General features: G+C 65.9%; 56 protein-coding genes and 3 pseudogenes (1 of these 59 running past the window's edge). 34 read left to right on the top strand and 25 right to left on the bottom strand.

Features of this window, described 5'->3' with window-relative positions:
* A protein-coding gene (locus tag AC5P7F_RS15365) for a short-chain fatty acid transporter (RefSeq protein WP_164077377.1) crosses the window boundary here: on the top strand, nt 1–8 show its end. The gene continues 1,417 nt to the left of window position 1, outside the view; the window shows 8 of its 1,425 coding nt (coding positions 1,418–1,425); its start codon lies off the left edge, out of view; the stop codon is at nt 6–8.
* 63 nt (nt 9–71) lie between these two features.
* On the opposite strand, the gene AC5P7F_RS15370 is transcribed toward AC5P7F_RS15365, so the two are convergent.
* Nucleotides 72–761 (bottom strand): EcsC family protein, encoded by a 690-nt coding sequence (locus tag AC5P7F_RS15370; protein ID WP_032958748.1) that lies wholly within the window; start codon nt 759–761, stop codon nt 72–74.
* 322 nt (nt 762–1,083) lie between these two features.
* Between AC5P7F_RS15370 and AC5P7F_RS15375 the strand changes: the two genes are divergently transcribed.
* Nucleotides 1,084–1,248, top strand: coding sequence for a hypothetical protein (locus tag AC5P7F_RS15375; RefSeq protein ID WP_005414774.1), 165 nt, complete (start codon nt 1,084–1,086; stop codon nt 1,246–1,248).
* Between the two features lie 54 nt (nt 1,249–1,302).
* Here AC5P7F_RS15375 and AC5P7F_RS15380 read toward each other — a convergent pair whose 3' ends face one another.
* The gene (locus tag AC5P7F_RS15380) at nt 1,303–1,929 is read right to left on the bottom strand and encodes a YiiX/YebB-like N1pC/P60 family cysteine hydrolase (protein ID WP_164077378.1); all 627 of its coding nucleotides are present in this window, start codon (nt 1,927–1,929) and stop codon (nt 1,303–1,305) included.
* An 82-nt stretch (nt 1,930–2,011) separates the two neighbouring features.
* Between AC5P7F_RS15380 and AC5P7F_RS15385 the strand changes: the two genes are divergently transcribed.
* The 3 genes from AC5P7F_RS15385 to AC5P7F_RS15395 all read left to right on the top strand — a co-directional run bounded on the left by AC5P7F_RS15385 (nt 2,012) and on the right by AC5P7F_RS15395 (nt 5,839).
* Nucleotides 2,012–2,524, top strand: a complete 513-nt coding sequence (locus tag AC5P7F_RS15385; RefSeq protein ID WP_032958753.1) for a hypothetical protein — start codon at nt 2,012–2,014, stop codon at nt 2,522–2,524.
* Nucleotides 2,525–2,597: 73 nt separating this feature from the next.
* Nucleotides 2,598–4,436, top strand: a complete 1,839-nt coding sequence (locus tag AC5P7F_RS15390; RefSeq protein ID WP_164077379.1) for a M3 family metallopeptidase — start codon at nt 2,598–2,600, stop codon at nt 4,434–4,436.
* A 2-nt stretch (nt 4,437–4,438) separates the two neighbouring features.
* Nucleotides 4,439–5,839, top strand: a complete 1,401-nt coding sequence (locus tag AC5P7F_RS15395; RefSeq protein ID WP_164077404.1) for a TPM domain-containing protein — start codon at nt 4,439–4,441, stop codon at nt 5,837–5,839.
* Nucleotide 5,840: 1 nt separating this feature from the next.
* Here the strand turns inward: AC5P7F_RS15395 and AC5P7F_RS15400 are convergent.
* The 3 genes and pseudogenes from AC5P7F_RS15400 to AC5P7F_RS15410 all read right to left on the bottom strand — a co-directional run bounded on the left by AC5P7F_RS15400 (nt 5,841) and on the right by AC5P7F_RS15410 (nt 8,487).
* A pseudogene (locus tag AC5P7F_RS15400) lies at nt 5,841–6,512 on the bottom strand (VOC family protein).
* 54 nt (nt 6,513–6,566) lie between these two features.
* Nucleotides 6,567–7,646 (bottom strand): alpha/beta hydrolase family protein, encoded by a 1,080-nt coding sequence (locus AC5P7F_RS15405; RefSeq protein ID WP_164077381.1) that lies wholly within the window; start codon nt 7,644–7,646, stop codon nt 6,567–6,569.
* Nucleotides 7,647–7,659: 13 nt separating this feature from the next.
* The gene (locus AC5P7F_RS15410) at nt 7,660–8,487 is read right to left on the bottom strand and encodes a helix-turn-helix domain-containing protein (RefSeq protein ID WP_164077382.1); all 828 of its coding nucleotides are present in this window, start codon (nt 8,485–8,487) and stop codon (nt 7,660–7,662) included.
* Between the two features lie 185 nt (nt 8,488–8,672).
* Between AC5P7F_RS15410 and AC5P7F_RS15415 the strand changes: the two genes are divergently transcribed.
* The 3 genes from AC5P7F_RS15415 to AC5P7F_RS15425 all read left to right on the top strand — a co-directional run bounded on the left by AC5P7F_RS15415 (nt 8,673) and on the right by AC5P7F_RS15425 (nt 12,995).
* A complete protein-coding gene (locus AC5P7F_RS15415; protein WP_014648738.1) occupies nt 8,673–9,074 on the top strand; it encodes a hypothetical protein in 402 nt (133 codons plus the stop codon).
* 217 nt (nt 9,075–9,291) lie between these two features.
* Nucleotides 9,292–11,694, top strand: coding sequence for a TonB-dependent receptor domain-containing protein (locus AC5P7F_RS15420; protein ID WP_142235079.1), 2,403 nt, complete (start codon nt 9,292–9,294; stop codon nt 11,692–11,694).
* Nucleotides 11,694–12,995 carry an aminotransferase class V-fold PLP-dependent enzyme gene (locus tag AC5P7F_RS15425; RefSeq protein ID WP_142235080.1) on the top strand — a complete coding sequence of 434 codons (1,302 nt, stop codon included), beginning with the start codon at nt 11,694–11,696 and terminating at the stop codon, nt 12,993–12,995. The genes AC5P7F_RS15420 and AC5P7F_RS15425 overlap by 1 nt, the downstream gene beginning before the upstream one ends.
* A 367-nt stretch (nt 12,996–13,362) precedes the next feature.
* Here the strand turns inward: AC5P7F_RS15425 and AC5P7F_RS15430 are convergent, their stop codons facing one another.
* The 4 genes and pseudogenes from AC5P7F_RS15430 to AC5P7F_RS15445 form a co-directional block, all read right to left on the bottom strand.
* Entirely contained in the window at nt 13,363–14,877 is a 1,515-nt protein-coding gene (locus tag AC5P7F_RS15430) for an aminotransferase class I/II-fold pyridoxal phosphate-dependent enzyme (RefSeq protein ID WP_164077383.1), read from the bottom strand.
* 36 nt (nt 14,878–14,913) lie between these two features.
* Nucleotides 14,914–15,486: pseudogene (locus AC5P7F_RS15435) on the bottom strand (DUF6436 domain-containing protein); the annotation flags it as partial.
* Entirely contained in the window at nt 15,486–15,746 is a 261-nt protein-coding gene (locus tag AC5P7F_RS15440; RefSeq protein ID WP_014648733.1) for a hypothetical protein, read from the bottom strand. The pseudogene AC5P7F_RS15435 and the gene AC5P7F_RS15440, both read right to left, overlap by 1 nt.
* 71 nt (nt 15,747–15,817) lie before the next feature.
* Complete coding sequence (locus AC5P7F_RS15445) at nt 15,818–17,233, bottom strand: aminotransferase class I/II-fold pyridoxal phosphate-dependent enzyme (protein WP_049441994.1); 1,416 nt, start codon at nt 17,231–17,233, stop codon at nt 15,818–15,820.
* Nucleotides 17,234–17,415: 182 nt separating this feature from the next.
* Between AC5P7F_RS15445 and cyoA the strand changes: the two genes are divergently transcribed.
* From cyoA to AC5P7F_RS15470, 5 genes are read left to right on the top strand one after another with little or no spacing between them, the layout of a single operon-like run.
* Complete coding sequence (gene cyoA, locus AC5P7F_RS15450; RefSeq protein ID WP_014648731.1) at nt 17,416–18,321, top strand: ubiquinol oxidase subunit II; 906 nt, start codon at nt 17,416–17,418, stop codon at nt 18,319–18,321.
* A 5-nt stretch (nt 18,322–18,326) separates the two neighbouring features.
* Nucleotides 18,327–20,303 carry a cytochrome o ubiquinol oxidase subunit I gene (gene cyoB / locus AC5P7F_RS15455; RefSeq protein WP_032958781.1) on the top strand — a complete coding sequence of 659 codons (1,977 nt, stop codon included), beginning with the start codon at nt 18,327–18,329 and terminating at the stop codon, nt 20,301–20,303.
* Nucleotides 20,300–20,935, top strand: a complete 636-nt coding sequence (gene cyoC, locus AC5P7F_RS15460) for a cytochrome o ubiquinol oxidase subunit III (protein WP_014648729.1) — start codon at nt 20,300–20,302, stop codon at nt 20,933–20,935. The genes cyoB and cyoC overlap by 4 nt, the downstream gene beginning before the upstream one ends.
* 1 nt (nt 20,936) lies before the next feature.
* Entirely contained in the window at nt 20,937–21,269 is a 333-nt protein-coding gene (cyoD, locus tag AC5P7F_RS15465; RefSeq protein ID WP_006399830.1) for a cytochrome o ubiquinol oxidase subunit IV, read from the top strand.
* A gap of 11 nt (nt 21,270–21,280) precedes the next feature.
* Entirely contained in the window at nt 21,281–21,961 is a 681-nt protein-coding gene (locus AC5P7F_RS15470) for an SCO family protein (protein ID WP_164077384.1), read from the top strand.
* A 259-nt stretch (nt 21,962–22,220) separates the two neighbouring features.
* Here the strand turns inward: AC5P7F_RS15470 and AC5P7F_RS15475 are convergent, their stop codons facing one another.
* On the bottom strand, nt 22,221–22,799 hold the full coding sequence (locus tag AC5P7F_RS15475; protein ID WP_164077385.1) for a DNA breaking-rejoining protein: 579 nt from the start codon (nt 22,797–22,799) through the stop codon (nt 22,221–22,223).
* Nucleotides 22,799–24,565 carry a S8 family serine peptidase gene (locus AC5P7F_RS15480; protein WP_088375310.1) on the bottom strand — a complete coding sequence of 589 codons (1,767 nt, stop codon included), beginning with the start codon at nt 24,563–24,565 and terminating at the stop codon, nt 22,799–22,801. The genes AC5P7F_RS15475 and AC5P7F_RS15480 overlap by 1 nt, the downstream gene beginning before the upstream one ends.
* A 248-nt stretch (nt 24,566–24,813) precedes the next feature.
* On the opposite strand from AC5P7F_RS15480, the gene AC5P7F_RS15485 reads away from it, so the two are divergent.
* The 3 genes from AC5P7F_RS15485 to AC5P7F_RS15495 all read left to right on the top strand — a co-directional run bounded on the left by AC5P7F_RS15485 (nt 24,814) and on the right by AC5P7F_RS15495 (nt 27,076).
* Nucleotides 24,814–25,224: a hypothetical protein gene (locus tag AC5P7F_RS15485; RefSeq protein WP_075076244.1), complete on the top strand. Its 411-nt coding sequence runs from the start codon at nt 24,814–24,816 to the stop codon at nt 25,222–25,224.
* Between the two features lie 108 nt (nt 25,225–25,332).
* The gene (locus AC5P7F_RS15490) at nt 25,333–25,773 is read left to right on the top strand and encodes a DUF2231 domain-containing protein (protein WP_041863928.1); all 441 of its coding nucleotides are present in this window, start codon (nt 25,333–25,335) and stop codon (nt 25,771–25,773) included.
* On the top strand, nt 25,766–27,076 hold the full coding sequence (locus tag AC5P7F_RS15495; protein WP_049441987.1) for a PQQ-dependent sugar dehydrogenase: 1,311 nt from the start codon (nt 25,766–25,768) through the stop codon (nt 27,074–27,076). Before AC5P7F_RS15490 ends, AC5P7F_RS15495 begins: the two co-directional genes overlap by 8 nt.
* Before the next feature lie 131 nt (nt 27,077–27,207).
* Here AC5P7F_RS15495 and AC5P7F_RS15500 read toward each other — a convergent pair whose 3' ends face one another.
* A complete protein-coding gene (locus tag AC5P7F_RS15500; RefSeq protein WP_164077386.1) occupies nt 27,208–27,870 on the bottom strand; it encodes an exopolysaccharide biosynthesis protein in 663 nt (220 codons plus the stop codon).
* Nucleotides 27,871–28,019: 149 nt separating this feature from the next.
* Between AC5P7F_RS15500 and yidA the strand changes: the two genes are divergently transcribed.
* The 4 genes from yidA (at nt 28,020) to AC5P7F_RS15520 (ending at nt 32,849) form a co-directional block, all read left to right on the top strand.
* Nucleotides 28,020–28,853: a sugar-phosphatase gene (gene yidA, locus AC5P7F_RS15505; protein ID WP_164077387.1), complete on the top strand. Its 834-nt coding sequence runs from the start codon at nt 28,020–28,022 to the stop codon at nt 28,851–28,853.
* 582 nt (nt 28,854–29,435) lie between these two features.
* Nucleotides 29,436–31,754, top strand: a complete 2,319-nt coding sequence (locus AC5P7F_RS15510; protein WP_164077388.1) for a TonB-dependent receptor — start codon at nt 29,436–29,438, stop codon at nt 31,752–31,754.
* Between the two features lie 177 nt (nt 31,755–31,931).
* On the top strand, nt 31,932–32,321 hold the full coding sequence (locus AC5P7F_RS15515) for a hypothetical protein (protein WP_164077389.1): 390 nt from the start codon (nt 31,932–31,934) through the stop codon (nt 32,319–32,321).
* Nucleotides 32,322–32,414: 93 nt separating this feature from the next.
* Nucleotides 32,415–32,849 carry an NUDIX hydrolase gene (locus AC5P7F_RS15520; protein ID WP_032958800.1) on the top strand — a complete coding sequence of 145 codons (435 nt, stop codon included), beginning with the start codon at nt 32,415–32,417 and terminating at the stop codon, nt 32,847–32,849.
* A 25-nt stretch (nt 32,850–32,874) separates the two neighbouring features.
* On the opposite strand, the gene AC5P7F_RS15525 is transcribed toward AC5P7F_RS15520, so the two are convergent.
* The gene (locus AC5P7F_RS15525; protein ID WP_164077390.1) at nt 32,875–34,380 is read right to left on the bottom strand and encodes a YifB family Mg chelatase-like AAA ATPase; all 1,506 of its coding nucleotides are present in this window, start codon (nt 34,378–34,380) and stop codon (nt 32,875–32,877) included.
* A gap of 754 nt (nt 34,381–35,134) precedes the next feature.
* Between AC5P7F_RS15525 and AC5P7F_RS15530 the strand changes: the two genes are divergently transcribed.
* The 5 genes from AC5P7F_RS15530 to AC5P7F_RS15550 all read left to right on the top strand — a co-directional run bounded on the left by AC5P7F_RS15530 (nt 35,135) and on the right by AC5P7F_RS15550 (nt 37,541).
* Nucleotides 35,135–35,533, top strand: a complete 399-nt coding sequence (locus AC5P7F_RS15530) for an Imm10 family immunity protein (protein WP_111190760.1) — start codon at nt 35,135–35,137, stop codon at nt 35,531–35,533.
* Nucleotides 35,534–35,643: 110 nt separating this feature from the next.
* Nucleotides 35,644–35,982 (top strand): hypothetical protein, encoded by a 339-nt coding sequence (locus AC5P7F_RS15535; protein WP_164077391.1) that lies wholly within the window; start codon nt 35,644–35,646, stop codon nt 35,980–35,982.
* A gap of 42 nt (nt 35,983–36,024) precedes the next feature.
* Complete coding sequence (locus AC5P7F_RS15540; protein WP_049441965.1) at nt 36,025–36,465, top strand: Imm44 family immunity protein; 441 nt, start codon at nt 36,025–36,027, stop codon at nt 36,463–36,465.
* A gap of 26 nt (nt 36,466–36,491) precedes the next feature.
* Nucleotides 36,492–36,899: a hypothetical protein gene (locus AC5P7F_RS15545; RefSeq protein WP_164077392.1), complete on the top strand. Its 408-nt coding sequence runs from the start codon at nt 36,492–36,494 to the stop codon at nt 36,897–36,899.
* 69 nt (nt 36,900–36,968) lie between these two features.
* A complete protein-coding gene (locus AC5P7F_RS15550) occupies nt 36,969–37,541 on the top strand; it encodes a hypothetical protein (RefSeq protein ID WP_164077393.1) in 573 nt (190 codons plus the stop codon).
* A 52-nt stretch (nt 37,542–37,593) separates the two neighbouring features.
* Here the strand turns inward: AC5P7F_RS15550 and AC5P7F_RS15555 are convergent, their stop codons facing one another.
* On the bottom strand, nt 37,594–38,124 hold the full coding sequence (locus AC5P7F_RS15555; RefSeq protein WP_164077394.1) for a cold-shock protein: 531 nt from the start codon (nt 38,122–38,124) through the stop codon (nt 37,594–37,596).
* A 45-nt stretch (nt 38,125–38,169) separates the two neighbouring features.
* Nucleotides 38,170–38,526 carry a hypothetical protein gene (locus AC5P7F_RS15560; RefSeq protein WP_142235089.1) on the bottom strand — a complete coding sequence of 119 codons (357 nt, stop codon included), beginning with the start codon at nt 38,524–38,526 and terminating at the stop codon, nt 38,170–38,172.
* Between the two features lie 627 nt (nt 38,527–39,153).
* Here AC5P7F_RS15560 and AC5P7F_RS15565 point away from each other — a divergent pair.
* From AC5P7F_RS15565 to AC5P7F_RS15580, 4 genes are all read left to right on the top strand, one after another.
* Complete coding sequence (locus tag AC5P7F_RS15565; RefSeq protein WP_164077395.1) at nt 39,154–39,756, top strand: DUF998 domain-containing protein; 603 nt, start codon at nt 39,154–39,156, stop codon at nt 39,754–39,756.
* Nucleotides 39,757–40,145: 389 nt separating this feature from the next.
* Nucleotides 40,146–40,502: a CPCC family cysteine-rich protein gene (locus AC5P7F_RS15570; protein ID WP_032958808.1), complete on the top strand. Its 357-nt coding sequence runs from the start codon at nt 40,146–40,148 to the stop codon at nt 40,500–40,502.
* A 313-nt stretch (nt 40,503–40,815) separates the two neighbouring features.
* Nucleotides 40,816–41,304 carry a hypothetical protein gene (locus AC5P7F_RS15575; protein WP_126411453.1) on the top strand — a complete coding sequence of 163 codons (489 nt, stop codon included), beginning with the start codon at nt 40,816–40,818 and terminating at the stop codon, nt 41,302–41,304.
* A gap of 184 nt (nt 41,305–41,488) precedes the next feature.
* A complete protein-coding gene (locus tag AC5P7F_RS15580; RefSeq protein ID WP_164077396.1) occupies nt 41,489–41,935 on the top strand; it encodes a DUF4279 domain-containing protein in 447 nt (148 codons plus the stop codon).
* On the opposite strand, the gene arr is transcribed toward AC5P7F_RS15580, so the two are convergent.
* Together arr and ubiK are read right to left on the bottom strand one after the other, a co-directional pair.
* Nucleotides 41,928–42,362 (bottom strand): NAD(+)--rifampin ADP-ribosyltransferase, encoded by a 435-nt coding sequence (arr, locus tag AC5P7F_RS15585; protein WP_014648712.1) that lies wholly within the window; start codon nt 42,360–42,362, stop codon nt 41,928–41,930. The two genes, AC5P7F_RS15580 and arr, sit on opposite strands and share 8 nt — an antisense overlap.
* A 126-nt stretch (nt 42,363–42,488) precedes the next feature.
* On the bottom strand, nt 42,489–42,740 hold the full coding sequence (gene ubiK, locus AC5P7F_RS15590) for a ubiquinone biosynthesis accessory factor UbiK (protein ID WP_005419983.1): 252 nt from the start codon (nt 42,738–42,740) through the stop codon (nt 42,489–42,491).
* A 154-nt stretch (nt 42,741–42,894) separates the two neighbouring features.
* Between ubiK and AC5P7F_RS15595 the strand changes: the two genes are divergently transcribed.
* Complete coding sequence (locus AC5P7F_RS15595; RefSeq protein WP_005411374.1) at nt 42,895–43,233, top strand: P-II family nitrogen regulator; 339 nt, start codon at nt 42,895–42,897, stop codon at nt 43,231–43,233.
* Nucleotides 43,234–43,363: 130 nt separating this feature from the next.
* On the opposite strand, the pseudogene AC5P7F_RS15600 reads toward AC5P7F_RS15595, so the two are convergent.
* Nucleotides 43,364–44,018, bottom strand: a pseudogene (locus AC5P7F_RS15600) (RIO1 family regulatory kinase/ATPase domain-containing protein); the annotation flags it as partial.
* Nucleotides 44,019–44,454: 436 nt separating this feature from the next.
* On the opposite strand from AC5P7F_RS15600, the gene AC5P7F_RS15605 reads away from it, so the two are divergent.
* Nucleotides 44,455–45,360, top strand: coding sequence for an aspartyl/asparaginyl beta-hydroxylase domain-containing protein (locus tag AC5P7F_RS15605; RefSeq protein WP_032954620.1), 906 nt, complete (start codon nt 44,455–44,457; stop codon nt 45,358–45,360).
* Nucleotides 45,361–45,484: 124 nt separating this feature from the next.
* Here AC5P7F_RS15605 and speE read toward each other — a convergent pair whose 3' ends face one another.
* A complete protein-coding gene (gene speE, locus AC5P7F_RS15610; protein ID WP_014648709.1) occupies nt 45,485–46,339 on the bottom strand; it encodes a polyamine aminopropyltransferase in 855 nt (284 codons plus the stop codon).
* Between the two features lie 191 nt (nt 46,340–46,530).
* Here speE and speA point away from each other — a divergent pair, with 191 nt between their 5' ends.
* Both speA and AC5P7F_RS15620 read left to right on the top strand, forming a co-directional pair.
* Complete coding sequence (speA, locus tag AC5P7F_RS15615) at nt 46,531–48,420, top strand: arginine decarboxylase (RefSeq protein WP_014648708.1); 1,890 nt, start codon at nt 46,531–46,533, stop codon at nt 48,418–48,420.
* A gap of 37 nt (nt 48,421–48,457) precedes the next feature.
* Nucleotides 48,458–48,778 (top strand): DUF6122 family protein, encoded by a 321-nt coding sequence (locus tag AC5P7F_RS15620; protein WP_005411369.1) that lies wholly within the window; start codon nt 48,458–48,460, stop codon nt 48,776–48,778.
* A gap of 187 nt (nt 48,779–48,965) precedes the next feature.
* On the opposite strand, the gene AC5P7F_RS15625 is transcribed toward AC5P7F_RS15620, so the two are convergent.
* Genes AC5P7F_RS15625 through AC5P7F_RS15635 form a run of 3 tightly spaced genes read right to left on the bottom strand, consistent with a single transcriptional unit; the run spans nt 48,966 to nt 51,231 of the window.
* Entirely contained in the window at nt 48,966–50,285 is a 1,320-nt protein-coding gene (locus AC5P7F_RS15625; RefSeq protein WP_164077397.1) for an ATP-binding protein, read from the bottom strand.
* The gene (locus tag AC5P7F_RS15630; RefSeq protein WP_197637127.1) at nt 50,282–50,941 is read right to left on the bottom strand and encodes a response regulator; all 660 of its coding nucleotides are present in this window, start codon (nt 50,939–50,941) and stop codon (nt 50,282–50,284) included. Before AC5P7F_RS15630 ends, AC5P7F_RS15625 begins: the two co-directional genes overlap by 4 nt.
* Nucleotides 50,941–51,231, bottom strand: coding sequence for a PepSY domain-containing protein (locus AC5P7F_RS15635; protein ID WP_164077399.1), 291 nt, complete (start codon nt 51,229–51,231; stop codon nt 50,941–50,943). The genes AC5P7F_RS15630 and AC5P7F_RS15635 overlap by 1 nt, the downstream gene beginning before the upstream one ends.
* Before the next feature lie 145 nt (nt 51,232–51,376).
* Here AC5P7F_RS15635 and AC5P7F_RS15640 point away from each other — a divergent pair, with 145 nt between their 5' ends.
* Nucleotides 51,377–51,811, top strand: a complete 435-nt coding sequence (locus AC5P7F_RS15640; RefSeq protein WP_164077400.1) for a PepSY domain-containing protein — start codon at nt 51,377–51,379, stop codon at nt 51,809–51,811.
* An 83-nt stretch (nt 51,812–51,894) separates the two neighbouring features.
* Here the strand turns inward: AC5P7F_RS15640 and AC5P7F_RS15645 are convergent, their stop codons facing one another.
* The 3 genes from AC5P7F_RS15645 to AC5P7F_RS15655 form a co-directional block, all read right to left on the bottom strand.
* A complete protein-coding gene (locus tag AC5P7F_RS15645) occupies nt 51,895–52,374 on the bottom strand; it encodes a hypothetical protein (RefSeq protein WP_014038776.1) in 480 nt (159 codons plus the stop codon).
* 126 nt (nt 52,375–52,500) lie between these two features.
* Complete coding sequence (locus AC5P7F_RS15650; protein ID WP_164077401.1) at nt 52,501–53,709, bottom strand: FAD-dependent oxidoreductase; 1,209 nt, start codon at nt 53,707–53,709, stop codon at nt 52,501–52,503.
* Nucleotides 53,710–53,722: 13 nt separating this feature from the next.
* Complete coding sequence (locus tag AC5P7F_RS15655; RefSeq protein WP_032958822.1) at nt 53,723–54,217, bottom strand: lipocalin family protein; 495 nt, start codon at nt 54,215–54,217, stop codon at nt 53,723–53,725.
* Nucleotides 54,218–54,284 lie beyond the last annotated feature (67 nt).

Below are 54,284 nucleotides of genomic sequence, written 5' to 3' on the forward strand. Positions count from 1 at the left end.
TGCCGTAGTCCAGTATCCCCGGATCATGCGGCTTCCTACTTTGAAAGCCGCATGGCCAGAACGCGCGCTGCTCAGATTTCATTGGGCTTGTTGCCCAGTGCGGCATCCGCTTCGAACCAGCTTCGCGCAGTATTGCCAACATACTTGGTCAACGCATAGTTGGCCCCTGAGCCGATGACGACTCCGATGCCGAACGGAATGGCTTTTTCCAGCGCCTTGCGGGTAAAGGTGATGCCGATCTTCTTGAAGAGTTCCTTGAGAGCTTGCAACACGGCGCCCTTCAAGTACTGACGGACCATCTTTACGCCAGCATTTGAGGCGATCCGAGTCGACGCTTCGACGCCGAGCTTCTCCAGAGAACCTCCTGCGGCGATGAGAAAAGCCAGGTGCCTGGCGTCTTCGCCATTCACGTCCCATCCATAGGCCTCAGCCAAGCACATGGTCATGTCGACCTGCAGTTTCATGCTGATGCTTGCATCGGCGAGACCACCGCCAACCATTGCCAGAGCCGTACCAATTCCCGGGATGACCCCGGTCAGAGCAGTCGCTCCCCCCGTGGTGGCTGACATCCGGCAATAACGGCTGATGATCTTGTCGGCCACCAACCCTGCAACCTCGTGCTGGCCGCGTGTTGGATCCCGGGAGAGAATCTGGCGCCTGTACTGGGCGACGAGGGCCTTCGCGTCTGCGGGACTGATCGCGATGCTCTCGACCGCTTTGAGGAGGCGAGAGTCACTTGCTTCTGCAACCACGGCGTTCATTTAGACGTTCCTTGTTGATGCTTGGAAAGATGGGCCGTCCATAGCAGCCCGTCCGCAGCCTATCGGCTTCGGGTAGCCATTCTTGAGCGAACGCTCGCGCATTCCGGTGCGCCCTACAGCACTGAATACGTGCTCCTGTCATTACCACATAAGGACATGCCGAACCCGCATGAATCCTTTAGCGGCTTGTGCCGCAAGGACTTTCGCGTGTTCATTCACGCGCGTACACACAGGTGTAGCCGTCCGCCAACGCGCGATTAACTCTTCGCTGCAGACGATGGCCCCGTCCACCGCATTCCGCGCGTGGCTTTGGAGATCGGACATGGCACAGCAGAACCAGAACCCGAACCAGAAGCAGCAGGGCCAGCAGAACCAGCAGGATCAGCAGCAGGGCCGTGGCCGCGACCAGCAGCAGCAACAGCAGCAGGAACAGCAGCAGCGCAACCAGCGCAATCAGCAGCAAGGTGGGCAGGACGAGGAAGAGTGACGTCGGTACCCACCCTGGGCAACCCCCGAAGCCCCGCCGCGCGCGGGGCTTCGCTTATTCCAGCACGCCGATGCGTTGCAGCACCGGCGCGGCCGACATGTCATTGGGATTGGTGCCGGGCTGATCCTGCGGCACTTCCATGCCCATGCCGCGGTACAGATCGACCCAATGCTGTGCGATCTGCCCGGTCTGCGGATTGCGGAAGTTCATCGGCTGCAGCGCGAACACATGGTGCGCACGGAACGCACGCTCGATGAAGTCGGAACAGTAGTAGCTGTCCTCGTTCAACACATACGACGTGTTGTACGGCTTGCCCAGCATCATGCGCGCGGTGGCGACCGCATCCTTGATCGCCGCCTGCTGCGGTGCCCGCAGGCGATAGACCACGATCTGCCGCTGCTTGGCCCGGGCGTCCTGGCGGAACTCGACCAGCGATTGCCGGCGCGATCCCTTCTCGTCCGCATGCAGTACCTCCCAGCCGTTTGGCGCCACAGCGACCAGGGCCACATGATCGAAGCTGAGCGCGCCCTGCTTGCCGGTGGCATCGTCGATGGCCGCACTGAGGCCGCTGCGGCCGGCGGTGACGAACAGCAGATCGCCTTCGTGGACATCGACGGCCATCGCCAGCGCTGGCCACAGGGCGGGCAACAGCAGGCCGATCATGAGCAGGAGGCGACGCATGGAGAGTCTCGGACAGGCGGAGTGCCGGAATTGTAGGGCGCGCGGTAGCATGGGACGACCCAACCGGATTCAGGATGAGCCCATGCGTCGAAACCGTTCCGCTGCCGTGCTGATGCTTGCCTGTGGCGTGGCCCTGGTTGCCTGCACGCCCGAGCCCCAGGTGACGCCCACGGAAGTGGCGCCTGCACATCCCGCGCCGTCGTCCACGGCGGCAGCGGTCCAGCCCGCACCGGTGCCTGCCAGCGGTGAATGCCCCTACTCGCAGTTCGATGCGTTCCTGAAGCACTTCGGCAACGAGATCGCGCTGCAGGAAAAGGCCACCGCCGATCCGCTGCTGGACAGCTACATCGATGCCGAGGCCGAGCCGGAACCGCGCAAGGTGGAAAGCCGCCTGGCGCTGGCCGATGTCGAGTGGCCGGTGATGCCCGATCCCGCCGCGTTGGCCGGGCAGGGCCGCGAGATGCAGGTCAGCACGCTGGCCGATGGGCAACGACAGGTACAGATCCGCACGCCGGACAGCAGCGACCAGCAGACCTACACCTTCGCGCAGTCGCCCTGCTGGACGCTGGTCAAGCGCGAGGATGAGTCGATCTGATGCCTGTCCCGGCACAGGCGCGGCCGGGCGGGGGCTGCTAGGCTCGGAGCCTGATCCAGGCAGGGAGACGCCGATGCAGGCTCGCAGGATGTGCACCATCACCGCCACCATGACTGTCATGCTGGCGATGGCACCCTTCACCGGCGTCCAGGCGCAGTCGCTGCCGGCCGACGATAGCGCCTACTTCGCCAGTGCGGCAGCCGAACAGGCCGCGCGCGGCGAGCTGGGCAAGCGTGTCGAGGCCCTGCAGCAGGCTTCCGCGCTTGCACCTGCGCAACGCTTCCATCAGGCCGAGGCACTGCAGGCGCAGTGCCTGCGCCATCACAGCTATCTGCATCTGCAGGCCGCACGCAACGCCCGTGACCATCGCCCGACGCAGGCGCTGGACCAGGTGATGGGGCTGTGCAGCCGCATCGCCCACACCGGCCGCGCGGCGCTGCGCGAAGCGCCCGCAGACGCGGCGTGGGCAGCACCGTATGCCTTCCTGCGCGCGCGTGCGCTGAAGGACGCCGCAGCACCGGCCAGTACCGCACTGGATGAGGCCGTGGAGGCCCTGGCCGATCCGGCGCTGGACAGTTTCGCACGGCTGCGTGGGCAGATCCTGCGCAGTGCCGAGTACCCGCAGATCGAGCGTGATGGTCGGCACTGGGACACCGGGCACGACAAGCAGGCACTGGCCCAGCAGCAGGACCGCGCGTTGCGGGAAGCGGGCTGGAAGGGTTACTGGCAGGGCCTGCACTCGCGCCGCGAGCCGATGGCCTCGGTGCTTCTGGGCCTGGTGCAGGTGAACGATGCCGCCGCGCGCCTGCAGGGCGATGGTTCTGCACCGGCGCGGGGCTACCAGCGCATGGGCCTGGATGCATCGGCGGTGGATGCTACGCTGCAGGCGATCGAACGCCATGCACGGGACCGTCGCGCCTACCAGGACATGCTGCTGCGCCACGCCGCGCGTTCAGGCATCGATGCGCCGCAGCTCTGGGATACCACGTTGCCCGATGCCGGCTATATGCCGCCGGTACTGACGCTGGCGCAGCTGCGCGACAATGCCGCCGATGCCATGCAGCACCTGGGGCCGGCATACGTCAGTGAGCTGCGTGCGCTGCTCGATCCGGCCAACCGGCGCATGGATCTGGCCACCGAACGTGGTGACCGCAGCCAGGACGCGTTCTCGGTAAGCGCTCCCGGCGTGCCGGCAATGCTGTTCGTTGGCGTGCGCCGTGGTGATCTGGAAAGCGATGTCGAGATCGCCCATGAAGCCGGTCATGCCATGCACGGTGAGTGGATGCAGCGCGGCCATGCCTCGCCGCTGCAGCGCAATGGCAGCCAGTGGCTGACCGAGGCCTTTGCCATCTACAACGAACTGCGCTTCCGCGACCAGCTGTACCAGCAGGCAGAGGACCCGCGGGCCAAGGCCTATTACCTGAAGTCACTGCTGGACGATATGGTGCTGCAGCTGTTCACGTCTTCCGAAGAGGCGCAGCTGGAGCAGTCGATCTACGAGGGCGTGGCGGACAACACGCTGGGTACCGCCGATGACCTGGACGCGTTGACCGGCCGGGTGCTGGCGCGCTTCGGTCAGGACCCGGAGCGCTATCCGCAGCTGTGCAACGGCTGGATCGGCAAGCGCCTGATGTATGACGACCCCAACTATCTGGTGAACTACCTCTATGCAGGGCTGCTGGCCGTGCAGCTGTTCGTGCAGGATCAACGCGACCCGGCAGGGTTCCGTGAACGCTATCTCGCGGTGCTGGGTGAAGGCTTTGATCGTGCGCCGACCGAGCAGGTGGCGCAGTTGCTGGGGCACGCGCCCGATTGGCCGGCGCTGGTTGATGCTGATCTGCAGGTGTTCAACCAGACGGTCGCGCAGCTGCAGGCGCTGCATGCGCGGATCGAGGCAGGGCAGGGCACGTGAAGATGCTGCGCAGGATGACGTGCACCCGGGTCACGGCATGGCTGTTGATGCTGTTGTGCCTGTTGCCGATGGTGGTGATGGCCGGTGCTGCGGTCCCTGCGCTGGATGACCCGGTGGTGGACGCCGCCAACGCACTTTCGGCGGATACCCGCGACATACTGCGCACGCAGGCCCTCAAGTTGCAGGCGCGCACCGGCGCGCAGCTGCAGGTGCTGGTGGTCGACCATGCTGGCGACGAGGGCATCGAGGCCTACGCGCAGCGGGTGTTCGACCAGTGGCAGTTGGGCCGCGAAGGCGTTGACGATGGCGTGCTGCTGCTCGTGGCCGTGCAGGACCGCCGTGTACGCATCCAGACCGGTTACGGTCTGGAGGGCGCGATTCCAGATGCCTATGCCGCCCGCATCATCGACAAGGCGATCGTGCCGCGTTTCCGCGATGGCGACCTTGACCAGGGCCTGCTGGATGGAACGAAGGTCGTGGTCGCGCTGATCGATGGCGAGGACCTGCCGGCCTGGGAAGCGCCATCGATGCGCGACGTGCTGCCGGCCGGTTGGCGCAGCGCGGACTCCGTGGTTGCACTGACGCTGCTGGCCGGCTTCCTTGCGGGTCTGTGGCGCTCACCGCCCTCGGCGCCCGCGGCCAGGATGCCGGACGACCTCGCACGCAGGCATCGCGAGCGCCAGCGTGGAGCGCCACGCGAGGTCACCACGCCGCAGGCGCGCCCGAAGCGATTGCCGGCCTGGGGTCGCCCGCTGCTGGTGACGGCTGTGGTAGCCGCGGGTCTGCTGTCGGCGGCTATGTGGGCGCCACGCCAGGCATTGGCAGCGGTCTGCATCGTATTGGCGTTGTGCGTACCGGTGGCGAGCCTGCTTGGCTGGTGCTGGCGCCGCAGCCGAGGTGTGCGCGTGGTGCTGCTCGGCATGCTCGGGGTCAGTTCGGGGTTCTTGGTGGTGATGATGCTGCGTGGCCAGTTGCCGCCCAGTCTGGCCCTGCACACGTTGCTGGACCTGGCGGCAGGCATCGTAGCCATGCTGCTGTTCTTCCTCGTGCAGGCGTGCCGCGCGCGCTGGCACAAGGACCGCAGCAGCTTCGGGGTGAGGTTCGCAGTGCTCTTGCTGCTGACCGCTGGCTACGTGCTCTTCGCACTGCTGGCCATTGATCGCGCCGACCCGGTGGCACGCCTTGCCGCGACGATCGGGTGGAGTGCCGGCACGGTCGTGCTGTACTTCGCCTGGATTTTCACCATGCTGCCCGGTGAGAAGGCACGCGGCAGCCGCAGATCATCCGTCGGCCACCGCAGTGCGTCCAGCAGCCCGTCGTCAAGTTCGTCTGCGAGCAGCTCCAGCAGCTGGTCCGGAGGCGGCGGCCGCAGCGGCGGAGGTGGTGCGTCGGGCAGCTGGTAGTTCAGGCTGCCTGTACCCGCCAGCCGAGCACAACGTCCTCCACGACACCGGGGCCAGCCACGTCGCCCACCTGCAGCAACAGCCCCTGCGCATTGGGCAGGTCCTTCTGCTCGGGAAACCACCGTCGATCGGCCGCGACCACGATCAGCAGGCCCTCGTCGTCGCCCATCGGTGCGAACTGCGGCGAAGCCGGGCTGATCGGCTGCAGGCCGAAACGTTGGTTGGACAGTTCGCGTACGGCCTCGACATCGCGGCTGGGCAGGCCGACTTCGCTCAGGCAGGTCAGCTCGCTGCCATGGAACACGCCTTCGCGAGCGCTGGCCGGCAGGCGGCGGCGGCCGATCAGTTCAAGGATCAGGCCGTCCGGGCCGGTGAAGTACACCGACTGCGACTACCAGCTGCTCTCCAGCGCGAAGTAGTCCAGCCCCGCCGGATTGCGCTGCAGCGGCGTGCGCTCACGCAACCACGTCATTGCCTCGCTGAAGCGGTTGTCCGGCACGTTGAAGGCCAGATGCACGCCACCCACCGGACGCCCCGCCGCAGGCTGAAGTTCGAGGGTGCTCCAGCCGACGTGCACATGGTTGCTGACCACGCGCTGCTGCAGCACATCGTGGAAATATGTGGCCACGGAAGCGACGTCGGATACCGGCAGAGTGAGGTGCAGCAGGCGCATGATCGATTCTCCGTGGACGCGCCCACTGTAGCGCCGGGCGATGCCCGGCGGCCACTAGCGCAGCGAATGGTTGAAGAACCGTATTGCCGCGTCCGCTGCCTGCGCGTGGGTCTGCGCCTTCGGCACCGATGTGCTGCACAGGTCCTGCAGCCGCTGTTGTCCGGCCGGGGTGCATGCGGCGAGGAAATCGTAATGGCCGACACCGGGCAGCACCTGCAGTGCAGCGCCCGCAATCGCCGCACGCGCAGCCTCGCCATTGGTCTGTGGTGGCGCGACCGTGTCCACCTGGCCCAGCACGATCGACACCGGCTGTTTCAGCGAGGAGAGCTGCTCGGGCGCAAAGGCCTGCACGATTGCCGGCGCCAGCAGGAACACCGCGCGCACGCCGGGAATGGCGCGTGCGTCGTTGGCGTGGGACATCCATGGCGACAGCTCGGGCGACGCCGCAGCGGCAACGCGCGCCTCCATCGTGTGCGTTGCCGCCTCCTGTTGGGGCCGGCAGACGCCGTCATCCGGATGTGCGGTGCAGAAGTCCCGCAATCGCTGCAGGTCCGGTCGCGCACCGGCTGCCAGCAGCGCGGTGTAGCCACCGGCCGAGAAGCCGGCGACCCCCAGGCGCTCAGGATCGACATGCGGGCCCAGCACCGGATCAGCTTGCACGGCCGCCAGTGCGGCACGCAGGTCATCGGCGCGCAACCAGTTCAGAAGGCTGCCGGGCAGGGTCATGGTGTCAACGCCGTTGTTGCCTGGATGATCCACCGCAATCACCAGATACCCGGCCCGCGCCAGCGCCGTGCCCAGCCAACCCATCATGCGCGCGCTGCCGCCGTTGCCATGCGAGAGCAGCAGGGTCGGCAGGCGATCACCCGCGACCGGCGCATCCTTGGCCGACCGGCCGGCGTCGAACAGCGGCGCGTCGGGTGGACCGATGGTCAGCGCGTTTTCGCGGCTGCCGGCCGGTGCCGGATACCAGACCGTGTAGCGCAGCGCGTCGCGGTGCCCTGCGTCGCGCACGGCGGCGCTGGCCAGCGTCGTCGTGCCGTGGCGCTCGCCGGCGACGCCGCTTTCGCGGGCGGCGCCGACGCTCGCGAACGCCAGCAGCATTCCTCCCAGCACAGCAGCGGTCATGCGCATCTTCAACTCCTTGTCAGTGGGGACGTTCTTCCACCGGCAGCCAGATCTCCACGCCGCCGTTGCCGCTGTGCTCGTCGAACCGGGTGTCGTAGCGCTCCAGGTCCGGCGCATCGGCAAGGCTCAGGTTGGACGCAGGGAGATAATGATCCAGCAACCAGAACCAGGTCGAGCGGATGGCCGAGATGTGTCCGCCGTGCCAAGCCACCAGGTAGCGGCGCGCCGGGATGTCCACGCGTCGCCAGTGCGCAGGCACGCTCGGCACCGTGCTTGCCGGTAGTGCCGCAATGTAGTCGAAGCCACCATCGTCATCACTGTTGCAGCACACGCCGAAGCTGACCGGTGCCGGCGTCGGCCACTCGCGGTTGAGCTGGGCCCATTGGCCCGGAATCGCGCCGCTGCTGTCGCGGGTATGCCGCATGCCGACGCCTGCCAGCTGGAACGCGGGCGTATCGAGCAGCCGGGGGGCTTCAATGCAGGCTGACGGGGCCTCGTCCAGGCGGATCGCCTGCACCAGCGTCAGCCCATCGGTGCCCTGTTCGCGTACCCGTTCCGGTGTCTGCCCGAACTGTTCGCTGAAGGCACGGGTGAAGGCAGCATGGGTGGTGTAGCCGGCCCCCAGCGCCACCTGCAGGATGTCGCCCGCGCCGTTGGCCAACCGCTGCGCGGCAGCGGTCAGGCGGCGCCCGCGCAGGTAGCGCACCACCGAGGTGCCGGTGCGGGCCTGGAACAGGCGTGACAGATGAAACGGCGACAGGCCGGCCGCAGCGGCGATATCGGCCAGCGCCAATGGCTGGTCCGCATGGGTTTCGATGTACCACAACGCCTTGCCTGCCGCGCTCATCCTGCCGTTCCCCGCATCCAATGCCGGCACAGTAGCGGATCGGCAGGCGCGGCGTTTAGCAGTTCTTGCGCTGCCGGGCTTTGCGTCTGCCTGCGTACCGGCAACAATGCGTGCTTCATGGACGTGATGGGGGGCAGGGAGATGCGATCGACGACGGGGGATGCCAGGCCAGCGGAGCCCGGCCGATGATCGAGATGATCGAAATGCTGCTTGCCCTCTGGGTACTTCCCAGTCTGTTGACCCTGGCGCTGATGCTGCTGATGTTGTTCGGCGCGCCACGGTGGCGCGGCAACCCCTGGGTGTACCGTGTCGGCTTCGCGTTGCTGGGCGGGTTTCTGACACCGACGTTGTTGGGGGCCGGTCACGGTGGGTTGCCGTGCGCGACTATCGGCGGGCTGGTGATGATACTGACGCAGCTGCAATGGATCGGCGATCTGCAGGTCGACTTCATGGGGATCGGGATTCGCAACAGGGGCATCTGGATCATGTCCACCCCCGCCTTGGTGGTGTTCGCTGCCATGATGTTCGTTCCGCTGCGAACGGCACGGCCGGCCCGATTCGGCTTTGGCGACGACGCCAACGGCTAGCCGCTGTGTGCGGGGATGGGGCGTGGGTCTGCATTGCCACCCATGCATGGCGTGGATCTACGGATGAGCCCTGGCAGGGGCCAACCTTGGTTGGCGCATCAAGCTGTCGTACTGACGTCATGCCTCCTTCACACATCGCGCCGAGACTGCGCGCCTTGTCCAGGCCTGTTGTGTGCGCACAGGTGCTGGCCCTGTCGCGTCCTCCCGGAGCCCTGCCGTGCATCGTTCGAAGCTTTCGCGTTCCATCCTCCTTGCCCTTTCCATGGCCAGCGCAGGAGGCGCGATCGCAGCGGAGGCCGATGCGGTCGATGCCGCCGGCGGCAGCCGCGCCGCGCCCACCCAGCTCGACGCGATGCTGGTCACGGGTACCCGCGCGTCCAACCGCACCCAGTTCGAAACGCTGGCGCCGGTGGATGTGTTCAGCAAGGAAGACATCAGGTCCGTCGAATCCACCGACCTGAAGGACGTGCTGGCCCAGCTGGTGCCGTCGTTCGTGGTGCAGCGCCTGCCGATGGCGGACGGCCAGGTGTTCGTGCGTCCGGCGACGCTGCGTGGCCTGTCGCCGGACCAGACCCTGGTGCTGGTGAACGGCCGCCGCTTCCACCGCAGCGCGCTGCTCGGCAACCGTGGTGCACAGGCCGCTGATCTGGCACAGATTCCAACCAGCGCGATCAAGCGCATCGAGGTGCTGCGTGATGGCGCGTCGGCGCAGTACGGCTCGGACGCCATCGCCGGCGTCATCAACATCATCCTGGAGGATGGGCCGGGTAGCGAGATCACCGCCGGCTACTCGCAGTACGCGCAGGGCGACGGTGCTTCGCGCGATTTCAGTGCGCGCACTGGCTGGTCGCTGGGTGACTACGGCAGCCTGGTGCTGTTCGCCGAATCGTCCACCTCCGACGCCACCTCGCGCACCCGCCAGCGCCCCGATGCCATCGCCTTCCAGGCCGCGCATCCGGAGCTGGAGGTGCCCAACCCGGTGCAGCGCTGGGGCCAGCCGGAACTGGAAAGCCGCCGCGTCGGCTTCAACGTAAAGGCCAACGCCAGCGATACGCTGGAGCTCTATGCCTTTGGCCTGTACAGCCACAGCGATGGCGTCAGCGATTTCAACTGGCGCAACCCGGACACCACCACCGGCGCGTACCGCACCACCGCCATCTTCCCGGGCTGGAACCTGCGCTCGCTGTATCCGGTCGGCTTCAGCCCGCAGTACGGCAACGTGCAGAACGACCTGCAGCTGGTCGGTGGCCTGCGCGGCGAGATCACGCCGAAGCTGCGCTGGGATGTCAGCGCCTCGTATGGCCGCAACGCCATCGACTATCGCCTGAAGAACTCGATCAATGCCTCGCTCGGTCCGGCCAGCCCGACCGACTTCGATCTCGGCCGCCTCACCCAGACCGAGAAGAACGCCAACGCCGACTTCAACTACGAATGGGACGTGGCTGCGCTGTCCAAGCCGATCAACGTCGCCTTCGGTGGCGAGTTCCGCCAGGAAACCTACCAGGTGCGCGCCGGTGATCCGGCCTCGTACGCGGTGGGTCCGGGCGCGGCCGCGGGCCTGGAGGCCAACTCCAATGGCGCGCCGGGCTTCTCGGCCAGCCAGGCCGGGCAGTGGAGCCAGCGCAGCAAGGCCGCCTACGTGGACATGGAAGTGCCGCTGGGCGAGCGCTGGAGCATCGGTGCAGCCAGCCGCTATGAGGACTTCTCCAGCTTCGGCAGCACACTGGACGGCAAACTGTCGGCGCGCTTCGCGATCACCCCGGACGTCGCCCTGCGCGGCACCGTGTCCACCGGCTTCCGCGCGCCGACGCCGGCGCAGCTCAACACCACCAGCACCACCCAGGGGTTGGATACGCGCACGCTGCAGATCTTCACCAGCGGCCGCCTGTCGCCGAACGATCCGCTGGCGCAGCTGCTCGGTGCCAGGCCGTTGAAGCCGGAAGAATCGCGTACCGCATCGCTGGGCCTGACCTGGCGCACCGACCTGGGCCTGTCCGGCTCGGTGGATGTCTACCAGATCAAGCTCACCGACCGCTTCAGCCAGTCGGCCAGTTTCGCCATTCCGGCCGGTACGCCCAATCCGCTGGGCTATACCTCGGTGAACTACTTCACCAACGACTTCGACACCACCACCACCGGCGTGGACGTGGTCGGCAACTACCTGCGCGACCTCGGCGCGGGCCGCATGACGCTGACCCTGGCCTACAACTACAACCGCACCCGCGTGGACAACGGCAGCACCTCGGTGGCCACCAACGAGACCCAGCGCGTGCTGTTCGAAGATCGCCTGCCCGAGCACAAGGGCAGCCTGACCGGCAGCTGGGACATCGGTGCCTGGTCGCTGATGGCGCGCATGCGCTACTACGGTGCCTGGACCGATTCCAGCGGCAATGCGGTGGGCGATATCTACCAGCGTTTCGGTGCGATGAGCTTCCTCGACCTGGCCGTCGGCTATCGCATCAACGAACATCACAGCCTGCGCGTGGGTGCCGACAACGTGTTCGACCGCTATCCGGACGAAGCCACCTTCCAGGCCAGTCGCGGCCTGGTCTACTCGCGCAACGCGCCGTACGACACCGACGGTGCCAACCTGTACGCACAGTACCGGCTGAGCTTCTGATGGACCGCAACCGCCGCGTCCTGTTGCGTGCCGGTGCACTGCTGCCGGCTGCAGCTGCGCTGTCTTCACTGCCCGCCATGGCTGCCGCGGGTTACGCTGCGCCCATGCAGATTCCCGCAACGACCGTAGCGCCGGACGCGCTGGCCCGCGATGAAGGCTACTGGGCCGCCGTGGCCAGCCACTTCGACATCACCGATGAAGTGAACCACCTGGAGAACGGCTACTGGGGCGCGATGGGCCGCGAGACGCTGGCCAGCTACCAGCGCCACACCGCCGAGGTGAACCGTGGTAACGCCTGGTACGGCCGTCATGAGTTCCCGGCGCAGTACATGGCGGTGCAGCGGCAGGTGGCCGAACTGCTGGGCGTGGGCGCCGACGAGATCGCACTGACCCGTGGCGCCACCGAAGCGATGCTGGCGCTGATCGGTGGCTACAACCGCCTGCGGCCCGGCGACCAGGTGCTGTACGCCGACATCGACTACGACAGCATGATCGGTGCGATGCGTTGGCTGCAGCAGCGCCGTGGCGTGCAGGTCGAGCGCATCACGCTGCCGGTGGTGCCCGACCATGCGCAGATCCTGCAGGCCTACGAGGCCGCGTTCGCGCGGCTGCCACGCCTGAAGCTGGTGCTGCTGACCCAGGTCAGCCATCGCCATGGGCTGGTGCTGCCGGTGGCCGAGATCGCCGAGCGTGCACGCGCACGCGGTATCGACGTGATCGTCGATGCGGCGCACGGGTTCGGCCAGATCGACTACGCGGTGCCGCAGCTCAAGGCCGATTTCGTCGGCATCAACCTGCACAAGTGGATCGGCGCACCGGTCGGTGTCGGCGCGATGTACGTGCGCAGGGGCCGCGTTGCGGACCTCGACCCGTACATGGGCGAGACCGACGACGGCCGCGTGGGCAGCCGCGTACATACCGGCACGGTCAACTTCGCCGCTTACCTGGCACTTCCGGAGGCGATTGCCCTGCACCAGCGCATCGGTGCGGACAACAAGCAGGCGCGCCTGCGTTACCTGCGCGAGCGCTGGACGCTGCCGGCGCGGCAGATGGCGCACATCGAAGTACTGTCTTCGCCGGATCCGGCGTTGGCGAGTGCATTGGCCAGCTTCCGCCTGCGCGGGCGCACCAGCGTGGCTGACAACATCGCGCTGCAGAAGCGCCTGTTGGATGAGCATCGCGTGTTCACCACCCATCGCGACGGCTTGGACTCCGGCGCCTGCGTGCGGGTGACGCCGTCGGTGTTCACCCGGCCGCAGCAGATGGATGCGCTGGTGAAGGCCCTCTCCGCCTTGGCCTGACCCTGCTTTGGTGGGTGCCAACCTTGGTTGGCACATTCCAACCGTGCCGGGGAATCTTCCGCCGGCCAGCGGCCGGCGCTACCGGTCGGGTGGGTGCCAACTGTTGGTTGGCACATTCCAACCGTACCGGGGAATCTTCCGCCGGCCAGCGGCCGGCGCTACCGATCGGGTGGGTGCCAACCTTGGTTGGCACATTCCAACCGTGCCGGGGAATCTTCCGCCGGCCAGCGGCCGGCACTACCGGTCGGGTGGGTGCCAACTGTTGGTTGGCACATTCCAACCGTGCTGAGGAGTCTTCCGCCGGCCAGCGGCCGGCACTACCGGTCGGGTGGGTGCCGACCGTTGGTCGGCACATCCCATTCCAGGGCTACCGCTCGATCGCCGGCAACGCGTCCGACAACAACAACCGGTCAATCCGTCGCAGCGCACTTTCCAGCTGCCGGCGATCGGCCGCCAGCCCCAGCGACAGCCGCACGCCGTTCTGATGCTGCCCCCCCGGCGGGCAGAACGCCGATGAGGGCGCGATCGCCAGCCCCTGCAGCTGTGCGGTACGCACCAGGGTGGCGTCAGTCCATGGCGCTGGTACCCGGCACCAGGCATGCAGGCCTTCGGCGCGCAGCAGCAGCGAAGGCGCCAGCAGGTAGCGCGCCATGCGCATGCGCTCGCGTGCCTCGGTGCGCACCTGGGCCAGCAGTGACTGCGCCGAACCATCCAGCAGCAGCTGGCTGGCCAACGCCGAGACCAGCGGATGACCCATCAACCGCGTCGCCCGCAATGCAGCCGTCATCGACTCGGCGTGCGCAGCGCTTGGGCACTGCACGAACGCAGTGCGCAGGCCGGGGCTGATCACCTTCGACAGCGTCGCCACGTAGAACACATGGCGCGGTGCCAGCGCCGCCAGCGGTGTCGGTGCATCCTCGGCGAGGTGCCAGTAAGGATCGTCTTCGATCGCCAGCAGGCCTTCCCTCTCCAGAACACGCGCCAGCGCTTCGCGCCGCTGCAGCGGCAGGGTCAGCGCGGTCGGGTTCTGGCAGGTGGGGTTGAGATAGACCAACCGCGCGCCGCTTTCGCGTGCCAGCCGGGCCAGCGCATCGGGGCACATGCCGTGTTCGTCGCTGTCCACCGGCAGCAGCCGCCGGCCCAGTGCGGCGGCGGCCTGCAGCAGGCCCGGATAGACCAGCGCATCGCAGAGGATCGCATCATCGTCGCGGCCCTGGCTGACCAGGATCGCGGCAAGCGCCACCTGCGCGCCTTCGGTCAGCAACAGGCTGGCATCCTCCACCGCGCCCAGCATCGGTTGCAGCCAGCGCGCTGCCGCGTGGCGGTCGGTGGGATTGCCGCCGCCCAGGTGGTAGGTCATCAGGTTCGGCGCGTTGCTGCGCGCAAGCACGGCGGCGGCACCGCGGCGCAGGGTCTCGGCCAGCGCATCGGCATCGGGCACCGGCGGCACGTTCATGCTCAGGTCCACCACCTGGTCGAAGCCGGCCTTGGGTGGTGCGATGAAACTGCCTTGTGGCCCGCGTGCCTCGATCAGGCCGCGCTTGCGCGCTTCGTCGAACGCCCGCGTTACCGTGGTCAGGTCGACGCCGAGCTGCTGCGCCAACGCACGCTGCGAGGGCAGGCGTTGTCCTGGTGCAAGCCCACCGCGACGCACCGTGCGCTCCAGCGAATTGACGATGCGCAGGTAGATCGGACCGTTGTGCGCGAGCACGTCCTGCACCCATTCGCGGGCTGCGACATCCGGTCGCGGCATGTACGGAGCATGTCGGGGCGTATCGTTGCTTCCAACGGCGGGAGCCTGTCCATAACCATCGGTCGGTTCGGACAGGTGACCGCCGTTATTGCTTGTGGCGGCCACAGCGGCCAGCGTCAGTGGTGTCATTGCGCGTCCACAGCGCTTGGCCTGCCAGGGGCAGTAGCAGCCCACGGCAAGCAGTCCTTTCGGGCGCACGGTTTCGCCGCGCACCAGTCTGTCCAGCAGTGGTTCGACGAAGCTGTTGGCCGAGTTGCAGACCATGCCGATGCTGTACGGGCCGGCATAGGCGAGGTGGCCCTGCCGGTCCCAGATCGCCACGGCAGGGCTCGCCGGGATGTGTTCGATGCCGTCGATGGTCGGCAGGTTGATCACCTTGTTGCGCAGCGGCTCAGGCAGTTCGCCGTGGGTACCGGGGCGGCGGATCGCATAGAAGTCGATGCCGGCGCGGCGGTACATGCTGATCAGGTAGCTCAGGTGTGCGCCGGTTTCGCGGTTGCAGACGGCACACGCCGGGTCCCAGAAGTGCACCACGCGGATGCGGCCGGTATCACCGGCCAGATCGGACGGCAGGCGCAGCTGCGAGTCGTCGAAGACGATGGCCTGTTCGGTGAACGTCGACTGCGCGCTGTAGCCGAAGTACTGCCACAGCGCAGCCGCCACGCCGGCCATGAACAGGCAGGCGAGGGCGATCATCGTCGGCAGCAGCCAGCGGCGGCGCGGCGCGGCTGCGCCCATCAGGACGCGTCCCCGCCGAACTTGTGCACGTACTGCTTGCGCATCTCGCGGCAGGAGTCGGCCTGCGCGCGACGCTGGATCTCGCTACGCGACGGATCCTCGCTGCGCTGCACGCATTGCTCGATGGCGTGGCGCTCGGCGGCCTGCACATCCACGGTCTGCGGCTGCAGGCAGACCCAGGCCAGCGCGGCCAGCATCAACACCACAAAGCCACCACAGCCGGCCATTACCAGGTGGAACTTCAGTCTCTCGGCGCGCATCGACGCGTCCCTTCATCCATACATTGCATACAAAATATCATTTTGTATGGATTCGGCGCCATGCGCCCGGTTCAGACGATGGCGTTGTGCCGGGCCTCGGGGGCCTCAGACAGGATCTCGTTCAGTTTGGCCAGCGCCCCGGCCAGCGCATCCTGGTCAACTGCGCCGCCCAGCGACAGGCGGATCGCGTTGCCCGGTGGCGGTTCCTCCACGCTGAAGGCGTCCGAGCTGGCGATGCCCAGCCCCTGTTCCTGTGCGGCCTGGATCAGCCGGTACTGGTCCAGCCGCGGCGGTAGCGGCAGCCATACGTGCAGGCCGGCCGGGTGCGCCCGCGCGCGGGACGGCAGGTACTGCGCGGCAATCGCCTGGCGCTCGCGCAGCTCCTGCTGGAAGCGCTGCACCATGTCCTGGGCCTGGCCGCTGCGGATCCACTGCGACGCCACCGCCACCATTGACTGGGTCGGCATCAGCGCGATCGCACGCAGGGCGTCCAGCACCGGTTCCATCGGTTCGCCGCCCGGCACCACCAGGTAGGCGGTGCGCAGGCCCGGTGCCAGGCACTTGGACAGGGTGGAGATGTAATACACCGGGCAGCCGGCGTCGCGGTGGGCGGCCAGCGGCGGTGCGGCGTCCCCGGCCAGCAACCAGTAGGGATCGTCTTCGATCACGGTCAGATCGTGGCGCTTGGCAACCGCCAGCAGGGCCTGCCGGCGTTGTGCCGACATCGTCGCCGTGGTCGGGTTCTGGATGGTCGGTACCAGGTACAGCAGGCGCGGGCGGCGTAGCTGGCAGGCCTCTTCCAGCGCTTCGGGCAGCATGCCTTCGGCATCCATCGCCACTGGCACCACACCCCGCTGCAGCACGCGCGCGGCGGCCAGTAGGCCCGGGTAGGTCAGCTGCTCGGCGGCGATCAGCTCGCCCGGCTGGGTGCGGGCCAGGATCAGTGCGCACAGTGCGGTCTGCGCGCCGGGGCAGATCACCACCTGGTCGGCACCCACCGTGCCCAGCACCGGTGACAGCCACTGCACGGCGGCGGCGCGGTCCTCGCGGGTGCCGGCGCCGACGTGGTAGCTCATCAGTTCGCCCTGGCCCAGCTGCTGGCCCACGTGCTGGAAACCGGCCTCCATGCCCTGTGCGAACGGCGCGCTGCCCAGCAGCGGCGGGATGTTCATGCTCAGGTCCACCGAGGTGCTGCGGTTGCCGGCCGACAGCGCGATGAAGGTGCCGCCGGCGCCTTGCGCATCCAGCAGGCCAGCCTGGCGCAGCTCGGCAAAGGCCCGGGTGACCGTGGTCAGGTCCACGCCCACCTGCTGGGCCAGGTCGCGCTGCGGCGGCAGCCGGTCGCCCGGACGCAGCACGCCGTCATCCACTGCCTCGCGCACCTGCTGGGCGATCTGCAGGTACAGCGGGCCAGCGCCCTCGCGGAAGGGGCGAACCCAGGTGCGATTGGGGTGTTTCAGGCGGCGGCCGGCGGCAGGTGGCGTCATCGGTCAGTTTTTCCATACGTGCAGATGCACAAGTCCATACAATGATGTATATTGTATGGGCTTGATTGGAGTTGATCGCTCTCTTGTAGGCGACCTCGTACCCACAGTGTAGCCGCTCCACGCCCGGGCGCTGCGCGCAGGCGAGCCGGTCAAGCGCGCTTCTTCAACAGGGTTGACCTCCAATGAATATCTGCTGGAACCGCATCCGCCTGGCGCTGGTCGCCCTGGCCTGCGTCGGCCTGTCGGGCTGTGACTGGGTGCTGCTGGATTCGAAGGGCATGGTCGGGCTCGCCCAGCGCGACCTGATCCTGATCTGCATCGGCCTGATGCTGATCGTGGTGATACCGGCCATCGTGCTGACCTTCGTATTCGCCTGGCGCTTCCGCGCCGGCAACACCAAGGCGAAATACACGCCGGACTGGTCGCACTCCACCAAGGTGGAGATCGTGGTCTGGGGCGTGCCGCTGCTGATCATTGCCGGCCTGGCCGTGATCGTGTGGAAGTCGACCCACGAACTGGACCCGTACAAGCCGCTGGACGTGGCCGGTGAGCCGCTGCACGTGGACGTGATCGCCACCGACTGGAAATGGGTGTTCGTCTATCCGGACCTGGGCATCGCCACGGTCAACCAGCTCAACTTCCCGGCCAACCGCCCGCTGGCGTTCAACATCACCTCCAACTCGACGATGAATACCTTCTTCATCCCGCAGCTGGGTGGGCAGATCTACGCGATGGCCGGCATGCGCACGCAGCTGCACCTGATCGCCAACGAGCCCGGCCAGTTCCGTGGCATGTCCGGCAACTACAGCGGGCATGGCTTCTCGAACATGAAGTTCATTGCCACCGCCAGCAGCAACGAGGAGTTCGAGCGCTGGGTGGCCGAGGTACGCAGCGCACCACAGGCGCTGGACTTCAACCAGTTCAAGGCGCTGGCCGCACCGTCGAAGAACGCGCCGGTGCAGCACTTCTCCAGCGTCGAACCGCTGCTGTTCAAGAAGGTCATCGACCAGTTCATCGGCGTCGGTGAGAACACCGCTGCTGCGTCCCCGGCGGGTGCTGCCGGTGGTGCCCAGGTTTCCCAGGAGTAACGAACATGTTGGGTAAATTGACGTGGGAGGCCGTGCCGCTGCACGAGCCGATCGTCGTGGTCACGCTGGCGGCCATGGTGCTGGGTGGCCTCGCGCTGCTTGGCGCGGTGACGTACTTCAAGCTATGGGGCGTGCTCTGGCGCGACTGGTTCACCACCGTGGACCACAAGAAGATCGGCATCATGTACGTGGTAGTGGCGCTGGTCATGCTGGTGCGTGGCTTCGCCGACGCGCTGATGATGCGCGCGCAGTTGGCCGCGGCCGGGCCAGGCAGTGATGGCTTCCTGCCACCGGAGCACTACGACCAGATCTTCACCGCGCATGGCGTGATCATGATCTTCTTCGTGGCCACCCCGTTCGTGGTCGGCCTGATGAACATCATCGTGCCGCTGCAGATCGGCGCACGCGACATGGCGTTCCCGTTCCTCAACGCCTTCAGCTTCTGGATCTTCGTGGTTGGCGCCGCGCTGATGATGATCTCGCTGGGCGTTGGCGAGTTCGCCATGACCGGCTGGGTGGCCTATCCGCCGCTGTCGGGCATCGAGTTCAGTCCGGGCGTAGGCGTGGACTACTACATCTGGGCGTTGCAGGCCTCGGGCATCGGCACATTGCTGACCGGCGTCAACCTGTTCATCACCATCCTGCGCATGCGTGCGCCGGGCATGACCCTGATGAAGATGCCGGTGTTCACCTGGACCGTGCTGGTCACCAGCGTGATCATCATCGCCGCCTTCCCGATCCTGACCGTGGCGCTGGGTGCGCTCACCCTGGACCGCTACCTGGACTTCAACTTCTACACCAACACGTTGGGTGGCAACCCGATGATGTACGTGAACCTGGTGTGGGCCTGGGGCCACCCGGAGGTGTACATCCTGGTGCTGCCGGCGTTCGGCATCTTCTCTGAAGTCACCGCCACGTTCGCGCGCAAGAAGCTGTTCGGCTACAAGTCGATGGTGGGCGCCACGCTGGCGATCGGCATCCTGTCGTTCATCGTCTGGCTGCACCACTTCTTCACCATGGGCTCGGGTGCCAGCGTCAATGCCTTCTTCGGCATCATGACGATGATCATCGCCATCCCCACCGGCGTGAAGATCTTTACCTGGCTGTTCACCATGTACGGCGGCCGCGTCGAGTTCAGCGTGCCCATGCTGTGGACCATCGCCTTCCTGGTCACCTTCACCATCGGTGGCATGACCGGCGTGCTGCTGGCCATCCCGGGCGCGGACTTCCTGCTGCACAACAGCCTGTTCCTGGTCGCCCACTTCCATAACACCATCATCGGCGGCGCGCTGTTCGGCTACCTGGCCGGCTTCGCCTACTGGTTCCCGAAGGTGTTCGGCTTCACCCTCAACGAGCGCCTGGGCAAGTGGTCGTTCGCCTGCTGGGTGATCGGCTTCTACCTGGCCTTCATGCCGCTGTACATGCTGGGCTTCATGGGCATGACCCGCCGCATGAACCAGTACGACAACCCGGCGTGGACGCCGTACCTGATCGCCGCCTTCATCGGTGCACTGTTCGTGTTCGCGGGCATCATCCTGATGCTGGTGCAGATCTACGTGAGCGTGCGCGACCGCAAGCGCAACCTGGACCTGACCGGCGACCCGTGGAACGCACGCACGCTGGAATGGGCCACGCCGTCGCCGCCGCCGTTCTACAACTTCGCCGTGGTGCCCAAGGCCGATGAGCTGGATGCCTTCCACGAAGCGAAGAAGCGCGGCCTGCCGCCGCCGCCGAAGACGTACGCCCCCATCCACATGCCGAAGAACACCGGCGTGCCGCTGATCCTCAACATCTGGATCCTGGTGCTGTGCTTCGCCCTGGTCTGGCACATCTGGTGGATGGCCGCGGCCAGCTTCATCGCGATGATCGTGACCCTGATCGTGCGGTCCTACGACGAGGACGTGGATTACTACGTCAGTTCCGAAGAGGTGGCGCGCACCGAAGCGGCCAACCTTGCCAAGCTGAAGGAGGTACGCGCATGAACCTGTTGACCCGCCCCGAGCTGGCCAGCGACACGCAGGCGCACGAGGACCACCACGAGCACGACCACGGCCACGAACAGGGCGGCATGAAGGTGTTCGGCATGTGGGTCTACCTCATGTCCGACCTGGTGCTGTTCGGTTCGCTGTTCGCCTCGTACGCGGTGCTCAGCACCGCCTACGCCGGTGGCCCCACCGGCAAGGACCTGTTCTCGCTGCCGTTCGTGATGGCCGAGACCTTCCTGCTGCTGGTCTCCAGCATCACCTACGGCCAGGCCGTGCTGGCCATGCATCGCCACGATGCCTCGGCGGTGCTGCGCTGGCTGGGCGTGACTTTCGTGCTCGGTGCCTCGTTCATCGGCATGGAGATCTACGAGTTCTCGCACCTGATCCACGAAGGCGCGGGCCCGAGCACCAGTGCCTACCTGTCGGCGTTCTTCGCGCTGGTCGCCACCCACGGCCTGCACGTGGCCAGCGGCCTGATCTGGATGGCGGTGGTCATGCACCAGGTCTACCGCCGTGGCCTGACCCCGACCAACATCACCCGCGTGTCGTGCCTGAGCCTGTTCTGGCACTTCCTGGACCTGGTGTGGATCTGCGTCTTCACCTTCGTCTACCTGATCGGAGCCTTCTGACATGGCCCACGTCGAAACCTCGCGCGCCGGCAATGCGCACGGCTCCACCAAGTCCTACCTGATCGGCTTCGTGCTGTGCGCGCTGCTGACCGTGGTGCCCTTCGCACTGGTGATGAATCCGGTGCTGTCGCGGCCGCTCACGCTGTTCCTGCTGGTCGGCTTCGCAGTGGCGCAGATCCTGGTGCAGCTGGTCTATTTCCTGCACATGGACCGCAAGTCCGAAGGTGGCTGGAACCTGGCCAGCTTCGTGTTCACCCTGGTGATCCTGTTCATCGTCGTCGCGTTGTCGGTCTGGATCATCTGGAGCATGCACTACCACATGATGATCAACTGAGCTGGCGAACCGTGAAAGGCATTGCGTTCCCCCATCGTGGCCTGCGCCTGGCCGCAGGCCTGCTGCTCGGCCTGCTGGCCGGCTGCAGCGCGCAGTCGCGCATGGACTTCTATGCGAAGGACATCGCCTGCGAAGAACTTGGCCAGCAGTGGTCGATGCCCGACAGCCGCGGCACCGTGCGCGGCCCGAAGGACCTGCAGGGGCAGGTGACCTATCTGTTCTTCGGTTTCACCAGCTGCCCGGACGTGTGCCCGACCACGATGGTCGAGCTGAGCCAGGTCAAGCACCTGATGGGCAAGGATGCCGATCAGCTGCAGGTCGTGTTCGTCAGCGTCGACCCGGCCCGCGACACGCCGGAGGTCGCACGCACCTATGTGGAAGCGTTCGATCCCAAGGCAATCGCGCTGGTCGGCAACGAAGCGCAGCTGGCCGCGATGGCCAGCGACTTCAAGGCGTTCTACGAAAAGGAACCCGGTCAGGTACCGGATACCTACACCATGAGCCACATTGCCGGCGGCTACGTGTTCGACCGCCAGGGCCGCCTGCGCCTGTTCGCGCCGTACGGCATGCCGGTGGAAAAGCTGTTCTCGGACGTGCAGCGCCTGCTGCTCGAGCCCGGCCACCCGGCCGCCGGCAACGACGCGCTGGCCAGCTGCCACCTCAAGCACAGCGGCACACTGGCCGCGCGGTAACGCCGGTGGGTACCAACCTTGGTTGGCACGTCCGAATCTGCTCCTGGTAGATGCCAACCTTGGTTGGCACAGCTGTAGAGCCGAGCCCATGCTCGGCGCCGCGCGCACCGCGCCTGCGGCACCCCGTAGACAGCAGCCGAGCATCGGCTCGGCTCTACACGCGCACGGCCCCGGCAGGTGTCGACCGTTGGTCGGCACACCCCCACACCAATCCCCGGCCGGCCAGGAGAGCCAGCCGGCCGGGGCACCGCTCAACGCCTTACTTGGTCTCTTCCCACTGCACCACGTCCGGCTCGGTGGCGCGGATACCGGCGGTGGACAGCAGCCTGGTGCTCGCATCCAGCGCCGCGTTCACCGACGGGTACTCCACGATCGCCTGGCCCGACGCCTTGGAGACCTTCACCACGGTGCCACCGGTGGCCGTAGCCGCGCGCTGGGCCGATGCTGCATCGGTGAAGAACACCTTGACCCGCGAGGTCGCCACCACCGGCGCTCCGTCACGGGAGACCGCCGCCGCGAACTTGCCGGCACCGGCATCAGCAGGCGCCGCCGCGGCGCCATCCAGCGAACGCTTGGTACGCGCGCTGGTGGTCGCCGCCGCCTGCGGGGTGATCGTGAACTGGCCGCCGCTGGCCTGCTTTACCGTTGCCGAGGGCGACAGCTGGAAACGCGTGCCGCCCACATCGAACGAGCGGCCGGTAGCGGACGCCTTCAGTTCCTGAGCATCCACGGTCGACAGGGTCCTGGCCGGAGGGGTCTGCCCCGAGCTCTGTGCCCAGGCAGGGAAGGTCATCGCCGCGAAGGCGAGCGTGCTCAACAGAATGGTGGTCTTCATCATCAGTGCCCCAGAACGCGGATCTTGAAGAATTCGAGGTTGCCACGCGATGCAGCGGTCGCGGCCTGCCCCATGTCGGTCACTTCCAGCGTCCAGGTGCCCGTGGCGTTCTCATCCAGGAAGGCATTGCTGGACAGCAGGTCCCAGCTGGTGAAGTTGCTCTGCGCGCCACCCGTGCCCGAACCGATCGCGGTGAACGCCGGTTGCACCACGCTGCGGGTACCGCTGGGTGACACCAGCACGAACTGCAGCTGGCGCGTGTTGCGGTGGTTGACCCGGAAGCCCAGCTGCACGCTTTCGATGTTGCGCGCGCCGTTGGCCAACTGGAAGGTCAGGCGTGCAGCGGCGGCCGAGGTGTTGCCGATGGCCACGGTACGCGTGGTGTTGCGCCAGCCGCTGTCGACCAGCGCACCGAGCGACTGGAAGTTCTCGGCCACCTGCACCGCGCGTGCAGCGTTGACCACGCCGAAGCCATACCAGTTGCTGTAGGCACGGCCGGCAGCATTCACCGTCCAGCCTGGCACCAGCGTGCGCCCGTCGGCCAGCGTCACCGCCGGCTGGTTCGGGTGGTTGCGGGTGGCGGTGGTGGCCAGGATGTACTTCACATCGCGATAGGACAGGTTCGGATTGGCTTCCAGCACCAGTGCCGCCACGCCCGAGACCATCGGCGCTGACGCCGAGGTGCCGTTCATCTTGGCGGTGTAGTTGCAGGTGCTGTCGATGGCCGACAGGTTGCTGTCCAGCGTGTTCTGACGGTTGGTGTTCTTGTTGCTGCCCTGCGCGCACCCGGTCACGTCGGTGGTGACGATGGCCGGGTCGTAGGCGCGTGCCACCAGGCCGGGGGCGTACTGGGCCTGCAGGCCGTATTCGCCGCCGAAGGCCGACACCCACAGCGCCGAGCCGGTGGAGGAATACGACGAGCGCACGCCATCGGCACGCACCGCGCCTACCGTGATCACGTTGAACAGGTTGTTGCGCGGATCGCGTCCGGCCGGCACGCAGCCGGTGTTGCGGTTCTTGGTGTCGGTGGTGCAGACATCCTGGGTCTGGCTGATCGAGGCATTGTTGAAGTTGTTGCCCGCCGACTTCACGTAGATGCCGCCGCGGCCACCGCGCGTACCAGACAGTGCCTGCTCATACGAACGAATCGTGTTTTCGCTGTACGCCAGCGGCAGGTTCGGATTGCCCGGGCCGGCGCCCCAGCTGTTGTTGAACACCTGCACGTCGGCCGACTCCGCGCCGTCCCACCAGGCGTACTCGATGTTGCTCTGCTGGTTGCCCAGGGCTGAGCGCGAAATCGGGTTGAAGCCCTTCAGCGTCGCCGCCGGCGCCACACCACGTACGCCCAGGTTGTTGGCGCCCACCGCGCCAGCAATGCCGCCGACCATGGTGCCGTGGTTGTCGACGTCCGGGTTGGTCGGGGTGGGGTTGTTCGAGCCGTTGGTGAAGTTCTTGCCGGCCACCGCCGCCACGTTGGCCGCCAGGTCCGGATGCGCGATCTGCAGGCCATCATCGACGATGGCGATGGTGACACCCTGGCCACGGATGCCGTTGCGGAACAGGCCATCCACGTTCAGGTCGTTGCCGGCCACCGGCAGGGTGTCGGCCGGGACGGTCTGCCCGGTGTTGAGCAGGTGCCACTGGATACTCGCCAGCGGATCGGCCTGTTGGGCCTGCGCGGTGGCGGCCAGGCTGCCCAGCACCAGGGCAGTGGCAAGGGCCAGGCGCGCGGAGCGCGGTGGCGCGGAGCGTTGCGTGTGTCGCTTCATACACGAATCCTTCTGTTGTGAATCGGCATGGCAGGACGGCGGGGCGGAACTGCCCCATCGCAACGAGCCAAACGCGACACAACGGAGAACCCCCTACCTCTTCACATCCGCAATGTACGAATATGCAAATTGCGTCACAAACACTTAGTACGTCAGGTTATGACAGGGCGCGCGAATGCCTTCACGCCATCTTCGCGCGCTTGCTTCGGGTGCGGGAAACTCGGGTAACCACATGCAGGTGAAGACACATGAAGAAGGAACGCCAGCGTGCACGTGCGCGCGCAGACCAGACCCCGCTCTCGGTTGCCGCCATCCGCAAGGTGGTGCTGTCGATGTACCACCGTCGCCATGATTACTGGACCGATGCGGATATCGCCGAGCTGCTGCCGGCGCTCGCCACATTCAATATCACCACGATCAAACAGTTGCGCTTGCTGATGAAGCGGCACCGACGCGCGCTGCTGCAGGAGGAAAGAGTGAAGATGCGTAGGGCGCAGACACTGCACCTGCTGGCTGAGGATGGTCCCTGTGGCATCGATGTACACGCCAATACCAGCTACTACGCCATCGGCGGCCTGGTCCGCACCAGCATGGAACACGAATTCGGCTTCGAGACGATGCTGCCCTTCCACGAGGTGCGCGAGGACGAACCCACGTAGTGCGGTGCCTGCCCGGTGGGTGTGGCAGCCCCGCCGGGGCGTCATCGCGCGCCCTCACATCGCGCTGTGCTACTACAGTCCGTGCACCCTTCCGCACGGAGCACGATGATGGTAAATCCGCTCGCCCAGGCCCATCGCGGCCTCGGCACCACGCTGTTCAGCCTGTTGAACCCGATACCCTTCGGCTTCTTCGTCGGTGCACTGATCTTCGACGCGATCTATCTCAACAGCGCCGAGGTGATGTGGGGCAAGGCCGCCGCTTGGCTGATCACGTTCGGCCTGCTGATCGCCATCGTGCCGCGCCTGATCAACCTGTTCGCGGTCTGGCGCCGCAACGGCACGGCCACCCGCATCGACCGCATCGACTTCTTCCTCAACCTGGTCGCGGTGGTGCTGGCCATCTGGAATGCCTTCGTGCACAGCCGCGATGCGTATGCCGTTGCTGTGCCGGGCACGATCCTGTCGGCGCTGACCGTGGCCCTGATCGCCCTGGGCCTGATCCTGTTGTCATTGCAGCCGCCGGTGCTGCAGGGAGGTCGTCATGGCTAAGCACATCCTGCCCACCGTGGCCGCGCTGGCACTGGCCGTCACCCTGTCGGCCTGCGCCGGCAAGGCCGAATACCATCCGGCCGACCAGTCGGGACCGCAGCCGCCACTGCCCAAGCCGGCCAACTTCCTGATGCCGCCGATGCAGGTGCCCAAGGGCGTGGGCTGGGCCGACGGCCAGGCCCCCACGGTGGCCGAAGGCCTGAAGATCGAGCGCATCGCCGCCAACCTGCAGCACCCGCGCCGGCTGCTGACCCTGCCCAACGGCGATGTACTGGTGGTGGAAGGCAATGGCCCCGGCGAAGAGCCGGTCACCACACCCAAGCAGTGGATCGCCGGCAAGGTGAAGGCGCGCTCGGGCAAGGCTGGCAAGGGCGGCAACCGGGTCACCCTGCTGCGCCGCTCGCCAGGCACGAACACCTGGACCCAGCACGTCTACATCGAAGGCCTGCACTCGCCGTTCGGCATCCAGCTGATCGGTGACACGCTGTATGTGGCCAACACCGGCAACATCATGCAGTACCACTACGTGCCCGGCGAAACCCGCATGTCCGACAAGGGCCGCGAGTTCACCGACCTGCCCAGCACCATCAACCACCACTGGACCAAGGAACTGCTGGCCAGCCGCGATGGCAGCAAGCTGTACGTGGGCGTCGGCTCCAACAGCAACATTACTGAAAATGGCCTGGCCGTCGAATACCGCCGCGCGGTCGTGCTGGAGGTGGACGTAGCCACCCGTGGCAGCCGCATCTTCGCGTCGGGCATCCGCAACCCGACCGGGCTGGACTGGGAGCCGAGCACTGGCCAGCTGTGGGCCGTGGCCAACGAGCGTGATGAGATCGGTGCCGACCTGGTGCCGGATTACCTCACCTCGGTGAAGGAAGATGGCTTCTACGGCTGGCCCTACAGCTACTACGGCCAGCACGTGGACGAGCGCGTGCAGCCGCAGCGGCCGGACCTGGTGGCCAAGGCGATCGTGCCGGACTACGCCATCGGCTCGCACGTGGCACCGCTGGGCCTGCTGTTCTACACCGGCCAGGCACTGCCGGCGCAGTACCACGGCGGCGCCTTCATCGGCGAGCACGGCAGCTGGGACCGCTCGCCACTGAGTGGCTACGAAGTGGTCTACGTACCGTTCAAGGACGGCAAGCCGACCGGGCGGCCGCAGACCGTGGTCAGCGGCTTCACCTCGAAGGACGAGAAGACCCTGATGGGTGCGCCGGTGGGCATGGCGATGGATGCCGAGGGCGCACTGCTGGTGGCCGACGACGTGGGCGACGTGGTGTGGCGGGTGTCGGCGAAATAGCTGTGTAGCGTCGAGCCACGCTCGACTGCTGTGGATCCGGCCTTTGTAGAGCCGAGCCCATGCTCGGCTTAAGCGCGCAGCGCGCGGGTTTCCGTGCACCGAGCGAACAGCAGCCGAGCATGGGCTCGGCTCTACAGTTCGGCGGTACTGCTGCGGAACCCGCTGAACACCGATTCGGCGGCAAATCCCACGCCGCCCAGCAGCACGCCGAAGTACACCACCGTGGCCACCACGAAGCCGTAGCCGGCTGCCACCGCCGCACCATCGCGCTGGATGAAGCCAATCGCAAACGACATCAGCGCCAGCGCCGGCAGCGTGTTGCTGAAGGGAATCGGCCCGGCCGGTGCCATCAGCAGCAGGGTCGCGAACACCAGCATCAGGTTGTTCAGGCGCATCATCTTCTTCGAGCGCACCATCACCGCCAGCCGCATCGGCCGCGACAGCCGCTCCATGCGGTGCACCCATTTCAGCGCACGGCCCAGGTTGGCCTTCAGCTTGTCGGTGGCGATCCCGGGGCGCGCCAGCTTCTGCGGCACCCACAGCGGGCGGTTGCGCACCCGGCTCAGGCCGATCAGCAGGATCGAGGCGCCAAACACCGTGCTCAGCCCGGGAATCGACACCGGAATGATGAAGATGGCCGAGAGCAGGATCACGATCAGCAGCAGGCCCTCATCGCCCAGCGCGCTGAGCAGGGTGCCGACGCTCACCTGGTCGCCGGGCAGCTCGTCGATCATCTGCTCGATCTGCTGGGCCAGGGGGGCGCTGTCGTTGGTTTCGGGGGCACGGTAGGTCATGCGTCGCAAGGTTCTCCAGGGAAGGGCGGTCAGCGGGCCGTCCTGCGGTGGGGGACGCACAGGCTCCTGCAGTATCCCGGCCAACGTGGGCAAAGAGGTGAACCGGGCATGAGGGGGTAAACTGGCGTGCCCCGCACGAGTTGAACGCAATGGACATGGGCCGCAGGCAATCGACCATCGAACTGGTCGCCATCGACATGGATGGCACGCTGCTGGACCCGTCGCACCAGCTCACCCCCCGCGCCAGGAAGGCCATCGCGCAGGCGCGCGCACTGGGCGTGCACATCGTGCTGACCAGTGGCCGCCCGGTTCCCGGCCTGGCGCCGTACCTGCACGAGCTCGGCATCACCGGCAACGACGACTACTGCATCGCCTGCAATGGCGGCCTGGTGCAGCGCATCGGCACGCGCGAAACCGTGGTCGAGTATCCGCTCAGCTTCGACGACTTCCTGTTCTGCGAGCAGGTCGCCCGCGACCTGGGCGTGCACTTCCAGGCGCTGGACAGCCAGCGCATGTACACGCCCAACCAGGACATCAGCTACTACACCGTGGCCGACTCACATCTTTCGCGGATGCCGCTGTCGTATCGCCGCGTGGAAGACATGGACCCATCGATGTCCTTCATCAAGCTGATGATGATCGACGAACCCGAGGTGCTGGACGCTGCCATCGCGCGCCTGCCCAGCGCGCTGACCAAGCGCTTCGCGGTATTGAAGAGCGCACCGTTCTTCCTGGAAGTGTTCGACCACCGCGCGGGCAAGGGGCCAAGCCTTCAGAAGCTGGCCGAGTACCTGGGCATTGAGCGGGCCAACGTGATGGCCATCGGCGACCAGGAGAACGACCTCACCATGCTGCAGTACGCCGGTACCAGCGTGGCCATGGGCAATGCCATCGATGCGGTGAAGGCGGTGGCGCGGTTTGAGACCAGCAGCAATGCCGACGAAGGCGTGGCGCGCGCGATCGAGCGTTTCGTCCTGCAGTAACCGCGCGTCCCTATGCTCTGGTAGCTGCCAACCTTGGTTGGCACACACAATCGGCAAGCGCCGAGCAAGGTCGGCCTCTACCAGGCCCCATTCGCCCCGGCAGGTGCCAACCTTGGCTGGCACACGCAGGCGGCCAGCGCCGACCAAGGTCGGCCTCTACCAGGCCCCATTCGCCCCGGCAGGTGCCAACCTTGGTTGGCACACGCAGGCGGCCAGCGCCGACCAGGGTTGGCCTCTACCAAGCCCCATTCGCCCCGGTAGGTGCCAACCTTGGTTGGCACACGCAATCGGCAAGCGCCGACCAAGGTCTATACCCACGTATAACCCACCCATCCCCATCGCCATTCGCGCTGTACCACCGCGCAATGGCGGATGCGGCAGTGCGATGCAAGAATTCCGCACGTCGAAATCACCCCACCGAATCCCACGGCAGATGATCGTCTTCGTCTGCCACTGACCGGCGCGCACCGCGCCGTCACCCCTCAACGCAATCGCATCGCCAGCCAGGGCGCCGACACCGGCGCTGCAACGCGCTGGGCGTGCGCCTGCGCGACTCTCTCCCAGCACCCTGGATCTACTGCCATGAACACCCCACCCACGACGCGCCTCGCCCTGGCCATCATCGCGGCCACCACTGCACCTGCCTACGCCGCAGAAACGCACGACGCCGCGCTCGACACGCCCACCACGCTCAACGCCCTGCAGGTCATCGCCACGCCGCGCGGCGCGGCCGTGGCACCGACCCAAGTGGTCGGTCCCAACCGCTACATCATCAAGGCCGAAGACCTCGACGCGATGGTCACCGGCAACAACGGCCTGGCCATGCTGAAGCAGGTGCCGGGCGCGAGCTATACCGCCACCGATGGGCTGGGCCTGGATATCTCCGCCACCAGCCTGTTCGTGCGCGGCTTCCGCATGAACGAAATGGGCATCACCTTCGAAGGCGTGCCGCTGAACGACAACGGCTTCCTCTCGCTCACCGGCACCAGCGTGGTGAACGTGGGCGTGCCCGATGGCATCGGCGCGATCACGGTCAGCCCCGGCGGCGCACCGGTCAGCGTGTTCTCCAGCAGCGTCAACGGCGGCAGCCTGGAATACCGGCTGCGCGACCTGCAGGACACGCCCAGCCTGCGCGTGAAGCAGGGCGTGGGCAGCAACAGCACGCTGGTTACCACCGTATCCGGGCAGACCGGCCAGCTCGGCGAGCATGGCCCGAAAGTGCTGGTCGACCTGCAGCGCGTGTCCGCCGACAAGTACCAGGGCGAGGGCACGCAGAACTTCCTGCGCGGCGACCTGAAGCTGCAGCAGGAGGTCGCCTGGGGCGATGTCACCGTGTTCCTGTCCGACAGCAAGGCCAAGGTCTGGGGTTACAACAACATTTCCTTCGACATGATCCGCAAGCTGGGCTGGAAGGCCGACATCTTCTACCCGGACTACGCCTGGGCGTATTACGTGGCCTCGCCGGAGAACGCAGACAAATCCTGCGGCGCCTATACCTGTGGTGAACTGTCCGGGCTTATTCCCTACGACACCGGCCAGAGCACGCGTGACCGCGTGTCCTCGATCAACCACCGCTTCCAGATCAGTCCGGCGCTGAGCGGCAACGTGCAGCTGTACAACGCCAACAGCCACACCCAGGCCACGCTGACCGACCCGAACGTGCCGTCGCCCAACGGCGCGCCGTTCTCCGAACAGGTGCAGACCCCGCGCCTCAACCGGCTGGGCGGCATGCTCAACCTGCAGTTCGAGACCGGCGCGCACACCTTCACCGCCGGTTTCTGGCAGGAGAAGAGCAAGGCCGCTGCCAAGACCGAGTGGTACCAGCAGCCGCTGCTGGGCGAGGGCCCGCCGCTGAAGGCCACCGGTCCGTTCGATGTGTACGGCCCCGCGTTCAAGACCGACAACGCATCGAGCTGGGTGACCCGCTCGCGCCAGCTCTACCTGCAGGACGACATCGTGCTGAACGACACGCTGAAGCTGGGTGTCGGCTTCAAGGCCGTGGACTTCCGCACCAGCGGCGGCGGCCTCGGTGACGCCAAGGACCGGCCGGTGAACGGCACGCTGCGCGCGAAGAGCAACTTCCTGCCGCATGTCTCGCTGTTCTGGAGCCCGACCGAATCCACCGATGCCTTCATCGACCTGGCCAATACCATGAACGGCTACCGCGTGGCCCAGCGCGGCAACATCGGCTACACCGCCTCGGCGTGGACCATCACCGACCAGGAGGAGTTCGACCGCGTGGCCGGCACGCTGCGGCCGGAGAAGAACTGGAACCTCACCGTGGGCGCATCGCATCGTTTCGACCGGCTGACGATCACCGGCGACGTGTTCTACAACGACATCCGCAACCGCTTGCTGTCGGCCGCCATCGGTACCCAGTTCGCGCAGATCAACACCGTGCGGCTGATGCCGAAGATGCACGTGATCGGCGCTGACCTTGGCATCACCGCCGACCTGAGCGACCACCTGCAGTTCTACCAGGGCGTGGCCGTGGCCCGTTCGTACTACGACAGCGATTTCGTGGTGGGTGACACGGTGTACCCGATCAAGGGCAACGCGCAGCCGGGCTACCCGCAGATCTCACTGGTCAGCGACCTGTCAGCGCATTTCGGTGACTGGCGTTTTGGCGCCACCAGCACCTCCTACCTGCGCCAGCCCTTCACCTACGAGAACGACATCCGCGTGCCGACTTTCTGGCAGGTCAATACCTATGCCGCCTACCGCTTCGGTACGGACAGCGCGGTGCCCGGCCTGGAGCTGCGGCTGGACGTGAGCAACCTGTTCAACCGCCACAACATCGGCACCGCCACCATCGCCGGCTCGTCGTTCTCGGGGGATTACCAGACCCTGCAGCGCAGCGCGCCACGGCAGCTGATGTTCAGTACCTCGATGGCGTTCTGAGGCGATGAGGGTGGGGTCAGAGCCCTTTGCTGCGCAAAGGGATCCGACCCCGCAGCCACCCCGTGATCGGGGTCAGACCCCTTTGCGCAGCAAAGGGCTCTGACCCCCAAAACCCGCCTAGAAACCCGCCTTGCGCAAACAACAGGGGTTTTCTGGCGGCGACGCAAGGTTCCCACAATGTTGCTGGGTCATCCTGTTGGCATGGCACAGCACGACCCGCGAACCCCGTTGTTCGGCATCCGGGGCCCAGGACGGCCCCGGCAGGCTCTGTCCGTGGCGCCGGCGATCGATCTGCAGGGCGAGTACCAGTTCTGGCAGGTCTACGAACGCGTGGTCCGCCCGCTGCCCGGCGGTGGGCTGCGCCGGGCCTGGCTGGTGTGCCAGAAGGTGTACCGGGACCGCCTGCGGTTCCCGCATGACACCCGTGAAGCCGCGCTGGCGCGTGTGCTTTTCGGCAGCAACAGCACGCCCGAGCGCGCAGCCGAACTGCAGGACCTCTTCGGCCTTGTCAGCCGCCGCATGGCGTCCGTTGCCGTCCGGCGACAGGCGCCCATCCCGGGAAAGTGAATCACTGGCCAGGAATCGACACGCGTTGATGGCTTTCTCTTGGTCCGCCTGCTTTTGGCCTATTCTGGGGCGGGCTGGTAAGGACGGGAAACGATGGAAATCAGACGATCTGCACGCCTTGTGATCGTTGCTGAGGATGCGGTGTTGCTGTTCCGGTATCACGATGAACACCACGCTCCCTTCTGGGCTACACCGGGCGGGGAGCTTCTGCCCGGGGAGGGATATGCGGACGCCGCACGGCGTGAGCTCAGGGAGGAGACCGGATTGGATCTGCCGATAGGCGTGCGGCTGGAAAAGCGCGATGCCGTCTACGCGGTCGCCCGATCAACGCCCGCGCGATGGCTGGAAGAATATTTTCTGGTCCGCAGCCCCAACCAGCCCGACATCCAGCGTGACGGGTGGACGGAGGAGGAAAATGCCACGATCAGGGCGTGGAAATGGTGGCGCGTAGAAGAGATGAGAGAACAGCCTGCTTCCCTGTTCAAGCCGGAATGGCTGCCGGATCTTTTTGAACGTGTGCCCGCATGACGCGGCCTGATTCTGCCCGCTGCGATTACGTGCTCGCCTTCCCCCGGTCCAGCTGCCGGTAGCCAATGGCCTCGGCCAGATGCGCCGTCTGGATCGTTTCGCAACCCGCCAGATCGGCAATCGTGCGCGCCACCCGCAGAATCCGGTGCATCGCCCGCGCCGACAGCTGCAGGCGCTCGATGGCCTGTTCCAGCATGTCCTGATCTGCCTCGCTCAGTCGGGTACAGGCCCGCAGTGCCGCCGGCGGCAGATGCGCGTTGAGCCCGCCACGCACCTGCTGCTTGGCATGGGCGGCTTCCACCCGTGCACGTACCGCCGCACTGGGCTCCCCCAGCGGCGTGCTCTCCCGCAACTCCACTGCGTCCATACGGGCCACACTGATATGCAGGTCGATACGGTCCAGCAACGGACCAGACACCCGCGCACGGTAACGGTTGATACGCTCGTCGCTGCACAGGCAGCGATTGCTGCGGTCACCGGCCCAGCCGCAGGGGCAGGGATTCATCGCCGCCACCAGCTGGAACCGCGCCGGATATTGCACGCTGCGTGCCGCGCGGGCGATGCGGATGTGGCCGGATTCCAGCGGCTCTCGCAGGGTCTCCAACGCACTGCGGTTCCACTCCGGAAGCTCATCCAGGAACAGCGCGCCGTGATGGGCCAACGAGATTTCGCCAGGGCAGGGCGGATTGCCGCCACCCACAAGCGCCGCCGCGCTCGCACTGTGGTGCGGTGCCCGGAAGGGCCGCTGCCGCCAACGGCTTGGGTCCAGCCCTTCGCCACTCACCGAGGCAATCGCGGCCAGCTGCAACGCCTCGGCTTCCTCGTTATCCGGCAACAGGCTGGGCAGGCGCGAAGCCAACAGCGTCTTGCCGCAGCCAGGGCTGCCGATCAACAACAGATGGTGCCCACCGGCGGCCGCCACTTCCAACGCGCGCCGTGCGTGCGCCTGTCCCCGCACGTCGGCCAGATCGGGCAGGGGCAACGGTGTCGTGTCCACGCGCTCCACGGACGGCAGCAGGCGCGGATTGCCCAGACCGGCACAGCACTCCAGTAGCGTGCGCGCCACGCGCACATCCGCGTGCTCGGCCAGCGCCGCCTCGGCGGCATTGCCGGGCGGCACCACCAGGATGCGGCCGGCATCAGCCGCCGCAATCGCAGCAGGCAGCGCTCCGGCCACCGGCCGCAGTTCGCCGGTCAGCCCCAGCTCGCCCAGGAACTCGTATTGCAGCAGCGACTGCGGATCGACCTGGCCACTCGCGGCAAGAATGCACAGCGCGATGGCCAGGTCGTAGCGCCCACCTTCCTTGGGCAGGTCGGCAGGCGCGAGGTTGAGCGTGATGCGCCGCTGCGGAAAGTCGAAGCGTGCACAGAGCAGCGCGGCACGCACGCGCTCGCGGGATTCGCGCACGCTGGTCTCGGCCAGGCCGACAATCTGGGTGGCGGGCAGGCCGCCAGAGAGGTGCACTTCCACCCGCACCAGCGGGGCATCGACCCCGGCGCGGGCACGGCTGTGGACCAGCGCCAGGCTCATGTGTGGATTCCTGCAGAAAGACGCCTGATGATGCGGCAGGTAATCTGCGTGGGACTATCGGGGTTTGCCGGCAATGCGTCTCGGGGTATTTCTGCCTGCAAAGGGCGCAGCGTGCGCATCGAGGGCAAATGATCTGTGCAGCGCGGCTCTGGGATGGCGGTCTCGCAGGTCTTGCGTCAGACAAGGCGTACTACAGGGCAGTGAAGGAAAGGAGCGAGCTGAAATGCAGTGCATTCGAGTACTGATGGCCCTCTCGCTCGCCATGGGCCTGCCGGGGTGCCGGGATGAGGTGGAGAGTTCAACGTATCCCATTGGCCAGACGGGAGAGACGTGCACCGCCTACAAGGGCTTCGAGCGCCAGCCGCCTGAAGTAGTTGTGGCCGAGCTTGCCAAGCGAGGGTTGGATAGCAGCCGTTTGGTGCATAGGACAGTCTGCGGCCCGATCACAAGTTGGGACATTCTCCCCGCAGGGGCGTCGATCGATCGGATACCTCCGCCAGACGCATATGTAAGCGTCCACCTGCTGGAAGACGGCTCGGTTTCCGTCAGTACAGACCGCCCCTGACGTTGGCGCCGCCCTTGATGATCGAGCGGCGGGGGAACAGACAAAAGTACGGATGGGCTCGCAGGCGGGGCGAGTGGCACCCAGGTGGGCTGGAAGGGTGACAACGATACGACCCTGCGTGCTGAGAGCGGCACCAGGACAGCGGCGGAGTAGACATTGAGTTTTCCACATGTCAGGAGTACCCGGGAAATGTACAGATTCAAGGCCGAAGTCGTTTCCATGGAGGAAGATGACTACTGCATCGTAGTTGGCTTGGCCGACAGCTCGACGAATCCGTCTCGTTACGTGGTATTGCAGAACGCGAAGGCGTATGACGACCAGGACGAAGAGTTGGGCATGGCGCACGCCCATATCGAGGTCGGCGGAGGTCTTGAGCCTTGCTATGGCGGTCTGGTGCATATCTCTCTGCGGCGCATGGAGCTTGAGCTGTCTCTCTCCGAAAGTGCACAGAGGAAGCTTGGGATCACTGGTGGGATTGCAGTGACACTGAAAACGTTGGAAAACGGCAGCAAGCTGGAGGCCGCGTTGCGGAAAATCTGTGTTGCGGAGGGTATTCCGCTTGATCTGAACTCGTCTGGACGGGATTGAGTTCATGCTGTGCCGCACTGCCTGCGAGAGGCGGGCTGAGCGGGGACAAGAGGCAGCAGGTCCGGACAGGCGAATGTGTTCTGGCTCATTTTCAAAGCCGGGGGAGTGGCATGAAAGCTGACGAATTTGTATCCGCTATCCAGCGCTATGTGCTTGAATCATCCGTGGGTAGTACGATCTCGAACCTGGCGTATCCACCGGGCCGTCGGGTGGCCCCAGACCTGTTGGCACGGTCCGAATGGTTCAACAGCTTGTCCGCTGTAGAAGCCGACATGTTGCGAGCCGTTGCCGGTGAAGCTGCCCGTTCGGCGGTCTTCGGGTTTCTGGCGGTGCTTGATGGCACCCGTGTCATCGATTCAGAGAAAGGCACCCTCGAGCTTCACCATGTGGGTCGCGAGAAGCGCCTGGCGAATCCGTCTGGCATCGATCTACACGACCTGCTCGAATAGGTGCGGGATGCGCGCGCAGCACTAACATGGAGCGTGGGACTGATGAAACTGAACTTCGTGGCGGACTGCGACTGGGAGTCGCATGTTGGCAGGATAAAAAGTCATTACGTAGAGCGCTCCGCCACATTCGAGTCCAGGAGCTACGGGAACGAAGTGGCTTCTGTGGCATTGCTTTTCGTGTGTCGAGATCCCGAGCTGGATTTCAAGCGAAGAGTGCAGTTTCGACGAAAGAAGGCGGAGTTCTATACCGATGTGATGCTTGACCTGCCGACCATCGTTCCGCTCTCGATGAAGGAGAAAATGCGGTATGTCTCCCGCGAATTGCTTGAGCAGTTGGCGGAGCAACTGGGCAGGGTGAAGTTCAAGGACTTCGACCATGCAAGGTTTCTGATGGATCTGAAGGTATGGCTGGAGGACATCGATAGCCGTTACAACGGCCAATCGTCGGGTGCATGGCACTATGCCTCGGGCGAGGCGTCCTAGTCGCTCCGGAAGTCACCGATGCTCACTTGCTGGTCAGTTTTCTCAACGGAATGAGGGATCCATTGCAGCGCTATCTTTGTGATCTGGATGTAACAGGCAATCTTTCGGCGGGCCGGGATGTCGAGCAGCTGCTCCCCGATCGATATGAGTTGGATCAGCGTGTGATTCGCTTTGTCTCCATTGAGCAGGCCAATCTGAACGCCTGGAGGGTTCGTCTTTGCGAAGTATTTGACAATGGAGCGCCTGGCTTCATCGATGTGTACGAGTTCGAGGCGGTGGATCCTGATCATCCCTTTGGTACCGAGTGGACGTTTGATTCGGTTGACGGCGCCTTGAGGTTCGCGCGGGACGTGCTGAGGACCAGTCAGGGGCGCTATGTGAACCAAGGACTGATTCAAGACGAGTACAAGGACCGCTATCATCCGGAATGGTGATACGCCTCTGGAACGAGTGGGCTATCCGCACATGAGTCAAGAATGCTCTGTGATCATTCTTTCAGATGGATGGACGAAGTTGTCATGAAGACACGCAGACTCATCTGGATTGCGCTGGGTATGTTGCCTGCAGCAGCAGGCTTCCCCGCAGGGAATACACGCGTGGACTTTGTATCGAAAGCCTTCCGCGATGGAAGTTTCGTCCCGCATGTCTACAGCGAGAGGGATTTCCTGCGCCGCTATGGTGATGGCGAGATGGTCGTGGACGCGGCAGGGCTGATACGGCGTAGATACCTGGATCCCACTACCCGATTGGAGGTGCTGATCACCTCCAACCCTGACGTGGCTCCGCAGTTCCGAACCATTGATGAGATCCGCGTTTCATCGATCAGCGCGGCGCAACCCACTGCAGGTAGAACCGAGAGCCTGCGCGGCATGAAGCTGAAAGGCGTTGCGATGGGTGATCCGGCGTCCGAGGCCATCGGCACAGCACGCAGATATGGCCAGGGGAAGACAGAGCAGGCAACGCTGGGGGGCTTCGATGTCGAGCGCACCTGTGGGTTCTCGGAAGGTGGATCGAGCATTTGCTTCTACGTTCGGGATGGGAAAGTGGTTGCGATGGCGCTGGGGTTTGGCCCCTGACCAGTTGCTGTGCCGCATGCGGTGCAGGCACAGCGCAACCGTGAGCGTCAGCCTACGAGGGCACTTCAGCGCTGAGGTAATTGGTGGAAGCGGCCTGGCGGTTGGCTGGCGCCCCAAGCAGACACCGCTGCTCATCCAGCACCAACCCATTGAAGCGCCCAAACCGTGCCTCAACCCACGAAGGCCCCGCGCTTTCCACCAGCAATCGCCCCTGGCTCTGGTGCAGATCCAGCCAACGCTCGAAGCTGATGCGCAGCCGTTCGATATCCGGTGCCCGCCAGCGGGCATCGGCAGGCATGCGGATCAGCACGCGCGAGGGCGCGTTCTCCACCTCCATCACCAGCACGCCCTTGCAGCGGATCTCGAAGGACATCACCCCGGCATAGCGCGCGTGCAGTTCAAAACCCTCGTAGGCCTTCGCGGTCACGAAGCCGAGTGCATCACTGTGCAGCAGGCGGTAATCGGCTGGCTGCAGCTTCTGGTAGGCCCAGACCTGATCGCCCGTGGGCTCGGGCCACTCCACCCACATCGCGCCGATCACCGCGATGCACACCGCTACAGCGGCCAGGCCATGCATCTTCATTCGTCACCCCGCACACAGGCAGAAAGGTCCGCGCCATAAGCGCGCTCAGTCCTTGGGTCGCATCCGCTCGTGGATGAAGGCGGTCAGCGCCAGATCGGCCATCACCAGCCCCTCCATTACCCGGTCGCCGACGTACTGCTCCGGCTCGCCGTTCTGGCGCGTGCGCTCGGCCGCCAGCAGGATCTCCTGCACGACGCGCTGGCCGGTGAGGGCGCAGTCGGCGTCGGACAACTGCATCTGCCGGCTGCGTAGAGGGTGCTGCTCGGGCCAGGGCTGGCCATCGGCCGCAGGGCCCGCGCCGATGGCGTGCAGGATGGCGATGAGGCTGTTGGGATCCAAGGCTGGCGCGGCCGAGGGCACTTGCTGGATGGGCGGCGGGGGCGGGGAGTGCGGTGTAGACATGGCGGGCTCCGTGCATGCAGGCGGACGCCGCCACCGATAAAGGTGGCGGGCAGAGCGTGGCTCGAAAACCGGATGTTGGGAACCGGCGGGTACAAGACCCCCACGCCCCGCCCGCCATAGCCGGCAGACGGATTGCCAGCGGGCACCACGCGCGATGGTGCCGGCTGGCAAGCGCAAACTACTTCCCAACAAAACGGGCTTTCGAGTCCCGACCACCGATGCACGGTGGCGCGGTAACGATTACCTGCAGTTGTTCGGAATGCCAACGGGTAGGGGTCAATGCCGCCAAAACCCGAGACGCTTTTGGCATTGTCGCATAGCACCTGAAGCGGCGAGAGCCTTGGCGTGCTAGGCGCAGCGGCACTTCTGGAACGGAGTCGTCAGAACCTTCCGTCAGAGATGTAGGGCGCGGCAAATGCGACAGCATTGGTCCGACGGTCGCTGATGGATGCCGCGTAACTCGCCTCCATGCGTGAGTGACTTTCTGCCTATTGACCCCGTGGGCCGTCACGCAGAATCTGACTACCGCTGTAGTCACCAGGAACTGTCCTGCCCGCAGCAGGAAGGTTCTGCGGCGTTTGAACGGACTCCACCCACTGGCGCAGGCCGCTACAAGGATCACTGCACGTGTTACGCCGCAATCGACTTCTTCTGTCTGCGGGTCTGCTCCCGCTTCCGTGGTTCCTGTTCTGGACCAGCGTTGCCGCCGTGCTCGCGCCGGGCTACAACCCGCTTGCGCAGCACGCCAGCGAGCTGCTGCAGGCGCCCACGCTTGCAAGCATCTGCGGCAGGATCGCCGCCCTCGGCTCCGGCGTGGGCTTCGTGGCGTTCGCCATCGGGATATGGCGGGAGTCCGGCCGGCGGATTGCCGTAGGCGCAATCTGCTGGGCGATCTTTGGCATCTCCATGCTGACCAACGGGCTCTGGCCCATGGGCCATCCGATGCACGGCTTCTACACCATCGGTATCGCCAACATCATTGCACCGGCGATGTCGCACATCGAACTGAGCGCGTGGTCGGCCAACCGAAGGGCGTACGCCGTGACCGCTGTGGTGAGCATCGCGGGGATTGTCTATCTCTGGTTGAACGTGGTGGGGGCGGATCCGGAGGGATTCAGGGGGCTGACACAGCGCCTGTTCTCGTCGATCAACTCGCTGTGGCCGTTCCTGGTTGCGCTGTACCTGCTGCGCAGGGATTCAAGCGCGCTGAAGGCGCAGGCTGCGCATTGATGGGGGCGCGCGACAGGAACATAGAGGGCCGAACAAGGACTTCTCGATTCTCCGGCCCCAGCTCAAGGTGATCTTCTCGGGATTCATGCCAGTGTGCTCGCTGTTCAAGCCGTGGGTGCTCTTCAACCATCTGTTCCTTGATGCTGGCACCACGGGTGGCAAGAGGGGGAAGGTCGTGCGCGCCTTCTGCTATAAGTAGCGCAACCGCGCCCAGAGAAGGCTCTTGCGATTGATGCCCGCTCTTGGCTGAATGCAAACGTGCCGGCGCCAGACAACGCGACCCGGAATGCTAGAGGCCGCTCTCGATCCGAAGCGGACGTTCGTCCCCTTCAGCCCTACGCGACACCTGCCAGTCCAGTGATTCGTCTACCTGAGGTTCTTGGTTCTCAATGATCGATCTGCCTTGTCCATCGTGTGGCTTCCTGACCCTGGAAGACGTCTACGGGTCCCATGCCATATGTCCGATCTGCAACTGGGAGGATGACGGAGTGCAACTTGCCAACCCCACATCCACCGGCGGAGCCAACGGCGAGTCTCTGGCGCAAGCGCAGCAGAATGCTCTTTCCAGTTTCCCCCTTGGCGTCGAGGTCGCAAGCGGCTTTCGCCGCGGATCTGGCTGGCGCCCTTTGTCCAGCACGGAGATCGGGCACTACGAAGCTCTAAGGGGCGGCAATCACTGGCACAGCAAGAGTGTCTCGTACGAGAAGGAGGCTTACTGGTCGATGCTGGGCGTTCTTTCGATCTGAAGCACTTCGCGGCTCAACTCATGGCGTTCGCGAATGTCCACCACTGGCCGAGAGCGGACATTGGCTCGCGCAGGGTATTTCCTGTGGATCACTGACCAGCCAGCGACCCGTAGCGGACATGGCCCAAATGTCTTGAACGTGGATTTCGCGGGGCTTCTGATCCTATGCCTGGATCTGGCCAATGCGCCGGCTTGATGGCCGAACCCAGCCGCCCTAGGATCGCGCTGTATCAGGGGAAAGTACGCCACATGGTGCTTTGTGGGCAGGTCGTATGACCGGATCCAAGGGTCCATCCATCAGGGAGTCAGGTCCCATGAGAAACATGACAGTGCTCCTACTCGTGCTTGCGATTGCCAGCCCAGCTGCAGTCGCGGCGGATCGCCCTTCGGCACAGGCCGTGCTCAATCGCGTTGCCAACGAAGGGGGGCGCAAGGTGCTTTGGGACCTGTGGCAGCACGAGCGGGAGTTTGGGCAGGTCACCGCTGGCATCGAGTCAGGCGATCCTGCATGGCTTGAGGTTGCGGCTGCGCTAAAGCCGTTTTCAGATGCGGGCGCCTCCCTATCCATCAATTACGCGGTAGCCCGTGCATTGCCCAAGACGCCAGAGCGGGTCTTGGCATTGACCACCCAGGGATTCAAGGTCGAGGACATCTGCACATCGCCGTTCATCGAGCCAGATCCGGGAGTCGCGGAGGCGTATGAACGACGTACGCTTGCGGCACTTTCACGACTGAAGGGCACATCGGTTGCGTCCGTTGCGGCAGAATGCGCGGCGCAGGTCCGCCTTCCGGATGGGGCTTGATGATTGTTACGGCTGGGCTTTTTGGACATGTTCAAGTAGGGACCGGCCAGCCCTCCGTTTGAGCCCAAGCCGATTCCCCCGGTTCGGCCTATTCCGAAGCTGCTGTCGTCCGGTTCCGGCCGGAATCTGGCATCAACGAGGCCTACGCACTGGAATACGTTCCGAAAAGGACAGCTGGATTCCCATGGCAGCATTCGATCATTCCCTGGTAACCCTCCGATTCTTCGGCGACGACCTCCTGCCCGAAGAAGTCAGTGCCTTGCTCGGAGCGACTCCAACCGCATCGCATCACAAGGGCCAGGAACTCAGAGGCAACCAATCAGGCACCGTGCGTATCGCCAGAACCGGAAGCTGGCAACTTGATGCGGCGCGTCGTGAGCCTGAAGATCTGGAAGCGCAGATCTTCGAGATCCTCGATCAACTCACCGGCGATCTCGCCGTATGGCAGGCTCTGGCACGCTTCCGGCCTGATCTGTTCTGTGGCCTTTTCATGGGCAGCAGCAATGATGGTGTCTCGCTTTCGCCTCGCACGCTGCTCGCCTTGGGTGAGCGCGGCATTGAGCTCGGGCTGGACATCTATGAAGCCGATGAAGAAGTGCGCAACGCCCAGCGCCAGCAGGCCATCAGTTGATGATCTCCCCACTCCCCGAAGCAACAAACGCCTTCAACTGCCGAACGAACTCCGCGTCGTAGGCTTCCCACTCCGTAACCTCCCCAACCACCCGCAACGGCTGCGCACTCCGATACGATCGCGTCGGGTTGCCGGGAAACTTCTTGTTGGTCACGTTCGGATCGTCTTCAAACGGCCCGGTCGGCTCCACCACATACACGCGCGGCCGCCCCTCACCGCGGGCCATCTCCGCAGCCAGCCCGGCGCCCTTGGCAATGGTGGTGAAGTAGATGTGGTTCATCACCACGCTGTCGCGATAGTTGGAGCGGAAGCCCGCGCTCAGCAAGTCGCCCACGGCCAGGTCAGCGCGGGTGCCGTGATAGAACGGCCCAGCCACCTGGTCGCAGGTGTCATGCGAAACGGGTGTCCAGTCGGTGTCCTGTGCCATTGCTGCTGCCCCTCTCTGTGCTGCCGGATCGACAGGCCGGCGAGTCTAGGGCGCCCGGTGGGCCTTGCTGCAAGGCCCCATCCGGGAAATAATCTGTAAACGGGAGGCGCAGTGCGCCTCCTTTTTTCATTCTGCGGCGCCGCGCCCTTCCAGCTCGCGCACGGCGGTTTCCAGCGCGTCCAGCTTCTGGCGGGTCTTCAGCAGCACGGCGCGCTGCACTTCGAACTCCTCGCGGGTGACCAGGTCCAGCTTGGCCAGGCCGGCCTGCAACGCGCTCTTGAAGGTGGCCTGCAGTTCCTCGCGCGATTCGCGCAGGCCCGGCGGCACCAGGTCGCTGAGGCGACGGGCGAGGTCATCGATTTGATTCAGGTCGATCATGGGGTGCTCCGTGGGGTGGGCCCGTGCATCCGGCGCGGGCAGGCCATTCGGGCACAAGGATACTGCCGGCACCCACTGCCCGGACAGGCCGCAGCGGCTTCGCACGGGCCGCGTTCAGGCGCTATCCTCCACGCCGGAAGACAGGAGATAGACGATGAAGATGGTCATGGCGGTGATCAAGCCGTTCAAGCTCGACGACGTGCGCGAAGCGCTGGCCGAGCGTGGGGTCACCGGGATCACGGTGACGGAAGTGAAGGGCTTTGGTCGCCAGAAGGGCCACACCGAGCTGTACCGTGGCGCGGAGTATGTGGTCGATTTCCTGCCGAAGGTGAAGCTGGAAGTGGCGGTGACCGATGACCAGGTGGAGGCGGTGGTTGAGGCCATCGTGAAGGCCGCCGGCACCGGCAAGATTGGGGACGGCAAGGTGTTCGTGTACGACCTGGGCAGCGTGGTGCGTATCCGTACCGGCGAGTTGGACGCGGACGCGTTGTAACCCGCTCGGCGGGATGTTGTAGAGCCGAGCCCATGCTCGGCTGCATTTCGCGCGATGCAGGAACAGCAGCCGAGCGCGGGCTCGGCTCTACAAAGAGCGGTAAAGCGGTCGAGCGAGCTCGACCCCTACCGCCGCTGGCCCACTTGTAGAACCGCTTCCAGCCCTGGCGCACGGCGGCGACCCAGCCCGGGTCGGCCACCAATGCGGCCTGCGCGGCGCTCGGCGCCTGGCCGGTCACGCGCTGGCGGATCTTCAGCAGGTTCTTCATGTCGCTGCGGCGCATCTGCCGGCTCAGCGGGCCGCGGCGCAGCCAGCGGGGTACGCGCCAGGCGGAGGTGAAATCCAGTAGCACCGGCACGCCGCCACTGACCACCACGTTGGTGCCATGCAGGTCGTTGTGGGTGATGCCGGCGGCGTGCAGACGGCTGAGCGCGTGTTGCAGCTGCTCGAACACTTCATTGCCCACGGCCTGCGCGGTGCTCAGGGTCTGGCCCGGGATGAACTCCATACCCAGTGCCAGGCCACCGAGGGTGCCGAGCAGCGCGGGGGGCATGCTTCCAGCCGCCGAGGCGCTGCAGCATGCGGGCCTCGCGGCGCACCATCAGTCGCGCGATCAGCGAAACGGGAGTGCCGCGGTAGCGGGAGTAGTCCTTGATGACCGCCTCGCGCCCGTCCAGGCAGGTGCGGTAGACGTCGGGGGCCAGGAAACGTTCGCCGCGCTTGAGCAGCAGCGGGGAGGCGGCATCATTGCCGCAGGAGGAGGGGGGAAGAGCAGGAAGATGCATGTCGGGGTCTCGGACGACCCGGTGGGTGGCGCAAAGCGTCAAGCGAACCGGTGTTACAGGGAGTTACTAAGTTTTCGTTAATTTTAGTACTCGCCAGTTCGCTATTCCACGATTTGTCGGAGAAATGTCGGGGTCGTGGCTGGAACAGTTCGTCACGCAGAATCGGACAATTCCGTCTCACTTATAAGGTTTGCCCCGCTGAATCAATGAGTTGGGCGCGCTTCCAGCCCATTCATCGGCGGCGCGCTGAACGCCACGCACGTCCAGCTTGACCCCAGCGCACGCCCTGCCGACCATAAGCTGTTAACCCGCGACATCGGCGGCCGCCCCCCTCCGGCACGTCCCCGTCCCCTGCCGCGTTCCGAACCGGTGCTGGCCGCCTGGCCGTGCATCGCCCCGTTTCCCGTTCCGGCCGCGGCTGGAGGAAAGTGCTTTGATCATCAAAATCGTCATTGCAGCGCTGTTCGTGGCCTGCGTGCTGTACATCCACTTCCGTGGCAAGGTCCGCGCGCGCTGGTCGCGCCAGCTGCTGGACCACTCCAGTTTCATGGCCCCGATCAACGTGGTCATGTACATGTTCTCGAAGGTGCCGACCACGCCGTTCCTGGACCCGGGCAAAGAGTTCCCGCAGCTGGAGCCGCTGCGCCAGAACTGGCAGATGATCCGCGACGAGGCGCTGGCGCTGCGCGACGCGCAGAAGATCGCTGCCTCCAGCACGTTCAACGATGCCGGCTTCAATTCGTTCTTCCGTCGTGGCTGGAAGCGCTTCTACCTGAAGTGGTACGGCCCGTCGCACCCGTCGGCGAAGACGCTGTGCCCGAAGACCACGGCGCTGATCGAGTCGATCCCGGACGTGCGTGCGGCGATGTTCGCGCAGCTGCCACCGGGCAGTGAGCTGCGCCCGCACCGCGACCCGTTCGCTGGCTCGCTGCGCCTGCACCTGGGCCTGAGCACGCCCAACGACGATGCCTGCTACATCGAAGTGGACGGCATCAAGAAGAGCTGGCGCGACGGCGAGTGGATGATGTTCGACGAGACCTACATCCACCATGCGCACAACGAGACGCAGCAGGACCGGGTGATCCTGTTCTGCGACATCGCCCGCCCGCTGCGCTTCGGCCTGCCGGGCCTGTTCAACCGCGCGGTGGCGGCCACGCTGCTGGCCGGTGGTGCATCGCCGAACCTGCCGGGTGACCCGACCGGTGGCGTCAACAAGGCGTTCGGCAGTGTCTACAAGGTGCGCCTGAAGGCCAAGGCGCTGCGCGAGCGCAGCGTGGTGGCCTACCAGCTGATCAAGTGGGGCCTGGTGGTGGCGGTGATCGCGGGCATCTGGGCGCTTTGACTGTAGAGCCGAGCCCATGCTCGGCTGGGTTTACCGCAACCTGTCCGAAGAGCAGCCGAGCGTGGGCTCGGCTCTACAGAAGGCAGAAAACCCGCGCTGTCGCCAGCGCGGGTTTTTGTTTGGATCAACCCTTCAATGCCGCCTGTACGAACGGCGGGGTCACCAGCACGCCGGTGTGCAGCGCGGCGGTGTAGTACAGGGTGTTGAAGGTCTTGGCGGCCGAGTCGGCCTGGCGGAAGTCGAAGCTGCTGTCGCCCTTGCGCGCCATGGTCACGCTCCACCAGCCGGTGGGGTAGCACGGCTGCGGGAACGGCAGGGTCTTGAACGAACCGAAGCCGGCCTTGCCCATCTCGGTGCGCATTTCGTTGATCAAGTCCAGCTGCATCAGCGGCGATTCGGACTGCTGCACCAGGATGCCGTCGTCCTTCAGGGCCTTGAAGCAGCTCTCGTAGAAGGCCTTGTTGAACAGGCCTTCGCCGGGGCCGACCGGGTCGGTCGAATCGACGATCACCACGTCCACGCTGCCGGCCGGGCAGTTGGCCATGTAGGCCACGCCGTCGTCGAACAGCAGCTCGGCGCGGGCGTCATCGTTGGAGTCGCACAGTTCCGGGAAGTGCTTGCGCGCCATCACGGTGACCTGCTCGTCGATGTCGCACTGGGTCACGCTCTCCACGCCGCTGTGCTTGAGCACTTCGCGCAGGGTGCCGCAGTCGCCGCCACCGATGATCACCACGCGCTTGGGTGCGGCATGGGTGAACAGCACCGGGTGGCTGATCATCTCGTGGTAGAAGAAGTTGTCCTTGCTGGTCAGCATGATGGCCCCGTCGATGGTCATCAGGTTGCCCCAGTCGGTGGTCTGGAAGATCTCGATCTTCTGGAACGGCGACTGCACCTCGTCCAGCTTGCCGGTGATGCGGTAGCCGATGGCCGAGCCGGTGCGCTCGAAGTGTTCGATGTACCAGTTGTTGCTGTCAGTCATTGGAAAACAGTCCTGTTCGGAGGGGTGGAGCCGGGCTGGCGGGCGGGGCCGCGTGGCACAGATGCCACATCCGGACGGATCGGCCCGTTCAGGTTGGAACCTGTCACGGGCGCGGGCGCGCATGATAACGAACCTGTGGGCATATAGGCGTTATCATGCCCCCCCTTTTATTGCCAACAAGGCCGACTGAAATGACCGATTGGTCCCTCGACCAAGCCCGCAAGACCTACTCGATCCCGCATTGGGCGGACGGTTACTTCGACGTGGATCAGGCCGGGCACATGGTGGTGAGACCGACCGGGGCGGACGGCCCGGTGGTATCGCTGCCCAAGGTGGTGGACGCTGCGCGCGCGGCCGGTGCCAAGCTGCCGCTGCTGGTGCGCTTCCCGGACATCCTCGGCCAGCGCCTGGGCAAGCTGCAGGCGGCCTTCGCCCAGGCCCAGCAGGACTGGGAGTACAGCGGCGGTTACACCGCCGTGTACCCGATCAAGGTCAACCAGACCCGCGGCGTGGCCGGCACCCTGGCCAGCCACCACGGCGAAGGCTTCGGCCTGGAAGCGGGCAGCAAGCCCGAACTGATGGCCGTGCTGGCGCTGTCCCGCCCGGGTGGCCTGATTGTCTGCAACGGGTACAAGGACCGCGAGTACATCCGCCTGGCCCTGATCGGCCGCAAGCTGGGCCTGCAGACCTTCATCGTCATCGAGAAGCCGTCCGAGCTGAAGCTGGTGCTGGAAGAGTCCAAGGCGCTGGACGTGAAGCCGGGCCTGGGCGTGCGCATGCGCCTGGCCTCGCTGGGCGCCGGCAAGTGGCAGAACAGCGGTGGCGACAAGGCCAAGTTCGGCCTGTCGCCGCGCCAGCTGCTGGACCTGTGGAAGTCGCTGCGTGACACCGAGTACGCCGACTGCCTGAACCTGCTGCACTTCCACATGGGCTCGCAGATCTCCAACGTGCGCGACATCGCCAACGGCATGCGCGAAGCCACCCGCTACTTCGTGGAGCTGTCGCGCCTGGGCGCGAAGATCACCCACGTCGACGTGGGTGGTGGCCTGGGCGTGGATTACGAAGGCACCCGTTCGCGCAGCTTCTGCTCGATCAACTACGGCCTGCATTCCTACGCCAGCAACATCGTGCAGCCGCTGGCCAATGCCTGCGAAGAGTTCGGCCTGACCCCGCCGCGCATCGTCACCGAGTGCGGCCGCGCAATGACCGCGCACCACGCGGTGCTGATCGCCAACGTGTCGGAAGTGGAAGAGGCACAGGAAGGCCGCGTGCCGGACCAGCACGACGACGAGCCGGCGGCGATCCGCCACCTGCGCGAGATCCACGACGAACTGGACGTGCGCCCGGCGGTGGAACTGTTCCAGGAAGCGCAGCATTTCCATGCCGAAGGCCTGGCCAGCTACGCGCTGGGCCAGATCGACCTGCCGCAGCGTGCGCGCATCGACGACCTGTTCTACGCCATCGCCCATGGCGTGCGTGCGCGCCTGAGCTACGACGAGAAGAGCCATCGCCCGGTGCTGGACGAACTGAACGAGCGCCTGGTCGACAAGTACTTCGTCAACTTCAGCGTGTTCGAATCGATCCCGGACGTGTGGGCGATCGACCAGGTGTTCCCGATCGTGCCGATCGAGCGCCTGGATGAAACCCCGGACCGCCGCGGCATCATCGCCGACATGACCTGCGACTCGGATGGCATGGTGGAAACCTATGTCGAGAACGAGAGCCTGGACAGCTCGCTGCCGCTGCACAAGATGAGGCCGGGCGAGAGCTATCGCATCGGCTTCTTCATGGTCGGCGCCTACCAGGAAATCCTGGGCGACATCCACAACCTGTTCGGCGATACCGACGCGGTGGAAGTGCTGGCCGATGCCGATGGCTACGCCATCACCCAGCAGCGCCGCGGCGACACCACCGACGTGATGCTGGATTACGTGGGTTACCGCCTGGACGAACTGCGTGCGACCTATGCGCAGCGCGTGGCTGCAGCGCAGCTGTCGCCGGAACGCGCGCAGGAACTGTCGGACGCGCTGGAAGCCGGCCTGACCGGTTACACCTACCTGTCCGACGAACCGCTGGTGTGATGGACGGCGCCGGGTTTGCCCGGCGCCACCGTTGCCGATGAGCGCGCGCGCGATCTTCCACCTGTTCCTGCATGCCGCCGTGCCAGCGTTGCTGGCATGGCTGTTCTGGCGCAAGCGCTTTGCCTCGGCGTGGCTGCTGATGCTGCTGGGCTGGATCATCGACCTGGACCATCTGCTGGCCGACCCGATCTATGCACCGAACCGCTGCAGCATCGGGTTCCACCCGCTGCACACCGCACCGGCCATCGCGGTCTATGCCGGGCTGTGCGTGCCGAAGAAAACGCGGTTGTTCGGCATCGGTTTGATCATCCACATCGTGCTGGACGCGATTGATTGCTGGTGGATGCATCACCGTTGATGCTTGGTGCGTGTCGACCAAGGTCGACACCTACCGGGTGCACGGTGGCGGACGGAACTGACGGACTGCTTTGGTGGATGCCGACCTTGGTCGGCGCTTTTGATGCGTGTCGACCAAGGTCGACACCTACCGGGGGGGGCGGCTGAACCGGTAGCGCCGGGCGGCGCCCGGCGAGCGCAGCGGTGCTTCACGCCACCGGCAACCACAACGTCGCACGCGGGCCCGGCTGCGCATTCTCCAGCTGCAACCGCCCGCCATAGCTGGCGGCGATATCGCCTACGATCGCCAGGCCCAACCCGCTGCTGCCTTCGCGCTCGTCCAGCCGCACACCACGCTGGGTGACCCGTTCCAGCGCGTCTGCGGCCAGGCCGGGGCCATCGTCGCGCACTTCGATGCGTAGCTGCCCTTCGCTGGTTTCCGCTTCGACAGTGACCTGCTGTTGCGCCCAGCGCCCGGCATTGTCCAGCAGGTTGCCCAGCATCTCTTCCAGATCCGCACTGGCGCCGGCGAACTGCAGCGCCGGATCGATGCCTGCTGCCGTGAACGTGATGCCACGTTCGCCATGCACGCGTGCCATCAGCCGGCACATCGCCTGTGCGACGGCCGCCACGTCGGTGCGCTGGCGATGGTCGGCAGCCAGTCCTGCAGCCAGGTAACGGTCGACACTGGCCTGCATGCGCGCACTCTGCTCGCGCACGGTGGCACGCCAGTGCGTACCGTCGCAGTCGGCCTCGGTGGCCAATACGCTCAGTGGAGTCTTCAGCGCGTGCGCCAGATCCTGTGCACTGGTGCGCGCGCGCGCGACCATGCGTTGCTGGTGGTCCAGCAGCGCGTTGAGTTCCTCACCCAGTGGTGCGACTTCCGCGCCCAGTTCCTGTGTGTCGATGCGCTGCGCATCGCCGCGACGTACCCGTTCCAGCTGCGCACCGAGGCGATGCAGCGGGCGCAGGCCGAAATTCACCTGGCTGGCCAGCACCGCCAGCCACGCCGCGACCAGCACGCCCAGTGCGATGGCGGTGCGCTTGCGGAACGCGGCAACATCGGCATCCAGCGCGCTGCGGTCGGTGGCGACCACGGCCACGAACGGTTCGCTGGCGCGTGGCAGGCGCACCTGCTGCACGCGTGCACGCAGGAATTGTTGCAGCGGCCCGGGCAGATTGCGCGTGGCCGGCCCGGCGGCCTTCGCCGGCAGGGTTTCATCCCACAGCGAGCGCGACTGCAGCAGCACGCGGCCATCGGCACCGGCGATCTGCCAATAGGCACCGGAAAACACGCGCTGGAAGCGCGCATCATTAGGTTCCTGGCGCAGGCGCAACTGCCCGTCCGGGTCCACTTCGGCCTGTGACAGCAGGGTCAGCATGTCCTGCTGCAGTTCGTGGTCGAGGCGGTCGCGCGCGCTGCGCTTGAACAGCTCGCCCAGCAGAGCGCTGGCCAGCAGCGAGACCAGCAGCAGCCCGACGCCGCCGGCCAGCAGCAGGCGCCGCCGCAGCGACGGTTGCCGGTTCATGGCTCGGCCAGCCGCCAGCCCTGGCCGCGCACGGTCTGGATCAGGTCGATGCCGAGCTTGCGGCGCACGCGTCCGAGCAGCACGTCCAGTGCGTTGGAGTCCGGGTCGTGGCCGCCGTCGAACACCTGTTCGCCCAGCCGGTCGCGGCTGATCACCTGTCCGCTGTGGTGGATGAAGTAGCTGAGCAGGCGGAATTCCTGCGGACTCAGTGGCAGCGCCTGTCCATCCAGCTCGAAGCGGCCGGCGTTGACGTCCAGCTGCAGCGGGCCGCAGTGCAGGCGCGGGCTGGCGTGGCCATGGCTGCGGCGGATCAGGGCGCGCAGGCGCAGCACCAGCTCATCGGCCTGGAAGGGTTTGGTGAGGTAATCGTCGGCACCGGCATCGAAGCCGGCCAGCTTGTCGTGCCAGCGCCCGCGCGCGGTCAGCACCAGCACCGGAAACCCCCGGCCGTTGCCGCGCCAGCGCTCGATCACGCTCAGTCCATCCAGCCCGGGCAGGCCGAGGTCGACGATGGCGGCCTGCAGGTCTTCGATCTGGCCGATTTCTTCGGCCTCGCGGCCGTCAGCGACCACCGCCACCACATAGCCGGCCTGTTCCAGCAGGGGCACCAGGCGCTGTGCCAGTGCGGCATCGTCTTCGGCCAACAGGATGCGCATCAGTCGTCGAGCTCCGTCTTCAGCAGCTTTCCGCTGCGCGCATCATAGTCCAGCTCCACCACCACGCCGTCGCCGCGCAGGATCTCCACTTCGTAGACGCCGTCGTCCAGCTCCACTTCCAGCAGCTGGCCCGAGTAGCGCTTGAGCGCATCGCGCACCACGCTCTCCAGCGGCACGTAGCGGCCCTGCTGCACGGCGCGACGGGCGACCTGCTGCGCCGGGTCCTGCAGGGGCGCGGCGGCGGTCGGGGCGTTGGCCAGGGCCAGCAGCAGGGGCAGGGTGGCGAGCATGCGGGTAAGGAAAGAGAGAGGGGTACAGGTGCGAGTGTGGCGGGGATGACTAACAGCCGGCTAACAGCCACGGCTAAGGCGCTGTTAACCGGGCCATGCATCGTGGCGTTGCCGGGATGGTCCGGCCACGAACAGGAGAACCCCCATGTTGAAGTCGCTCACCCTCGCCACTGTTGCCCTGCTTGCCGTCGCGCCGGCCGTACAGGCCGCGCCGCTGGGCATGGCCCAGGTTGAACAGACCCTGCGCAAGGCCGGCTACACTCAGATCCACGAGATCGAACGCGATGATGGCCTGTGGGAGGCTGACGTGAGCCGCGCCGATGGCCGCTTCAGCGAGGTCTACGTGGACCCGAAGACCGGCGAGATCTTCGATGAGCACAGCGGCCGCGCGCTGCTGACTACCGAGCAGGTGCTGGCACGGGCGCAGTCGCATGGCCTGCGCGACATCCATTCGCTGGAACGCGATGGTGCGACCTGGTCGCTGGAAGCCCGCAATGCCCGCAACCAGAAGGTAGAGGTGCGCCTGAGCGGCTATGACGGCCGCATCCTGCACAGCGAGCGCGATGGCTGGCTGGATTGACGTTGGCCTCTGTAGAGCCGAGCCCATGCTCGGCTTTGCGGCCAACCGTAGCCGAGCATGGGCTCGGCTCTACAGGGGCTGGCTTACCAGCCGTACGGCGGCGGGTAATCCCAGCCCGGCCCGCGGCCGTAATAGCCGCCATACGGGCCGAAGAAGCCCGGGCCCTTGCCCTCACTCACGTGGATGTTGAGGTTGACCCCATGGGTCTTGCCTTCATCGGTGGTGTAGTTCTTGCTCAGGTTCAGCGTGGCCGCGTTGTAGTGGCTGTTGCCGCCGTTCTTCGAATAGCCGATGCCGGTGGTGAAGCTGCCGGACACCTTGACCTTGTCGTCGGTCACGTCGGCGATCTTCGCATCGTCGTGCACGCGCGGGCCGCTCTTGTCACCGTAATAGGTGCCGGGCGGGTCCTGCTGCAGGGCCGGGTCGTTGAGGTAGCGCATCGGCGCCTGCGGCAGCGTCAAGTCCAGGCCGGCAGCCTGCGGCGCAGTGGCGCCAGCGGCGGACTGGGCCAGCACGGTTCCCGGCAGGGCCAGGCACAGCAGCAGGGTCAGGGGGCGGATCATGACGGCGCTCCAGCGGACAGGTGGCCACGCAACACGCGGCGGTACAGGCCGACGCTAGCAGGGGTTGCTTGAATGATGCCTGTCGGCGCCCGCTTGCGGTAGAGCCAGGTCATGCCTGGCTGCACGCTACAACCGTTCGAACCCGAACAGCGATTCCAGCGCATGCCTGCGCCGCTCGATCCGGGCCCGCAGCAGCTGGGCGCCGATCATCGAATAAGTGATGCCGTTGCCGCCGTAGGCCATGGCGAAATGGACCCGCGGTCCCCACTGCGCGTGCGGGCCGAAGAAGGGCAGGCCGTCGGCGGTTTCGGCGAAGGTGCCGGCCCAGGAAAAGGCGGGTATCGGATCCAGTCGCGGGAACCAGTGCCGCAGCTGCTTCATCAGCTTGCCGGCCTTGCCATCAACGCGCCGGTCGCGCCGGGTGGGGATATCGATGGCGTCGTCCAGCCCACCCACCAGCAGGCGGCGGTCGCCGGTGGCGCGCAGGTACAGGTACGGGCGGGCGCTTTCCCACACCATCGTGTTGCGCAGCCTGCCGAGCACGTCCGCTTCGATGGGATCGGTGATGAAGGCATAGCTGCTGCGGTTGCGCGCAACCCGCTGTTCCAGCCACGTCTGGTTGGCATAGCCCATGGCCAGGACCACGTGGCGGGCACGGACCGTGGCGCCGGCCTCGGTCATCGCGGTTACGCCCTGCGCGCCAGGCTTGAGCGTGTGCAGCACGGTGCGGTCGTGCACATGGCCGCCGCGGCGGCGCACTCGTTTGAGCAGGCCGTAGGTGAGACAGTAGGGATCGACCCGCGCCGCCTGGCGGGTCAGCAGGGCGCCGCCGGCATCCACGTCGAAACGCTCGCGAAGCGCTTCGCGGTCCAGCCAGCGGGCATCCAGGCCGATGCTGCGCCGCGCCTCACCTTCGGCCATCAGGCGCGGCACGTCGCGATGGCGGCTGGCCAGGTACAGGCTGTCCATGCGCTGGAAATCCACGTCCTTCAACCCGCGTGCCACTTCGCCCAGTGCCGGGATTGCCTCCGCGCAGGCCCGGTACGCCCGTGCTGCGGCGTCTTGCCCGTAGCGTTCGGCCAGTTCGAGCAGATGGGTATCGATCTCGTACTGCAGCAGCGCGGTGCTGGCCGCCGTGCTGCCCCAGCCGATGTCACGCTGCTCGATCACGGCCACGTCATGGCCATGGTGGGACAGCTCGTCGGCAATCAGCGCGCCGGTGATGCCGCCACCGACCACCAGCACATCGCAGCGCAGATCCTTCTCCAGCGGGGGGAACGCCTGGATCAGTCCGTTGCGTACGGCCCACCACGGGTAACCGCTTTTCAGGTCCATGCGTGCGTGGGGCTCAGGCTGTGGGTTTGCCGGTATGTGGCGTCTGGATCAGTTCGGACAGATCGAAGCCCTGCAGGCGGGCCGCCGCCAGATAATGGTCCTGCACGGTCGCGTCCAGGCGCGGCTCGCGCGCCAGCAGCCACAGGTACTTGCGATCCGGGCTGCCGACCAGCGACACGCTGTAGTCCGGGGCGATCTGGATCACCCAGTAGTCGCCCTTGGCGAACGGCAGCCAGCGCAGGCCCTTGGGCAGGAAGCTGACCTCCAGCCGCGCGCTGTCGTTGTCGACAGCGCAGGCCTCGCCGGTGGCCTCTTCGATCTCGCCGTCCATGCGGCAGCGGTTGGTGACGCCGACGTTGCCGTTGTCGAGCAGGGTGTAGTGCGCCGATACGTCGGTGCAGCCTTCCGGCTCGTGGCGCATCGGCAGGCGTGCGATCTCGTACCAGGTGCCCAGGTAGCGCGGCAGCTTGAGGTCGGCGACGGTTTTCAGCGGCGGGTGCTCGGTCATCGGCGGTCGTGGCAGGGGTGGGCCTCCACGATGCCGATGGCCTTGCCATGGGCGGGTGAAGCCGGGG

The sequence above is a fragment of the Stenotrophomonas sp. YJH_SMC_105-26 genome, from assembly GCF_059368915.1.

Excerpts from the sequence above, each read along its gene's own strand:
- AC5P7F_RS15640 (WP_164077400.1), top strand. The coding sequence starts at position 51,377 with ATGTTGAAGTCGCTCACCCTCGCCACTGTTGCCCTGCTTGCCGTCGCG.
- AC5P7F_RS15495 (WP_049441987.1), top strand. The coding sequence starts at position 25,766 with ATGGCTAAGCACATCCTGCCCACCGTGGCCGCGCTGGCACTGGCCGTC.
- speA (WP_014648708.1), top strand. The coding sequence starts at position 46,531 with ATGACCGATTGGTCCCTCGACCAAGCCCGCAAGACCTACTCGATCCCG.
- AC5P7F_RS15375 (WP_005414774.1), top strand. The coding sequence starts at position 1,084 with ATGGCACAGCAGAACCAGAACCCGAACCAGAAGCAGCAGGGCCAGCAG.
- AC5P7F_RS15490 (WP_041863928.1), top strand. The coding sequence starts at position 25,333 with ATGGTAAATCCGCTCGCCCAGGCCCATCGCGGCCTCGGCACCACGCTG.
- cyoA (WP_014648731.1), top strand. The coding sequence starts at position 17,416 with ATGAATATCTGCTGGAACCGCATCCGCCTGGCGCTGGTCGCCCTGGCC.
- AC5P7F_RS15595 (WP_005411374.1), top strand. The coding sequence starts at position 42,895 with ATGAAGATGGTCATGGCGGTGATCAAGCCGTTCAAGCTCGACGACGTG.
- AC5P7F_RS15415 (WP_014648738.1), top strand. The coding sequence starts at position 8,673 with ATGATCGAGATGATCGAAATGCTGCTTGCCCTCTGGGTACTTCCCAGT.
- AC5P7F_RS15390 (WP_164077379.1), top strand. The coding sequence starts at position 2,598 with ATGCAGGCTCGCAGGATGTGCACCATCACCGCCACCATGACTGTCATG.
- AC5P7F_RS15580 (WP_164077396.1), top strand. The coding sequence starts at position 41,489 with ATGGCAGCATTCGATCATTCCCTGGTAACCCTCCGATTCTTCGGCGAC.
- AC5P7F_RS15480 (WP_088375310.1), bottom strand. The coding sequence starts at position 24,565 with ATGAAGCGACACACGCAACGCTCCGCGCCACCGCGCTCCGCGCGCCTG.
- AC5P7F_RS15535 (WP_164077391.1), top strand. The coding sequence starts at position 35,644 with ATGAAAGCTGACGAATTTGTATCCGCTATCCAGCGCTATGTGCTTGAA.
- AC5P7F_RS15540 (WP_049441965.1), top strand. The coding sequence starts at position 36,025 with ATGAAACTGAACTTCGTGGCGGACTGCGACTGGGAGTCGCATGTTGGC.
- AC5P7F_RS15525 (WP_164077390.1), bottom strand. The coding sequence starts at position 34,380 with ATGAGCCTGGCGCTGGTCCACAGCCGTGCCCGCGCCGGGGTCGATGCC.
- AC5P7F_RS15570 (WP_032958808.1), top strand. The coding sequence starts at position 40,146 with ATGATCGATCTGCCTTGTCCATCGTGTGGCTTCCTGACCCTGGAAGAC.
- AC5P7F_RS15650 (WP_164077401.1), bottom strand. The coding sequence starts at position 53,709 with ATGGACCTGAAAAGCGGTTACCCGTGGTGGGCCGTACGCAACGGACTG.
- AC5P7F_RS15410 (WP_164077382.1), bottom strand. The coding sequence starts at position 8,487 with ATGAGCGCGGCAGGCAAGGCGTTGTGGTACATCGAAACCCATGCGGAC.
- AC5P7F_RS15655 (WP_032958822.1), bottom strand. The coding sequence starts at position 54,217 with ATGACCGAGCACCCGCCGCTGAAAACCGTCGCCGACCTCAAGCTGCCG.
- AC5P7F_RS15510 (WP_164077388.1), top strand. The coding sequence starts at position 29,436 with ATGAACACCCCACCCACGACGCGCCTCGCCCTGGCCATCATCGCGGCC.
- AC5P7F_RS15485 (WP_075076244.1), top strand. The coding sequence starts at position 24,814 with ATGAAGAAGGAACGCCAGCGTGCACGTGCGCGCGCAGACCAGACCCCG.
- AC5P7F_RS15440 (WP_014648733.1), bottom strand. The coding sequence starts at position 15,746 with ATGCGCGCCGAGAGACTGAAGTTCCACCTGGTAATGGCCGGCTGTGGT.
- arr (WP_014648712.1), bottom strand. The coding sequence starts at position 42,362 with ATGGCACAGGACACCGACTGGACACCCGTTTCGCATGACACCTGCGAC.
- AC5P7F_RS15620 (WP_005411369.1), top strand. The coding sequence starts at position 48,458 with ATGAGCGCGCGCGCGATCTTCCACCTGTTCCTGCATGCCGCCGTGCCA.
- AC5P7F_RS15475 (WP_164077385.1), bottom strand. The coding sequence starts at position 22,799 with ATGATGAAGACCACCATTCTGTTGAGCACGCTCGCCTTCGCGGCGATG.
- AC5P7F_RS15635 (WP_164077399.1), bottom strand. The coding sequence starts at position 51,231 with ATGCTCGCCACCCTGCCCCTGCTGCTGGCCCTGGCCAACGCCCCGACC.
- AC5P7F_RS15430 (WP_164077383.1), bottom strand. The coding sequence starts at position 14,877 with ATGACACCACTGACGCTGGCCGCTGTGGCCGCCACAAGCAATAACGGC.
- AC5P7F_RS15550 (WP_164077393.1), top strand. The coding sequence starts at position 36,969 with ATGGACGAAGTTGTCATGAAGACACGCAGACTCATCTGGATTGCGCTG.
- AC5P7F_RS15625 (WP_164077397.1), bottom strand. The coding sequence starts at position 50,285 with ATGAACCGGCAACCGTCGCTGCGGCGGCGCCTGCTGCTGGCCGGCGGC.
- AC5P7F_RS15370 (WP_032958748.1), bottom strand. The coding sequence starts at position 761 with ATGAACGCCGTGGTTGCAGAAGCAAGTGACTCTCGCCTCCTCAAAGCG.
- AC5P7F_RS15425 (WP_142235080.1), top strand. The coding sequence starts at position 11,694 with ATGGACCGCAACCGCCGCGTCCTGTTGCGTGCCGGTGCACTGCTGCCG.
- AC5P7F_RS15500 (WP_164077386.1), bottom strand. The coding sequence starts at position 27,870 with ATGACCTACCGTGCCCCCGAAACCAACGACAGCGCCCCCCTGGCCCAG.
- AC5P7F_RS15445 (WP_049441994.1), bottom strand. The coding sequence starts at position 17,233 with ATGACGCCACCTGCCGCCGGCCGCCGCCTGAAACACCCCAATCGCACC.
- AC5P7F_RS15575 (WP_126411453.1), top strand. The coding sequence starts at position 40,816 with ATGAGAAACATGACAGTGCTCCTACTCGTGCTTGCGATTGCCAGCCCA.
- AC5P7F_RS15385 (WP_032958753.1), top strand. The coding sequence starts at position 2,012 with ATGCGTCGAAACCGTTCCGCTGCCGTGCTGATGCTTGCCTGTGGCGTG.
- AC5P7F_RS15630 (WP_197637127.1), bottom strand. The coding sequence starts at position 50,941 with ATGCGCATCCTGTTGGCCGAAGACGATGCCGCACTGGCACAGCGCCTG.
- AC5P7F_RS15560 (WP_142235089.1), bottom strand. The coding sequence starts at position 38,526 with ATGTCTACACCGCACTCCCCGCCCCCGCCGCCCATCCAGCAAGTGCCC.
- AC5P7F_RS15405 (WP_164077381.1), bottom strand. The coding sequence starts at position 7,646 with ATGCGCATGACCGCTGCTGTGCTGGGAGGAATGCTGCTGGCGTTCGCG.
- AC5P7F_RS15395 (WP_164077404.1), top strand. The coding sequence starts at position 4,439 with ATGCTGCGCAGGATGACGTGCACCCGGGTCACGGCATGGCTGTTGATG.
- AC5P7F_RS15520 (WP_032958800.1), top strand. The coding sequence starts at position 32,415 with ATGGAAATCAGACGATCTGCACGCCTTGTGATCGTTGCTGAGGATGCG.
- speE (WP_014648709.1), bottom strand. The coding sequence starts at position 46,339 with ATGACTGACAGCAACAACTGGTACATCGAACACTTCGAGCGCACCGGC.
- AC5P7F_RS15380 (WP_164077378.1), bottom strand. The coding sequence starts at position 1,929 with ATGCGTCGCCTCCTGCTCATGATCGGCCTGCTGTTGCCCGCCCTGTGG.
- AC5P7F_RS15645 (WP_014038776.1), bottom strand. The coding sequence starts at position 52,374 with ATGATCCGCCCCCTGACCCTGCTGCTGTGCCTGGCCCTGCCGGGAACC.
- ubiK (WP_005419983.1), bottom strand. The coding sequence starts at position 42,740 with ATGATCGACCTGAATCAAATCGATGACCTCGCCCGTCGCCTCAGCGAC.
- yidA (WP_164077387.1), top strand. The coding sequence starts at position 28,020 with ATGGACATGGGCCGCAGGCAATCGACCATCGAACTGGTCGCCATCGAC.
- cyoD (WP_006399830.1), top strand. The coding sequence starts at position 20,937 with ATGGCCCACGTCGAAACCTCGCGCGCCGGCAATGCGCACGGCTCCACC.
- cyoC (WP_014648729.1), top strand. The coding sequence starts at position 20,300 with ATGAACCTGTTGACCCGCCCCGAGCTGGCCAGCGACACGCAGGCGCAC.
- AC5P7F_RS15555 (WP_164077394.1), bottom strand. The coding sequence starts at position 38,124 with ATGAAGATGCATGGCCTGGCCGCTGTAGCGGTGTGCATCGCGGTGATC.
- AC5P7F_RS15530 (WP_111190760.1), top strand. The coding sequence starts at position 35,135 with ATGTACAGATTCAAGGCCGAAGTCGTTTCCATGGAGGAAGATGACTAC.
- AC5P7F_RS15515 (WP_164077389.1), top strand. The coding sequence starts at position 31,932 with ATGTTGCTGGGTCATCCTGTTGGCATGGCACAGCACGACCCGCGAACC.
- cyoB (WP_032958781.1), top strand. The coding sequence starts at position 18,327 with ATGTTGGGTAAATTGACGTGGGAGGCCGTGCCGCTGCACGAGCCGATC.